Source organism: Staphylococcus sp. HMSC062A01 (genome assembly GCF_001836805.1).
In the GTDB taxonomy this organism is placed as follows: Bacteria; Bacillota; Bacilli; order Staphylococcales; family Staphylococcaceae; genus Staphylococcus; species Staphylococcus haemolyticus.
Window position 1 is genome coordinate 1 of sequence record NZ_KV830602.1, and the last position, 55,822, is coordinate 55,822.

The following is a 55,822-nucleotide window of genomic DNA, read 5'->3' on the forward strand; positions in this document are numbered from 1 at the left end:
AATGATAAAGTAGGCTGAGACATTTTATTTTGTCTCAGCCTCTTTTTAATTTCACAAATTATTAAAATTTTTATTGTAAATAAAGAGGTAGTAGGATATAATTTTTGATGAAATTGATAATCGTTTTCAATAGGAGGATGTTATGAAAAAGTTAATTTTACCTTTACTTGTTCTAATCATCGTTTTAGCTGCATGTGGTAATAATGGTGGTTCAGGTAAATCCGATTCAAAAGAAGAAACAAAATCATATAAATTAGATAGTGGGAAAACTATAAAAATCCCTAAAGATCCAAAACGTATTGCGGTAGTAGCACCTACTTTTGCGGGTGGTTTACATAAATTAGGCGCAAATATTGTTGCAGTAAATAATCAAGTTGATCAAAGTCCAATTTTAAAAAATAAATTTAAAGACACGACTAAAATTGGTGAAGCTGACGTTGAGAAAGTTGCTAAGAAAAAACCTGATTTAATTATTGTTTACTCTACTGATAAAAATATTAAAAAATATCAAAAAATTGCCCCAACAATTGTAGTTGATTATGGAAAACATAAATATTTAGAACAACAAGAAATGCTAGGTAAGATTATGGGTAAAGAAGACGAAGTTAAAAAATGGGAAGACAAATGGAAGAAACAAACTGAAAAAGATGGAAAAGAAATCAAAGATGCAATTGGTAAAGATTCAACAGTTTCTATCTTAGATGAATTTGATAAAAAAGTTTACACTTACGGCGACAACTGGGGTCGTGGTGGCGAAGTATTATATCAAGCCTTTGATTTAAAAATGCCTAAAGGCCAACAAGATTTAGTTAAGAAAGAAGGTTGGGCTGAAGTAAGCCAAGAAAAAATTGAAGACGTAGCTGGTGATTATATCGTATCAACTGGTGAAGGTAAATCTAAACCAAGTTATGAAACAACTAATATATGGAAAAATTTACCTGCAGTGAAAAATAATAACGTTATTGAAGTTAAAGCTGAAACATACTGGTATAATGACCCTTATACGCTTGACTTTATGAGAAAAGATTTAAAAGACAAGTTACTTAAAGCTAGTAAATAATAAAATATAAAAACTATAATCAATTATTTATGATATTTAAGCTATGATTACATATAATGTAGTCGTAGCTTTTTTAAATTTACAAATGTATGTAAGGAGGAATCTTTTTGCGTAAAGTATATTTTAATCACGATGGTGGAGTAGATGATTTAATATCTTTGTTTTTATTATTACAAATGGATGATATCGAATTAGTAGGTGTTAGTACTATAGGAGCAGATTGTTATTTAGAACCTTCAGTCAGCGCTTCATGTAAAATTATAAATCGATTTTCTAATAATTCTTTACAGGTTGCGCCGTCCTATGAACGTGGGGCTAATCCTTTTCCAAAAGAATGGAGAATGCATGCATTCTTTATGGATGCGTTACCCATATTAAATGAATCAACTACCAATAAACAGTCTACCATCAGTGATATAGAAGCGTATGAGGACATTATGAGAGTATTAAGTCAATCAAGTGAACCTGTAACTTTGCTATTTACTGGACCACTAACAGATTTGGCTAAAGCGCTTAAAATTGAACCTGGCATTCAAAATAATATTGAAAAATTAGTTTGGATGGGCGGAACGTTTCTCGAAAAAGGTAACGTAGAAGAGCCTGAACATGATGGTACAGCTGAGTGGAATGCGTTTTGGGATCCGGATGCGGTTAAGACAGTATTTGATAGTGAAATAGCGATAGATATGGTAGCTTTAGAAAGCACCAATAAAGTTCCGTTAACATTAGACATTCGACAAATGTGGGCTGATAAACGTCAATATCCAGGTGTAGATTTTTTAGGTGTTAGCTATGCTGCAGTACCGCCTTTGACACACTTTATTACAAATTCTACATACTTCTTATGGGATGTCTTAACCACTGCTTATATAGGGAAACCTGATTTAGTTCAATATAAATCATTGAATGTAGATGTAGAATTTAAAGGGCCTAGTCAAGGACGTACATTTATTAAAGAAAGTGGGCGTTCTATCAAAGTTGTCACTGATGTTAAGCATGATGACTTCTTTAATTATATTACTGATTTAGCTAAAAAAGTAGATTCTCCTTCTTAAATGTAAACTTTATATTTTATAAAGTTTACATTAGTGGTATAATCATTTTCGTAGAAGGAGGATACAACATGAATACAAGAAATTTAGTTTACACAGCTTTAATGACAGCAATTATTTGTGTTTTAGGATTGGTACCAGGAATCCCGCTTCCAATTATGCCAGTACCTATTGTTTTACAAAATATAGGCATATTTTTAGCAGGTATTATTCTAGGTAAAAAATATGGGACACTGAGTATCATTGTCTTTTTACTATTAGCTGCTGCAGGTTTACCAGTTCTATCTGGTGGACGTGGAGGAATCGGAGTATTTGCGGGACCATCAGCAGGATTCTTATTCTTATATCCAGTAGTTGCATTTGGTATAGGATTAGTGAGAGACCGATACTTTAATAATATTAACTTTGCGATATTATTAGTCGCTACTTTAGTTATTGGTGTATTATTCTTAGATATCGTGGGTACGATTATTATGGGCTTCATTATAAATATCCATGCAAGCAAAGCATTCTTATTGTCATTTACATTTATACCTGGAGATATTATTAAAGCCATTATTGCAAGTTTAATTGGTGTAACTCTTTTAAATCATTCACGGTTTAAAAGTTTGATACAATAAATTTATCAAGCTAATAGGGTGGGTGAATATAGCTATGTCAAATATATCAATACATAATATTGCGCAAGATGGGCATTTATATCATGAAGATAAGCAGAAAATTATTTATTTAACGCCTTCAGAACCGCTTAAGTATGATACGAATAAGTGGTTTTATAAAGAAATGCCCACATTAGATCAGTGGTTCAAGGATATGACCTCTCAATATGAACTGCATCAAAAACAGGATTCAAATCACTTAGCGTTTACTTTTCCAGAGAATGAAAGATTAAGCCAGGAGTGGATAAATGCAATTAAAGATAGAGATTTTCAATTAGGCATACTTGAATTCTATATTATAGAAGGAACTGAATTAACACAGTTAACTAGTAGAAATGATGTAGACATTAAAGAAGTTGATGAAAGCAATATAGAAGATTATTTGAATATCTATTATTCATTTGCATTGCCTTATGGTAAACCATTTGCTATTGAAAGTATTAATAATGTAAGACAAACCATCCTACAAAAAAAAGACAATAAAAAACGATTAGTTGCTTATGTTGAAAATGAACCAGTAGGGACTGTTGATGTTATTATTACTGACGTAACTATTGAAATTGATAGTTTTGGTGTAATTGAGCAATTTCAAAGACAAGGTATTGGGTCAACAATACAAGCATACATAGGTAACTTAGCAAATGAACGACCAGTTATACTTGTAGCTGATGGAGAAGAAACAGCAAAAGATATGTATTTAAAACAAGGTTATACGTATCAAAGTTTTGTTTACCACATAGTTAAAGAAGAAGTTAATTAAATAAGGCACAGAGTAGTTTAAACTAATTATTCCAACTACTCTGTGGCTTTAATACGTTCAGGATGACTATAAACATTAAAACTTCCATCTCTAATAAAGCCAATAGCAGTAATATTTAAATCGTTGGCTAATGTAATAGCTAAAGTCGTAGGTGCGGATTTAGATAATATAACGCCTACACCTATTTTAGCCGCCTTTAATAATATTTCAGATGAAATACGTCCACTAAAAATAAGCACCTTATTTCTTACAGGAATACGTCTTTCAAGACAAAACCCATATAGTTTATCTAGAGCATTATGGCGACCAATATCTTGTCTATGTTCGAAAAATTCATTACCATCGCTAATGGCGGCATTGTGCAACCCACCAGTTTGTTTAAATAATGTACTTGCAGTTTGTAATCCAGTCATCATATTGAGTACTTGTTTAGGAGTTAATGTTATTTTTGACATTGAGGTTTTAGCTATTGCCGCATCATTGTGAAAGTAAAATTCTCTACTTTTTCCGCAACAAGATGCAATCATGCGTTTAGTAGAGTATTCAAAGCGATCGCCTAAATCTTTAGTTAACTCTACATGTGCAAAGCCTTTGCTATCATCTATTTGTAATGATTTTATTTCTTCGTTTTTATAAATAGCTCCCTCTGAGGCTAAAAATCCAACTACAAGTTCTTCCATATGTGTCGGGCTACAAATAACCGTTGCGAATTCCGTACCGTTTACATTGATAGTCAATGGAAATTCTGTAACATAACTATCTGTTGTATTTATTAATTGTCCATCTTCATAGCGGATAATAGATTGCCCCTGTAACACATCTTTGTTCATTTATATTTCTCCTTTAAGGATATGTAATTCTATATTAAAACTTTTAGTCACAATTTGAAAAGATTTAAATTACATATAAATAATTAATAGTATATTAAATGTATTTAATAATATGGATATTAGGTGGATTTTTATAATTTATACCTTTCAAAAGATTAAGAATAGCGTATAATTGAATGTATAAAAGGAAGGGGTTAAGAAATGAATATTAAACATTTCATGGCAGTGATTGCTACTTTAGTAATTATTTTAGCAGGATGTTCAAATTCTGGTAGTAATGATAGTGGCAATAAATCATCTGATTCTAGTAAAAAAGATAATGACAAAAAACAAGAATTACAAATTTCGGCAGCAGCGAGCTTAGGTGATGTTAGTAAAGCATTAGAAAAAGAATTTAAAAAAGATCATAAAAATGTTGATGTAAGCTTTAACTATGGTGGTTCAGGCGCATTAAGACAACAGATCGAAAAAGGTGCTCCAGCTGACGTATTCATGTCTGCAAATACTAAAGATGTTGATATGTTAAAAGACAAAGACAAGGCACACGATGCATATAAATACGCTCATAACAAACTTGTCTTAGTCGGAGATAAAAATAGCGATAAATCATCAGTTAAAGATTTACAAGATAATGAAAAATTAGCGATTGGTGAAGTTAAAACAGTTCCAGCAGGTAAATATGCGAAACAATACTTAGAAGATCAAGGTTTATACGGTGAAGTTAAAGATAATTTAGTTTACGCTAAAGATGTTAAACAAGTATTAAATTATGTTGAAAAAGGCAACGCTGAAATGGGCTTTGTTTATGAAACTGATTTATATACTGATAAAAAGAAAACAGATAAAGTAAACGAAATTAAAGAAGCTGAACTTAAAAAACCAATCACTTACGAAGCAGGTGTTACTTCAGATAAGAAACTTGCAAAAGAGTGGATGGACTTCTTAAAATCTAAAAAAGCAAAAGATATCTTGAAAGAATATCATTTTGAAATTTAGGAGGTAATAAGTATGCCTGACATTACACCTTTTTGGATTTCGATTCAAGTGGCTGTCATAAGTACCATTATTGTATCAGTATTAGGTATCTTTGTTTGCCGGTTGCTTTATAAAGGAAAAGGGCATCTTACTAAACTCCTTGAAAGTTTTATATTATTACCCATTGTTCTACCTCCTACGGTGCTAGGGTTTATTTTACTTATAATATTTTCTCCTAGAAGTGTTGTAGGACAATTTTTTGAAAACATACTACATCTTCCAGTAGTATTCACAATGACAGGTGCAGTAATTGCATCTGTCATTGTTAGTTTTCCGTTAATGTATCAACACACTATTCAAGGATTTAGAAGTATTAACCCGAAAATGCTAAATACTGCTCGCATCATGGGGGCAAGTGAGAATAAAATATTCTATCGTCTAATTTTACCGCTATCTAAACGTTCAATTATAGCGGGTATAATGATGAGTTTTGCACGTGCAATAGGTGAATTCGGTGCAACATTAATGGTTGCAGGCTATGTACCCAATAAAACTAACACGTTACCACTTGAAATTTATTTCTTAGTTGAACAAGGTAGAGAAAATCAAGCTTGGTTATGGGTGCTTGTGTTAGTCGCATTTTCAATTACGGTAATTGGTGTATTGAATTTTACGAATAAAGATAAATATAGGGAGGTAGAGTAGATGTTAGAGTTAAAGCTTCAATATCAATTAAAAAAGACATTTATTGATATTAACATTAACGATACAGTCCCTAAAATTTATGCAATCCGAGGGCCTTCTGGAATAGGTAAAACCACAGTGCTAAATATGATAGCAGGTTTAAGAACACCAGATAAAGCCTATATCAAAGTCAATGACAGACTGATTATTGATACTGAGCATAAAGTCAATCTGAAAATACAAAATCGCAAAATTGGCTATTTATTCCAAGATTACCAATTGTTTCCTAATATGACAGTTTACAAAAATATAACTTTTATGTCTAAACCATCTGTCCATATAGATGATTTAATGGATCGTCTAAATATTCATTATCTAAAAGAGCAATATCCATCGACACTTTCTGGTGGAGAATCTCAACGTGTTGCTTTAGCTCGAACACTAAGTACAAAGCCAGACTTGATTTTATTAGATGAGCCATTTTCAAGTCTAGATGATGCAACGAGAGATGAAGGAATAAATTTAATTAAACGTATTTTTAAAGAATGGAAAATACCAATCATCTTTGTCACACATTCTAATTTTGAAGCTGAAGTATTGGCTGATAAAATTATTAAGATAGGTTAATTAAAGATAGATTGGGATTAAAATTATAAAATTTTAGCGTTATAGCAGAATTATGATTATTATCTAAGTTAACAAGATGCTTATAATAGACTATTATTAAATCTAGTCAACATTGCGGGTGTGGCCGATGAATTCATATTGAATTCTGTACCACTCCCGCTTTGTTCGATATAATGATAGAAATGGATATTAACTAGAGAGGGCAATGAAAATGACGAGTGAACGTTATTCTAGACAAACTTTGTTTAAAGGAATAGGACACGAAGGACAACAGAAAATTAGTCAAAAACATGTACTCATTGTTGGTATGGGAGCGTTAGGAACCCATGTTGCTGAGGGTCTCGTTCGTGCGGGAATCAAAACACTTTCAATTGTAGATAGAGATTATATTGAATTTAGCAATTTACAACGACAAACATTATTTACTGAAGAAGATGCTAATACTATGTTGCCTAAAGTTGTAGCAGCGGAACGCCATTTAAAAGCATTGCGCCATGACTTGAAACTAAAAACTTTTATTACACATGTCGATTATTATTTTTTAGATAAGTATGCTAAACATGTAGATCTTATTATTGATGCGACAGATAATTTTGAAACAAGACAATTAATTAATGACTTTTCTTTTAAAGAGAATATACCTTGGATATATGGTGGTGTCGTGCAGAGTACTTATATAGAAGCAGCATTTATTCCAGGAGAGACACCTTGTTTTAACTGTTTAATGCCTCAACTACCAGCAATTAATTTAACTTGTGACACTGTAGGTGTTATACAACCTGCTGTTACGATGACTACAAGTTTTCAATTGCGAGATACCTTTAAATTATTAACTGAGCAATCAGTGCCTACTAAATTAACTTATGGAGATATATGGGATGGTCAACATTTTACATTTGGTTTTAGCCGTATGTTTAGAAAAGAGTGTCCAACATGTGGTTCAAATCCTTCCTTTCCATATTTAAATAAACAGCATACATTATATGCAACGTTATGTGGTAGGGATACAGTACAATATGATAATGATAAAATTTCCCAGGAAATGGTACGTGAATTTCTTAAGCAACATCACCTTAATTATCGAGAAAACAAATATATGATAATGTTTGAATATAAAGGACATCGAATTGTTAGTTTTGAGGGTGGACGAATGCTTATACATGGTACAACGAAGACGTTAGATGCCATTCATTTAATCAATCAATTATTCGGATAGGAGTGGAATTAATGCATCAACATGATCACGCGAAAGTAGATAGAATGATTCAATGTGCAGTTTTAACTGTATCTGATACTAGGGATAAAGAGACGGATAAAGGTGGTCAACTTGTACAAACTTTAATACAAGATATCAATGTCGAAGTATTAAATTCAAACTATGCTATTGTCAAAGATGATAAAGTAGCTATTCAATCTCAAATTGAACAATGGTTGGCATCTGATATTGATGTCATAATTACAACTGGTGGAACTGGCATTGCACAAAGAGATGTTACGATAGAAGCGGTTAAGCCACTTTTGGATAAAGAAATCGAAGGTTTTGGAGAATTATTCAGATATTTAAGTTACACAGAGGATGTCGGAACTAAAGCATTGTTATCAAGAGCAGTCGCTGGTTCAGTGAAGAACAAATTAATTTATACTCTACCAGGATCTACTGGAGCTGTGAAATTGGCTATTGAAAAGTTAATCAAGCCAGAATTAAACCATATGTTGCATGAATTGAATAAATAAAAAAATAGTCATGGATTTAAACTTAAATGATAGGTTTCCCTAATTGAAGTTTTGCATCCATGACTTTATTATTTAAATTGAAACATTATATGAGCGCTCGAAATAACTTAACGACGATAGTCACCAGATTTGCCACCTGATTTTGATTCAAGGTAAGTCTCACCGATAATCATACCTTTATCGACTGCCTTGGTCATATCGTAAACAGTTAAAGCAGTTGCAGAAGCGGCTGTTAATGCCTCCATCTCAACGCCTGTTTTTCCTGTAGTGGAGACAATAGCCGTGATATTTAATGTGTATGTAGTATTATCATTAATTTGCCAGTTAAATTGAACATCTATACCTGTTAAAGGTAGAGGATGACACATAGGTATAATCGTCGATGTGTTTTTAGCTGCCATAATACCAGCAATTTGTGCAGTGTTAAGTACATTGCCTTTTTTATTAGTATTATCTATAATTTGTTGATAAATTGTTTCATTAACAGTAATGCTAGAATGAGCTTGAGCAGTACGTTTAGTAATATTTTTATTTGAGACATCTACCATTTTAGCATTACCTTGTTCATTGATATGAGTGAATTTTGACATAATAACCCTCCTGATAGGGTTAGTATATCATGATTTTAAATTATAATTTGGAGATGATAAGTATGTCAGTTGAAAAAAGAAACCCAATACCAGTTAAAGAAGCGATAAATCGTGTTGTTCAACAGGATATATATTTGAATACTACAGAAGTGATGTTAGAAGATAGCTTAGGATATGTACTTGCGGAGAATATTGTTGCAACTTACGATATTCCTCGTTTTAATAAATCACCTTATGACGGGTTTGCTATTCGAAGTAAAGATTCTGCTGGTGCATACTCAGAAAATCGTAAACAATTTAAAGTGATTGATCATATAGGCGCAGGTTCAGTTTCAGATAAAATACTAGGTCAAAATGAAGCAGTACGTATTATGACAGGAGCCCAAATTCCAGAAGGTGCAGATGCAGTAGTCATGTTTGAACAAACAGTTGAGGATGGAGATACGTTTACAATACGTAAGTCATTTGAAGCAAATGAAAATGTATCTCTTAAGGGTGAAGAAACAACAACAGGTGATATTGTCTTGAAAAAAGGTCAAATCATTAATCCAGGTGCAATAGCCGTTCTAGCAACATATGGTTACTCTAAAGTTCCTGTGACACAACGCCCAAGTATTGCAGTCATTGCAACTGGTAGTGAACTATTAGATGTGGATGATGAATTACAACCAGGTAAAATACGCAATTCAAATGGTCCAATGATCAAAGCACTATCTGCAAAAGCTGGATTAAACGTTGAAGCATATAAAATTCAACAAGATGATTTGCAAAGTAGTATTTCAGTTGTCAAAGATGCCATGTCAAAACATGACATCGTAATTACTACGGGTGGCGTTTCTGTTGGAGATTTTGACTATCTACCTGAAATTTACAAAGCTGTAAATGCAGAGGTGTTATTTAATAAAGTTGCAATGAGACCAGGTAGTGTAACAACCGTAGCTGTTGCAAATGGGCAATATTTGTTTGGTTTATCAGGTAATCCATCAGCTTGTTTCACTGGATTTGAATTATTTGTCAAACCTGCGATTCAACATATGATGGGGGCAACTGCCTATTACCCTCAAGTTGTTAAAGCTACTTTAATGGAAGATTTTACTAAGGCGAATCCCTTTACTCGTTTTATTCGAGCATCTGCTACATTTTCACAGAGTGGTGCGACAGTAGTGCCATCAGGATTTAATAAATCTGGTGCAGTAGTAGCAATTGCACATAGCAATTCAATGATTATGTTGCCAGGGGGCACTAGAGGATTTAAAGCAGGTCATACAGTTAATGTTATTTTAACTGAATCGAATGTCTATGAAACGGAAATGACACTATGATTTTGCAAATAGTTGGTTTTAAAAATTCAGGAAAAACAACCTTGATGCAACATACGATAGAATTTTTAAAATCTTATGGTTACACAATAGTCACAATCAAGCATCATGGCCACATTGGTGATGATATAACGCTTCAAGAAGACCATGTAGATCATATGAAACATTTTAATGCTGGAGCAGATCAAAGTATTGTGCAAGGTGAACACTATCAACAAACTGTCACGCGTGCATATAAACAAAATCTTACTCAAATGATTGACCAATCTGTTACAATTGATTGTAATATCATTTTGGTTGAAGGGTTTAAAGATGAACATTTTGATAAAGTGGTCGTCTATCAGACTACTGAAGAATTAGAACAGTTAAAGCAATTAACTAGTGTTAAATATTGTTATTATGTTCATGATAAACATGCGTTATCACAATATGATTATTGGTTATTACAATGGATAGAGCAAAGGGATTGACATTAAATGAAACAATTTGAAATCGTTACTAAACCCATCCAAACAGAACAGTATCGAGAATTTACTATAAATGAACACCAAGGTGCTGTAGTTGTATTTACAGGACATGTAAGAGAATGGACTAAAGGTATTAAAACAGAATATCTAGAATACGAAGCATATGTACCTATGGCAGAGAAAAAATTAGCACAAATAGGTGATGAGATAGAAACGCGTTGGCCAGGGACGATTACAACAATTGTTCATCGCATTGGGCCACTTCAAATTTCAGATATAGCAGTGTTAATTGCAGTTTCATCACCCCATCGTAAAGATGCATATAGAGCTAACGAATATGCTATTGAACGTATTAAAGAAGTCGTTCCAATCTGGAAAAAGGAAATTTGGGAAGACGGTGCAGAGTGGCAAGGACATCAAAGAGGTAGCCACGATCTAGCTACTAAAGGAGAGGACTAACGTGAAGGTATTATACTTCGCTGAAATAAAAGAAATTTTGCAAACTGATAGTGAAACAATTGATATTAATGAAGCAATTAACGTTGATGCTTTTAAACAATATCTGTTTGAAAGACATCCTTCAATTAAATCTAAAAAGTTTCAGGTTGCAGTAAATGAAGAATTTGTACAGGATGAGGATATCATACAACCAACAGACATTGTTGCATTGATTCCTCCAGTAAGTGGAGGTTAACGGGAAATGAAAGCAATTATTTTAGCAGGTGGTCATTCAGAACGTTTTGGTAAGGCAAAGGCATTTGCCGAAATAGATGGACAATTATTTTACCAACAAATTGTTCAAACCTTACAAGAAACTAATATGTTTAATGATATTATTATAAGCACCAATGATCAATTAGCTAATCAATTTAAACATGACAATGTTATTATAGATGACGCTAACAATAAAGATAAAGGTCCACTTGCTGGTATTCATACTGTAATGAAACAATACAACGATGAAGAACTGTTTTTTGTAATATCTGTTGATACCCCTATGGTAACAGGTAAGGCTATTAGTGCTTTATACCAATTTTTAGTATCAAGACTCATAGAAGATCAAATTGATATAGCTGCTTATTCTGAACATGATCGAGTTATACCAACTATAGCCTTTTATCATCCAAATTGTATAAACGTTATGGATGAAGCTTTAGCTTCGAATGATTATAGTTTACGACATGTTTATAATAATGTGACGACGGAATGTTTAGATGTTACTAACATACAATCACCTGAATATTGGTATAAGAATATCAACTATCAAGAAGATTTAGATGACTTGAGACAACAGATAAATCATTAAGGAGGGTCCATTTATGGTTGCACAAATCAAAGATAAATTAGGTCGACCCATTCGCGATTTGCGTATCTCAGTAACAGACCGTTGCAATTTTAGATGTGACTATTGCATGCCTAAAGAAATCTTCGGTGATGACTATGTATTCCTACCTAAAGATGAGTTATTAACGTTTGAAGAAATGGTTAGAATCGCGAAAGTGTATGCAGAACTTGGTGTGAAGAAGTTACGTATAACTGGTGGCGAACCACTACTTAGACGAAATTTATATCAACTTATAGCTGAGTTAAATCAAATTGATGGTATTGAAGATATCGGTATGACCACTAATGGTCTATTATTAAAAAAACATGGACAAAAATTATACGATGCCGGTTTGCGTCGCATTAATGTTAGTTTAGATGCCATAGATAATGAAGTGTTCCAAGCGATAAATAATCGCAATATCAAAGCAACTACCATTTTAGATCAAATTGATTACGCCGTTTCTATTGGTTTCCATGTTAAAGTAAACGTTGTCATTCAAAAAGGTATTAATGATGATCAAATTATTCCAATGGTAGATTACTTTAAAGATAAGAATATTGAAATCAGATTTATCGAGTTCATGGATGTAGGTAATGATAATGGGTGGGATTTTAGTAAAGTTGTAACTAAAAATGAGATGCTAGATATGATTGAGTCTCATTTTGATATTGAACCAGTACCCCCAAAATATTTCGGAGAAGTAGCGAAGTACTATAAGCACAAAGATAATGGCGCTCAATTTGGTTTAATTACAAGTGTGTCAGCATCATTTTGTTCTACTTGCACGAGAGCACGATTATCATCTGATGGTAAATTTTACGGATGTTTATTCAGTACTGTTGAGGGCTTTAATATTAAATCATTTATACGATCAGGCGTAACTGATGACGAATTAAGAGAACAACTTATAAGCTTATGGAATGTTCGAGATGATCGTTATTCAGATGAACGTACAGAGCAAACGGTTAAAAATAGACAACGCAAAAAAATTAATATGAACTACATCGGTGGTTAGATATACTTCTCTAGCAATGGTTTACGAGTATTGCTAGAGTTTTTTTATTTTTGGAAAATATATTCAATTAATAGTTTAAATTTAAAGTAAATCATTATTGAATGTAATACCTATGATTAAAGAATATGATTATCATAATAGCATTGAGTATATGAATAACTGAATTTGTATTAAATATTAATCGGAAAATAAATAAAATTTGTAATAGATTAAATTGTGTATATGTTATATAATTTTATTAAGGAAATTCAATTTATAAAGCTATAACTACATCTTAGAATCTACATTGGAGGGCTTTAATTATGACAACAGAAAAAGTACAACGTTTTATTGCAGCAGAAAGAGAATTAAGCCAGTTGAAACATTGGTTAAAATCATCGTACAAAATCTCAATAGAGGAATTTGTAGTGTTATTTAAAGTTTATGAAGGTAAGAAAATTAGTGGTAAGGAGTTACGTGACACATTACATTTCGAGATGTTGTGGGATACAAGTAAAATAGATGTAATAATACGTAAAATTTATAAGAAAGAACTTATTTCTAAATTACGATCTGAAACTGATGAACGACAAGTATTTTATTTCTTTAATGCAACGCAACAGAAATTACTTGATAAAATGAAATCTGAAATTGAAGCAATTAGTATTGCTAATTAATAGATTATAAAAAGCGCTGGGAAATATTGACATATTTTCTAGCGCTTTCTAGATATTAATTTAATTGTGTTTTTACTTTTCTTCCATGAACAATAAAGTAAAGTACGGTGCTAAGTGCGGCGACGATAGCCATTATCATATAAACTTCTGTATAACTAATGAAACCTGTGAATAAGCCTAATAAAGATGGACCAAATCCTATACCTATATCTAGACCAATAAAGTAAGTTGAAGTTGCAATCCCATATTTATTAGTAGGTGACACTTTAATGGCAATAGCCTGCATAGATGATGATAAATTACCATAACCAATACCTAAGAAGACACCAGCTAGTAATAACATCCATCCACTATAACTGAATACTAATACTACAAAAGTAATGATAAGTGCGATAAATGCAGGATAAACGACAACATTTTCAGTACGTGCATCAATCATTTGACCTGCAATTGGACGTGTAATTAAAGAAGCGATCGCGTAACAAATAAAGAAGTAACTAGATGCTTCTAATAAATGACGTTGTTCAGCAAAAAATTTCAAGAAAGTCAGTATAGAAGCATAGTTCAGTGCAATAATCATCATAACTATTGATACTGGTACTGCTTCTTTTGCAATGAAGTTGTGTATATTAAAGCCTGATGCTTTAGCAATTTTAGCATCTGTTTTATTAAGAACAGCATCAAAATCAAGTTTAATAAATAGTGAAATTATTAAACTGATCACACCTAAAACTACACATATAGCAAATAGTAAATTGATAGAGAATGATTTTAATAATAAGATACCGAAGAATGGGCCTATAGCTGTACCAAGTACTAAACTAAGTGAAAATAGACTAATACCTTCGCTCTTACGCTCAACAGGTGTGACATGTGCTGCAATAGTACCAGTTGCAGTAGTAGCTATAGCAGTCGCAATCCCGTTAATTAGACGTACGAACATTAAGAATGTGATTGATCCAGGGATGAAGTAAAGTAATTGTGTAATCACAAGCAATAATAATCCAGTAATTAATATTTTTTTTGGACCAAATTTATTTACATATTTACCAGTTCCAAATCTACCTATTAAAGAACCGATAATAAATAATCCTACTACTAATCCAGCTAAACTATCTGAGGCGTGATAAGTAGTCTTACAATAATCAGCAATAATTACTAATAAAAGATACATACATAAATAAACGAAAAAATTGATTGAGAAATTGACTGTAAAACTTTTCGTGAAAATAGGCTGCTTTACATTCTTATTCTGAGTCATTCTGATTCCTCCTCTAAGAATGCATGATGAAGTTTGTTCATTACTGAAATAACATTTTCAAGTTCTATGTCAGATAATCCAGCATTTTTAATAAGCTCACGCTGAACTGGTAATATCTTACAATAAACGTCTTCATATAATATTTGACCTTTATCAGAGAGACTTAGTAACTTCTCACGTTTATCTTTCTTACTTGGTTCTACAATTAATAACTCTTTATCATATAACACTTTAATAATTTTACGTGTAGTGGGTTTTTCTATAAAACGACGTTTAGAAATATGAACTAAGGTCGTTGGAGAGGTACTGGCAATATCTCTTAAGATCAACCATTGACCAGGATGTAAATCAAATTGGTCGAGTATCGATTGCGTTCGTTTCATATATGGTCGGTATAAACCGATGAAACTGTTAAAAAATTCTTTTGTTAACATAATAAACTCCTTTCAACAAGTTAGCTTTGCTAACTATTTTGAGACAAAAATTATTATATGACGTTTTTTTAAAAAATGCAATACTAAATCAATAAGTTATGTGAATAAAAGAAGTAATCATACAAGAAGTTTGATAAGATAGATGCAAGTCGAACAATTAAAGGGGAATACGATCAATGGAACTCAGATTTGACCATATTATTCATTATGTAGACAACCTTAAAAATTTTAAATATCCAGGAGAAATTCTGAAAATTAGTTCTGGTGGCAAACATCACAAATTTGGAACATTCAATCGTTTATCATATATTAATGAAAATTACATAGAATTGATAGATGTAGAAGATAAAGAAAAATTAAATAAAGAGGCTAAAACAGAAGAAGGTCGTGTTGCTTTTGCGACTAAAATCGTTCAAGATCACTACAAACAAGGGTTTAAAACAATTGCATTAAGAACACCAAATATTGAATTAATAAAACAATCTTTAGAAGAACGCAACATTGATACGATTGGACCAGTGGAAATGCATAGAGAGAATAAAAAAGGTGATAAAGTAAATTGGAAATTACTTTACATTGCAGACCCTGATTACATGGTAAAGCCTCCATTTTTCATAGAATGGGAGGAAAGGGAAGAAGTGCACAATCAGAAATTAGACCCTCTTTTCCAAAAACAATTTAAAATCCATAAAATAATTCTTGATAGTGAAAAACGCTCTAAAACACTATCTAAATGGAAAAAATGGTTCGATGTGACTATCCTTGAAGAAGGAGATAATTATACAGATGTACAATTAACGGTAGACAATATTATTTACCGTATTCAAGATGGTAAAACGTCAGGCTATAACACGATTATATTTAAAGATACAGAAACAACTACACCATACTCAATTATTACGAAAGGTGCAAAATATCGATTCGAGCCTGAAGATTAGTATAGATAAATATAAGTACTATGGGCGATTAGTGCCATATGAACGATTGAAAGTATTAGAGATAATATGCTGAGATATGTAGTTACTTTAGACTTCCTTAAAAGCAAGAAAAAGATAGTTAAGACGAATGACAGTCCAACGAACATTACTCTTAAACTAAAATATGAAACTGTTAAAGGTTGAGTCATAATGACAACAATAGCTATCGCGTTAAACAAAATAAATAGTATTAATAATAAATATCGCATGTTAAACCTCTTTTTAAAGACTAATTTAAAATTTTAAGTTTATATATTATATCAAAAATTTAAAACTAGAAATAATATTTTAATTGAACGGCGAGTTTGTCGACACTCAAAACATGACATTGTATAATTATAATTAATGTAAAGAAAAAGGAGTTTTTATAGCATGGAAAAGATGAATATCACTAACCAAGAGCATGATGCGTTTGTGAAAGCTCATCCTAATGGTGATTTATTACAGTTAACAAAATGGGCAGAAACTAAACGCCTAACAGGATGGTATTCAAAGCGTGTGGCAGTGGGCGAAGATGGTGAGATTAAAGGTGTAGGTCAATTATTATTTAAAAAGGTACCTAAACTACCATTCACGCTATGTTACGTTTCTCGTGGTTTCGTAACGGATTATAGTGATAAAGCTGCATTGGAACAGTTATTAGAAGAAACTAAAAAAGTAGCTAAAGCAGAAAAAGCCTATGCTATTAAAATTGATCCAGATGTAGAAGTTGATAAAGGCATAGATGCACTTAAAAATTTAAATGCGCTAGGTTTCAAACATAAAGGTTTCAAAGAAGGGTTGTCTAAAGACTATATTCAACCACGTATGACAATGATTACGCCAATAGATAAATCAGATGAGGAAATATTCCAAAGTTTTGAGCGCCGTAATCGTTCTAAAGTAAGACTCTCATTGAAACGTGGTACTAAAGTTGAACGTTCAAATCGAGAAGGGCTTAAAAATTTCGCTGAATTAATGAAAATAACAGGAGAACGTGACGGCTTTTTAACACGTGATTTAAGCTATTTCCAAAATATTTATGATTCACTTCATGAAGATGGCGATGCTGAATTATTCCTTGTGAAATTAGAACCAAAACCTGTCTTAGATGATATTGATAATGAACTTGAGGAACTTGAAAACGAAAAAACACAACTTCAAAATAAATATGAGAGAAAGCAAAGTAACAAGACTAAAAATAAATTAAACGATGTCGAAGCTAAAATTCAAAAATCTATTGAAAGAAAAGACGACATGACTGACTTATTAGCAAAACATCCTAATGGAATTTATTTATCTGGTGCATTGTTAATGTTTGCAGGATCTAAATCATATTATTTATATGGTGCTTCATCGAATGATTACCGTGATTTCTTGCCTAACCATCATATGCAATATGAGATGATGATGTTTGCGCGTGAACATGGCGCTAAAACATATGATTTTGGTGGAACTGATAATAATCCAGATAAAGACTCTGAACACTACGGTTTATGGGCATTCAAACGTGTCTGGGGCACTTATTTAAGTGAAAAGATAGGGGAATTTGACTATGTATTAAATCAACCCCTTTATCAATTAATTGAACAAGTTAAACCGCGATTAACAAAAGCTAAAATTAAAATTTCTCGTAAATTAAAAGGCAAATAGTCATTAACGATTAAATTTAAATCTGAACGATTCCACAATAATCATTGTGACGTTCAGATTTTTTTAGGATAATAGGAATGATTAAAAAAAAATTATAGCTTTTTAAAAGAAAAAGAATGGGGGAAGTAAATAAGTGATAAAGAAGATGTTAACGTTCTCGTTGGGAAATAAATTCGCAATTTTCTTAATGGTTGTTTTAGTAATTTTAGGAGGCGTATATTCTAGTGCTAAATTAAAATTAGAATTACTTCCTGATGTAGAAAATCCAGTTATATCTGTACAAACAACAATGCCAGGTGCTACACCTCAAACAACCCAAGATGAGATTAGTTCTAAAATTGATAACCAAGTACGATCTCTAGCATATGTTAAAAGTGTAGAGACACAGTCGATACAAAATGCATCAATTGTAACTGTTGAATATAATAACGGTACAGACATGGATAAAGCTGAAGAAGTATTAAAGAAAGAAATAGATAAATTAGACTTTAAAGATGGGGTTAGTGAGCCAGAATTAACACGAAATTCTATGGATGCATTCCCAATTGTAGCTTATTCATTTACTAATAAAAATGATGACTTAAAAACCACAACAAAAGAAATTAATGACCAACTTATTCCTAAATTACAAACCGTTGATGGCATTCAGAATGCTCAACTTAATGGTCAAACAACGAGACAAGTTACATTAAAATTTAAACAAAACAAATTAGATGAAGCGGGACTAACGGCTGATGACGTAGAAAATTACATAAAAACAGCAACTCGTGAAACACCTCTAGGATTATTTCAATTTGGAAAAAATGAAAAATCTTTAGTAGTAGATGGTCAATTTAAATCTGTTAAAGCACTCAAAGACTTAGAAATCCCATTAACAATAAGTGGTCAGAGTCAATCAGGCAGCAGTGATGATCAATCGAGTAGTGAGATGAGTAGTACTGGAGATAATATATCATCTTCAAGTTCTCAACCTCAAATGACTAATCAATCTCAAGCTTCAAGTGGAGAAATGCCTAGCGTCCCATTAAGTGATTTAGCAACAATAACTGTAGGAGATGAACGTGAGTCAATTTCTAAGACGAACGGTAAAGATGCAGTTAATGTACAAATTATGAAAGCACAAGATGCCAACACAGTTCAAGTTGCTAAAGAAGCTCAAAAGAAAATTGATGAATTTGTAAAAAATAATGATGACATAAAAGCTACGAAAACCATGGATACTGCTAAACCAATTGAAGATTCATTATATACAATGGTTGAAAAAGCAGCTTTAGGAACGATTGTCGCAATTATAGTTATCTTATTATTCTTGAGAAATATTAGAACAACGGCTATCTCAATTGTTTCCATTCCGCTTTCGATTTTAATAGCACTTATCGCATTAAAATTAAGTGATGTATCGCTAAACATTTTGACATTAGGTGCATTAACAATTGCTATCGGTCGTGTGATAGATGACTCAATTGTTGTTGTAGAGAATATTTATCGAAGATTATCAGATCCTAAAGAAGAATTGTCTGGCAACAATTTAGTCATTAGTGCAACAAGAGAAGTATTTAAACCGATTTTATCTTCTACAATTGTTACTATAATCGTGTTCTTACCACTAGCATTTGTGTCAGGTTCAGTTGGTGAAATGTTTAGACCTTTCGCATTAGCAATTGCGTTTAGTTTATTAGCATCTTTACTTGTATCCATTACTGTGGTGCCAGCATTGGCTTCTACATTTTTCAAAAAAGGTATTAAGTTAAAACGTAATTCACAACATCAGAATGATAGAGGACTAGGTATTGTAAGCAAGAGTTATCGTAAAATTTTAAACTGGTCATTAAATCATAAATGGATTGTCTTAATTATTAGTGTCGTTATTCTAGTAGGAAGCATTGCGTTAGGTGGTGCAAAATTAGGTACAAGCTATATTTCAACAGGTGATGACAAATTCTTAGCCGTAACCTATACACCTAAACCCGGTGAAACTGAAAAAGCTGTTTTAGATCATGCAAAGCAAGCACAAAAATATTTACAATCCAAGGATAAAGTAAAAACAGTTCAATATTCAGTGGGAGGTCCTTCACCAGCAGACCCAACTGGTAGTACGAATAGTATGGCTATTATGGTTGAATATGACAAAGATACACCTAACTTTGAAGAAGAGCCTGATAAAGTTATCTCCCATTTATCAAAAATGAATCAACCAGGTGAATGGAAAAATCAAGACATGGGTAATGGTTCCGGTAATGATTCAGTTGAAGTTACAGTCAAAGGGCCATCTACGAATGCAATTAAAGATACAGTTGCTAAAGTAGAGCAAAAGATGAAATCAGTAAACGGGATCACCAATGTAAAATCAGATTTATCGCAAACCTATGATCAATATGAAATTAAAGTAGATCAAAATAAAGCAACAGAGAAAGGTATTTCTGCAGGACAATTAGCATTAAATTTAAATGAGAATTTGCCTGAAAAGACGATTACTACAGTTAAAGAAAATGACAATAAAGTCGATGTTAAAGTAAAACAAAACAAGCAGACGGATTGGTCTCGAAATAAATTAAATAATATGGAATTAAAATCCCCAACAGGCGAAACGGTAAAACTTAAAGATATAGCCGAACTAGAACGTACAACTACGCCAAGTAAATTAGTTCAAGAAGATGGTGACTATGCAACAACTGTTTCCGGTAAAATTACTGATTCAGACGTAGGTGGTGTATCTAGTAAGGTAATGAATAAAATCAATAATATAGATAAACCAGACAACGTTAAAATTAATGTGGGTGGTGCTACTGATGACATTAATCAAGCAATGACTCAATTGGCATTCGCCATGTTAGTCGCTATTGTTATCGTATATTTAGTATTAGTCATCACATTTAAAGGTGGCTTAGCACCTTTCACAATACTATTCTCACTACCATTTACTATTATTGGTGTCGTATTAGCATTATTGATTACAGGTGAAACAATATCTGTTCCAAGTTTAATTGGAATGTTAATGTTAATTGGTATCGTAGTAACCAATGCCATAGTGTTAATTGATCGTGTGATAACAAATGAACATGAAGGTATGTCAATGAAGGAGGCATTGTTAGAAGCGGGAAGCACTCGTATTAGACCAATTCTTATGACTGCCATTGCAACAATTGGTGCATTATTGCCTTTATTATTTGGACAAGATAGTTCAATATTAATTTCAAAAGGTATGGCAGCAACTGTAATCGGAGGGTTGATTTCATCCACACTACTTACATTAATTGTTGTTCCCGTAATTTACGAAATTCTCTTTACACTTAAAGGTAGGTTAACAAGACAATAAAGAACAAAAGCCTGGGACATTAATCAATGTCTCAGGCTATAACTATATATTGGCAGTAGTTGACTGAATTATACTAATTTAATACATGATAAAAGTTAAAATAACATAAATGATAAATAATATAACTGATAAAATATTTAAAATTGAAACAGCTTTAGTATCATGTTTCAATTCTTTGAATGCGGTAACTTCAACATTACCAACAAGTAATGCTAAAACAATAAATACCCACCAGTTTTCAGCAGGGAATTGTAGAGTTGTAACTGCTAGTACAAACAGTAATAATACACCCATAATAATGCGTAAAATGCGAGTAATAATCGAATGCATTTTAAAAATGCTTATGTAACTAACGATGAGATATAAAATAGGCAATAATAATAAGTAAAGTTTCACTTGTTGTCTTCCTTTCTATAATGAACCTTAGACAAAATATAATTTTGATTCTATATAACAAATTCGAAGTAGCTGACTGAATTATTGAATAGAAATCATACTAGATTTACACAACTTTAATCATCTCATAAGATAGAAAAATTATTTATTTCTGACGTAACTTTGAACGTATCTCAGAGATTTGTAATTCAATATTTTCAAGTTGCTTAACGAGAGGGTCTATATTTTGATTTAAAGATTCCCGTTTCTCGAGGTCATTTTGTAAACGAACATAATCATACTTTAATTCATCTAATTGTGATTCTAAATTCATTAATCTTAAACCCCTTTAATTTCAAAATTTAACAATCACATTGAATTATATCATGAAACAATCCACTTCTAAAAATGAAGTAAATTATGTTAAAGTAATTAACTGTAATAATAATGTTAAAAAGAAGGAAGGAACTATCGTGACAGAGCAGTTTATAATGATTATTCTTTTAATCGCATTAGGTTATTTATTGAAACGGATAAACTTTTTAAAAGCGGCAGATAGTCAGGTATTATCAACATTAGTGCTCAATGTCACACTACCTTCTTTAGTCATTGTCAATCTCAATAGTGCAGAATTAGATTTTTCATTTTCGATATTACCTATAATGATGATTGTGTATGGCGTCCTTGCTAAAGTCACTGTATTGTGGCTGTTTAATAAGCATAACAATCATATAAAAGGTACAGTTGGAATGATGACTGCATCACTTAATATAGGTTTATTTGCATATCCACTTGTTGATACGATTTGGCCAAAAAATGGAATGATTTATTTTGGAATGGCTGATATAGGTGGGGCAATTATTATGTTTGGAGTAACTTATTTTGTAGGAAGTTATTTCAGTCAAGGTGGAGATCAGTTTGATTTTAAATTTTTAGGCAAAAAATTAATTACTTCTGTGCCCCTTGTCACATATATCGTCATGTTTACTTTAAATATGTTAAATATTCATTTGCCTAAAGTATCAATTGATTTTTTCACTATAATATCTAAAGCGAATATGCCACTATCAATGATTCTTTTAGGTGTTATGCTTAATTTTAAAATTGAACGTCATTTCCTACCAATCGCAGTTAAATATTTATTAGCTCATTATGGTTTAGGTTTATTAGCTGGTTTACTCGTTCATTTCTTCTTACCCGTTTCAGATAATATGATTAAAACGACATTACTCATTGCTTGGTTATTACCAGTAGGAGTAGCGATTATTCCGTATTCTATTCAATTTAAATACAAGACATTGCCTTTAGTAGGTATGGTTACTAACATTTCGATTATCTTGAGTATAATCATTTTATATGTTTATCAAGCGATATTTGTTTGATTAAATATGAAAAAAGCAAGCAATTCTACTTTAAGGATTGCTTGCTTTTTATTGCATAGTGTTTGAAATTCAACCCTTACCACCTATAAAGGCAGGGTAGTTAGTCATACCACCATCAACGTAAATGGTAGTACCGTGAATATAGTTCGCTAAATCTGAAGCTAAGAATAATGCCACATTAGCTACATCTTGTTCTTCACCAATTTCTTTAGCCGGAATCATTTCCAATGTCTCAGCACGAGTTTCTGGATTAGAGAATTTCTCCTTAGTATGCTCAGTGACTATCGCACCTGGAGAAATGTTGTTTATGCGTATACCATATTGTGCGTATTCCATAGACATTGTTTCCATCATTAACTTTAAGCCACCCTTACTAGCAGCATAATTAACATAATTAGGCCATGGAATCGTATCATGTACACTTGATGTATTGATGATTATTCCTTTTTTATCTTCTTTTAAAAATTGATTAACCGCTTCTCTAGAACCTATGAATGCACCAGTTAAATTAATATCTATCACTTTTTGCCATTCATCAACTGACATTTTATGGGTTGGGATAGGTTTTTCAAATCCTGCATTATTTATCATAATATCTAGCGTGCCAAATTCTTTAACAGCAGATTGAACTAATCGTTTTACATCTTCCTCGACAGCCACATCAGCTTGTACGGCAATTGCTTCACCACCAGCATCACTAATCATATGCTTAATTTCTTCAATTTCATCTAAATGACGGTCAGAGCGATAATTTAAAACTACTTTTGCTTTTGATTTACCAAAGTTCTCTGCAAAGGATTTACCAATACCACTCCCAGCACCAGTTATAATTACGACTTTACCTTCTAAATCTGAAAACATTTTGGTTCCTCCTTTGTAATGTTAATTTATTTAAGATTACCGAGTATAAATGCGGCAATAACGATTAAGATTATACCAGACCAAATTCCAATCATTTGGCGTTTGTCTTTTTTCTCACCTAGTAGGAAAATACCACCTAGTGTAGAAACGATTACGAGTAATTGTGATAATGAGAAACTTGTTGCAACACCAACTTTAGGTTGTGAATAGAACATAAATAAGTTACCAATCGCCCATACAACACCTGGTATTAAGTTAAGGGCTGTAGATTTAATATTAGTTTCATGTTTCATTGATAACAAGAAGCCACCTATAGCCATACCAATTGATTGGAAGAATAATGCATCAGTACCACTGACACCAAAGATATCGGCTATTACTACATATCCGACATAGCCAACTGTTGAAATCACTAATATTAACATTGCTTTCTTAAATTCTGGATCATTCGATTTTCCTTTATTTTTACCGCGTAAAGAGGTTAACGCGATACCTGTAACTAATAGAACCATGGCAATAATTCCCATTGTTACTTGAATACCAGTACTCCATTCTCCAAGAAAAATAGCACTAAATAATGTAGTACCAACTAATTGCATACCTGTAGAAATAGGCATTGTTTTAGAAACGCCAATTAAACTAATTGAACGTAATTGGTTACCTTGTCCAAAGGCCCACAAAGCGCCTGATATTAAACCAACAATAATCACTGTTAAATTATCAAATTGTGCTTTACCAATTAAAAGCAATACAATACCAACTATAAGTGCACCCAGTGTTGTACCTCTTATTTGGTTATAAGGTCCGCCCCCAACAAAAACATTAATTAAAACGACACTCCCCCAAAATAGGGCAGGTAATAATGCGATAAGTATATCTATAAATTGCATTATGTAAACACTCTCCTTATTTATTTACTTCAAGTGTTTCCTTCCTATAACACTCGTGAACATTTTATCTGAAAAAAATAACTTTTAAAATGTAAAAGCTCATACGTTGAAGTAAATAAAAAAGCATATTAAGATTTAATGTGTAATTATCTTAATATGCTCTAATGGCATGCTAGTAATTCAATTGACTTGGATCAATTTTATATTTAGTATATTCACTTTCAATTTCGAATCCCAATTCATTAAATCGTTCAACTAAAGTGACATTTTTACTGCGTATTTTAAAATAAACTTTATCAATAGAAAAATGCTCAAATGCATAATGAATTGCATATGAAAGTAAGTCAAATGCTATCCCTTTGAGACGATAATCAGTATGTGAACTAAAATATCGTATTTCAGCTAGTGATGATAGCGTGTCTATTTGTAAATAAAGGTATCCTTTTAACAAGCCTTCACTAACAAATAAAAATAATCGGTTATGTTCATCTAAAGTATTGACTATTTCTTTAGGAGTTAATGCGTTGTGTCTAAACGTCTGTTCATGTAACTTACTGAAAGCTCTTTGGAACCCTGGCTGATATTCAATGATATTGAAATCTGATTCGGGTTCATTTAATGATTTATAAACATTTAAATAGTAATCTGTGAAGTTATAATTCGCATGAATTAGCTTCATTAAAGGTTTTGAATCTTGTGCACAATCATTATAAGAGAAGTTAAAAGTAGCATGCTCAGATTGTGATTCCATTAATGCAGAAAATAATGAGATAAAATGATTATCTGTAAGAGTGAAACCTTTACTAACAAATGGTCCAATAACTTTGTATTTATCTTCTTCATATAAAATTCCAGTGATTAATGCGACAATTGAATCATCTTCTATTAAACAGAAAACACCAGTGGTATGGATAGATTCATTTAGTAACTGTTCTACATCACCTTTAGACGTATGAAGTTTATATATATAAGACGCAAGGGTATCTGATGATGTATTAATAAAAGATATGATTTGGTTCAGGTTGCTTACTTTGACTATGTCCATAGCGTACCTCCATTTCAATATCATTTTGTTAAATTAATTATAAGTTTATTTATTAGTAATTGAAAGTTTAGACTATTGTCTATCGTGTTACAATTGTATTTACATCAAATACATGTATTAAGAGATCTTTTATTGAAAGGAAAGTTCTATGAAATCATTAATTTTGGCAGAGAAACCATCCGTAGCTAGAGATATAGCTGAAGCTATGAACATAAAGGGAAGACGTAATGGTTATATTGAAAACGAAAAGTATGTTGTCACATGGGCATTGGGTCATTTAGTCACTAATGCACAGCCGGAACACTATGATAAAGCGTACAAGGAATGGAAACTTGAAGATTTACCTATCATACCGAAGCACATGCAAACAGTAGTTATTAGTAAAACAAGTAAACAATTTAAAACTGTTAAGTCACTGATTTTAGATAAAAAAGTGAAAGAAGTTATTATAGCAACTGATGCTGGAAGAGAAGGGGAACTAGTTGCACGGTTAATATTGAATAAAGTTCATAATAAAAAACCGATTAAGCGCTTGTGGATTAGCTCCGTAACCAAAAAAGCAATTCAAGAGGGATTTAAAAAGCTTAAAGACGGACGTGAATTTCAACATCTTTATGAAGCAGCATTAGCTAGAAGTGAAGCGGATTGGATTGTGGGTATCAATGCAACACGTGCGTTAACGACGAAATATGACGCTCAATTATCATTGGGTCGAGTTCAAACACCAACAATCCAATTAGTTAATGCTAGACAACAAGAAATCAATCATTTTAAACCGAAGAAATATTATACACTATCTACTGAAATAGGTGGATTAACTTTCCAATTAAGGACAAATAAGCAGCACATGACTAGAGAAGACGCAACTCAAATTGCTAATGAAATAGAACATGTAGAAGGTAATGTTGATAGTGTTGAAAAGAAAGTTAAAAAAAGTCATCCTAAGCCTCTGTATAACTTAACTGATTTGCAACAAGAGGCATACCAACGATACAAAATGGGGCCAAAGGAAACACTTAATACCATTCAAAATTTATATGAACGCCATAAAGTTCTTACTTACCCACGTACAGATTCTAATTATTTAACAGATGATATGGTGGATACTATTAAAGAACGACTTTATGCTTTATTAGCAACTGACTATAAATCACAAGTCAAATCATTGTTGGGGCAATCTTATTCAAGTAAAATGCGGATTTTTAATAATCATAAAGTATCAGATCATCACGCAATTATTCCAACAGAAGTACGTCCAGATATGCAAAGTTTGAGTAACAGAGAAAGTAAGATATATATGATGGTAGCTGAAAGGTTCCTAGAATCTTTAATGGCACCTCATGAATATGAAGCGGTTAGAGTTAATGTTACTGTTGGCAAACATATCTTCGTTTTTAATGAAAAAGCCACACGTCAACTAGGTTATAAAGCACTTAAAATGAACAGTGATAATGTGGTAAAGAAAGTTGCTTTTCAAAAAGGAGAAAAGTATCACCTTCAAAGTTTAAAAGTAAATGAACATGAAACAACACCACCTGATTACTTTAACGAAGGTTCATTGCTAAAAGCCATGGAGAACCCTCAAAATTATATACAACTTAAAGAAAAGAAACATGCTAACACATTGAGACAAACTGGAGGGATTGGCACAGTTGCTACAAGAGCAGATATAATTGAGAAACTATTTAATCTTAATGCAATCGAATCTAGAGATGGCAAAATCAAAGTAACATCTAAAGGAAAGCAAATTCTGGATTTAGCGCCTCAAGAATTAACATCTCCATTATTAACTGCCGAGTGGGAAGAGAAACTATTATTAATAGAAAAAGGAAGATATAATTCTAGACACTTTATTGACGAAATGAAGGCATTTACTCAATCGATTGTAAATACTATTAAAAATAGCGAGCAAAAGTATAAGCATGATAATTTAACTACTACTGAATGTCCGACATGTGGAAAATTCATGATTAAAGTTAAAACTAAAAATGGACAAATGTTAGTATGTCAAGATCCTACATGTAAAACTAAAAAGAATGTCCAACGTAAGACAAATGCACGTTGTCCAAATTGTAAGAAGAAAATGACATTATTTGGACGTGGAAAAGATGCAGTTTATCGATGTGTCTGTGGTCATACTGAAACACAAGAACAGATGGATAAACGATTTAAAAATAAATCCAGTGGCAAAGTATCTAAAAAAGAAATGAAAAAGTATATGAATAATGAGGATTCACTTGAGAATAATCCGTTTAAAGATGCATTAAAAAACTTGAAATTATAGTTTAAAATCGAACTTAATCATATTTGTTGGTAAAAAAGTTCGTTTTTATTATTGTGTTTTTCGAAAAGTAATATTAAAATATTAAAGTATTTTAATAAAAGGAGTTTAAAACCGTGAAACAATACTTTCAATTCGACGAGTATGATACTAATTATAAGAAAGAGATAATCGGTGGTATCACAACTTTCTTATCAATGGCATACATTTTAGCTGTAAATCCTCAAGTATTAAGTTTAGCAGGTGTTAAAGGTGTATCAGGTGACATGAAAATGGATCAAGGAGCTATTTTCGTGGCAACTGCTTTAGCAGCATTTGTTGGTTCTTTATTTATGGGACTTATTGCAAAATATCCAATAGCACTTGCTCCAGGAATGGGACTTAATGCGTTCTTTGCTTTTACAGTAGTTTTAACGATGGGAATTCCATGGCAAATAGGTTTAACTGGCGTGCTTTGTTCAGGTATATTCTTTGCTATACTTACAGCAACCGGTCTTCGAGAGATAATAATCAATGCTATTCCTTATCAAATGAAAATGGCTGTATCTGCTGGTATAGGATTATTTATTACCTTTGTAGGTTTACAAAGTGCTGGTATCATTGTGAAAAATGACTCAACATTAGTTACATTAGGACATTTAACAAAAGGTCCAATTTTATTAGCAATTTTTGGTATTGCGATTACAATTATTCTATATGCTAGAAAAGTACCAGGTTCAATTTTTATAGGTATGATTATAACTGCTATAGTTGGAATGATAACTGGATTAATACAAACACCTTCTGGCGTAGTTGGTAAAATCCCTAGTATAACACCAACATTCGGTGCTGCATTTGAAGCCTTTAAGGATCCAAGTCAATTATTTACGATTCAATTTTTAATTGTAATTTTAACTTTCTTCTTTATAGATTTCTTTGATACTGCTGGAACATTAGTAGCAGTAGCTACTCAAGCAGGTATTATGAAAGATAACAAGCTTCCGAGAGCAAGTAGAGCTTTATTTGCTGACTCTTTAGCTACTATTGTTGGTGCCATTTTTGGTACAACAACAACTACATCTTATATTGAATCTACTTCTGGTGTAGCTGTGGGTGCGAGAACAGGTTTTGCTAGTATCGTGACAGGGATTTGTTTCCTTTTAGCATTATTCTTTAGTCCGTTAATTGAAATTGTTACAAGTGCAGTAACAACACCTGCATTAGTAGTAGTTGGGATTTTAATGGCAGCTAACTTTGCAGAAATAAATTGGAAGAAATTTGAAGTTGCAGTTCCAGCATTTATAACAATTATTATGATGCCACTATCATATTCAATTGCGACTGGTATCGCTTGCGGATTTATATTTTATCCAATAACTATGCTTATCACAAAAAAACACAAAGAAGTACATCCAATTATGTATTTCTTAATGGTACTATTTATTTTATATTTCGTATTTGTACACGGTTAATAAGGAAAAGGACGATGCTCTATTTAGAGACATCGTCCTTTTTTTACCATTTATTTGAATGATCATTTTTGTACTGAGTATAAATGACTTTTGCATCTTTATTACGAATATAGATAGGTGCACTCAATACTATAAAAATAAAGAATACCATTAAGAAAAATAGCACCCAATGAACAAACATTCCTACAATTGGAATAAATGCAACAAAAGATCCCACAATACCAATTATTGGAATAATTGACATAGGCTTGATTGCATTTTGATTATCAACTAAAAGAATAATTGCTAGTATGAGATATAAAAAAGCATTAATTAACAATGGTTGCCAACCAAAACCTAATATAAAGCTTCCGCCTAGAAAAGGAATGCCATAGAAAAATTCACATAATAATAAGAAGAAACTTATTAGGGCAAGAGCTACTTTAGTATTTCTTTTCAATATAACTACGCCTCCCACTATTTATTAAAAACAAATTTTAAATTCCTACTATTATAATAGTAGAAGCTTAATTTAAGACTTAACTTATATACATTATAAAGTAAAAACAAAAAAAGGGAAAAATTTACTTAAAATGGTTGATGTACAAAACTATTTAAAGTACAATACTTAAGTATGTGTTAGACAAAGTACAAAAAGTTACAGAAAAACCTTGATTTATCACTGTTTTTCCTGTAACATATCTAATGTTGGACTTGATGAAAGCGATGAAGCGAAAGGTTACTGACACACCCGGCCGCTTTGCCATGGCGTTGTGTGAGATAGTTTTCGTGGAGAAGTCTATCACTTTTAAAGTAGACGAATAAGGAGGGAAAATTATGGCAAAACAAAAAATCAGAATCAGATTAAAAGCTTACGATCACCGTGTGATTGATCAATCAGCAGAGAAAATTGTTGAAACTGCAAAACGTTCTGGTGCAGAAGTTTCTGGACCAATCCCGTTACCAACTGAAAAGTCAGTTTATACAATTATTCGTGCGGTGCATAAGTACAAAGATTCACGTGAACAATTCGAACAACGTACTCATAAACGTTTAATCGATATTGTTAACCCAACACCAAAAACAGTTGATGCCCTAATGGGATTAAACTTACCATCTGGTGTAGACATCGAAATTAAATTATAATAGAAAATTTTAGGAGGTGGACTTTCGATGACCAAAGGAATCTTAGGAAGAAAAATTGGGATGACACAAGTATTCGGAGAAAACGGTGAATTAATCCCAGTTACAGTAGTAGAAGCAAGTCAAAATGTAGTATTACAAAAGAAAACTGAAGAAGTAGATGGTTATAACGCTATCCAAGTAGGTTTTGAAGACAAAAAAGCATACAAAAAAGATGCTAAATCTAATAAATATGCTAATAAACCAGCTGAAGGTCACGCTAAGAAAGCGGGCACAGCACCTAAGCGCTTCATTCGCGAATTCAGAAACGTTAATGTTGAAGAATACGAAGTAGGTCAAGAAGTCACAGTTGATACTTTTGAAGCTGGAGACATTATTGATGTAACAGGAACTTCAAAAGGTAAAGGTTTCCAAGGTGCTATTAAACGTCATGGCCAAGGTCGTGGACCAATGGCTCACGGTTCTCATTTCCATAGAGCCCCAGGTTCAGTAGGTATGGCTTCAGATGCTTCAAGAGTATTCAAAGGCCAAAAAATGCCTGGACGTATGGGTGGAAATACAGTTACTGTTCAAAACTTAGAAGTAGTTCAAGTTGATACAGAAAACAATGTAATTTTAGTAAAAGGTAACGTGCCTGGACCTAAAAAAGGTTTCGTAGAAATCCAAACTTCAATTAAAAAAGGTAATAAATAATAAGTAGCGAAAGGAGGAAAAGCATAATGGCTAATTATGATGTATTAAAAGTAGACGGATCTAAATCAGGTTCTGTTGAATTAAGCGATTCAGTATTCGCTATTGAACCAAACAACAGTGTTCTTTTCGAAGCAATTAACTTACAACGTGCTTCATTACGTCAAGGAACTCACGCAGTTAAAAATCGTTCAGCTGTACGTGGTGGCGGACGTAAACCATGGAGACAAAAAGGTACAGGACGTGCGCGTCAAGGTACAATCCGTGCTCCACAATGGCGTGGTGGTGGTATCGTATTCGGACCAACACCAAGAAGCTATGCATACAAAATGCCTAAGAAAATGCGTCGTTTAGCATTACGTTCTGCATTATCTTTCAAAGTTAAAGAAAACAACTTCACTATCGTTGATAATTTTGGTTTTGAAGCTCCAAAAACAAAAGAATTCAAAAATATATTAACTACACTTGAACAACCTAAAAAAGTGTTAGTAGTTACTGATAGCGAAGACGTAAACGTTGAATTATCTGCACGTAACATTCCTGGTGTACAAGTTAGTACAGCTCAAGGATTAAACGTTTTAGATATTACTAGCGCTGACAGTGTTATTATTACTGAATCAGCTGCGAAAAAAGTTGAGGAGGTGCTCGGATAATGGAAGCAAGAGATGTTCTTAAGCGCCCCGTAATCACTGAAAAATCTTCTGAAGCAATGGCTGAAGATAAATATACTTTTGACGTAGATACTCGTGCTAATAAAACACAAGTTAAAATTGCAGTTGAAGAAATTTTCGACGTTAAAGTTGCAAATGTAAACATCATCAACTACAAACCTAAGAAAAAACGTATGGGCCGTTACCAAGGCTATACAAACAAAAGAAGAAAAGCAATTGTTACTTTAAAAGAAGGTTCAATTGACTTATTCAACTAAACAATAAAATAAAAGTTACCATTAAGGAGGTAAGCGACAATGGCTCTTAAAAAGTATAAGCCAATAACAAATGGTCGTCGTAATATGACTAGTTTAGATTTCGCAGAAATCACGAAATCTACTCCTGAAAAGTCATTATTACAACCGCTACCGAAAAAAGCGGGTCGTAACAACCAAGGTAAATTGACAGTTCGTCACCATGGTGGAGGACATAAACGTCAATACCGCGTTATCGATTTCAAACGTAACAAAGATGGAATCACTGCAAAAGTTGATTCAATTCAATATGATCCAAACCGTTCAGCTAACATTGCTTTATTAGTATATGCTGATGGTGAAAAACGATATATTATTGCTCCAAAAGGATTACAAGTAGGCCAAGTAGTTGAGAGTGGTGCAGATGCTGACATTAAAGTTGGTAACGCATTACCATTACAAAACATTCCAGTTGGTACTGTAATTCATAATATCGAATTAAAACCTGGTAAAGGTGGACAATTAGCTCGTTCAGCGGGTGCAAGTTCACAAGTACTTGGTAAAGAAGGTAAATACGTACTAATCAGATTACGTTCTGGTGAAGTTCGTATGATCTTATCAACTTGCCGTGCTACAATTGGTCAAGTTGGTAACTTACAACATGAATTAGTTAATGTTGGTAAAGCAGGACGTTCTAGATGGAAAGGCATCCGTCCTACAGTTCGTGGTTCAGTAATGAACCCTAACGATCACCCACACGGTGGTGGTGAAGGTCGTGCACCTATCGGTAGACCATCTCCAATGTCACCATGGGGTAAACCAACGCTTGGTAAGAAAACTCGTCGTGGTAAAAAATCATCAGACAAACTTATCGTTCGTGGACGTAAGAAAAAATAATAACAACTTATTTGGGTGTGCGGCTTAATTGCTGCACGCACACAATAAGAAGGGAGGCGCCCAAATGGCTCGTAGTATTAAAAAAGGACCTTTCGTCGATGATCATTTAATGAAAAAAGTAGAAGCTCAAGACGGAAGTGAAAAGAAACAAGTAATCAAAACATGGTCTCGTCGTTCTACAATTTTCCCAAATTTCATCGGTCATACTTTTGCGGTATACGATGGTCGTAAACATGTACCTGTTTATGTAACTGAAGATATGGTAGGTCACAAATTAGGTGAATTTGCTCCAACTCGTACATTTAAAGGACATGCTGCAGACGATAAAAAAACTAGAAGATAATAAATAAAAGTAGAGGAGGAAATCCTAATGGAAGCAAAAGCGGTTGCTAGAACAATCAGAATCGCACCTCGTAAAGTAAGATTAGTTCTTGACTTAATTAGAGGTAAAAATGCTGGAGAAGCTATTGCTATTTTAAAATTAACTAACAAAGCTTCATCACCAGTAATTGAAAAAGTATTAATGTCCGCTTTAGCAAATGCTGAACACAACTATGACATGAACACTGATGAATTAGTTGTTAAAGAAGCATATGCAAATGAAGGACCAACTTTAAAACGTTTCCGTCCACGTGCACAAGGTCGTGCAAGTGCTATCAATAAACGTACAAGCCACATTACAATCGTCGTAAGTGACGGTAAAGAAGAAGCTAAAGAAGCTTAATAACTATTTAAGGAGGGAACACTGTGGGTCAAAAAATTAATCCTATCGGACTTCGTGTCGGAATCATCCGTGACTGGGAAGCTAAATGGTATGCTGAAAAAGATTTCGCTTCACTTTTACACGAAGATTTAAGAATCCGTAAATTCATTGATAACGAATTAAAAGAAGCATCAGTTTCTCACGTTGAAATCGAACGTGCTGCTAACCGTATTAACATTGCTATTCACACTGGTAAACCAGGTATGGTAATTGGTAAAGGCGGATCAGAAATTGAAAAACTTCGTAATAAATTAAACAACTTAACTGATAAAAAAGTACACATCAACGTTATCGAAATCAAAAAAATTGATATCGATGCTCGTTTAGTTGCTGAGAATATTGCACGTCAATTAGAAAACCGTGCTTCATTCCGTCGTGTACAAAAACAAGCTATTTCAAGAGCTATGAAACTTGGTGCTAAAGGTATCAAAACTCAAGTATCAGGTCGTTTAGGCGGAGCTGACATTGCTCGTGCTGAACAATATTCAGAAGGAACTGTTCCACTTCATACTTTACGTGCTGACATCGATTATGCACATGCTGAAGCAGACACTACTTACGGTAAATTAGGTGTTAAAGTATGGATTTATCGTGGTGAAGTTCTTCCTACTAAGAATACTAGTGAAGGAGGAAAATAATAATGTTACTACCAAAACGTGTTAAATATCGTCGTCAACATCGTCCTAAAACAACTGGTCGTTCAAAAGGCGGTAATTATGTAACATTTGGTGAGTATGGATTACAAGCTACTACAACATCTTGGATCACATCTCGTCAAATCGAATCTGCTCGTATTGCTATGACACGTTACATGAAACGTGGCGGGAAAGTTTGGATTAAAATCTTCCCTCATACACCATACACTAAAAAACCTTTAGAAGTACGTATGGGTGCTGGTAAAGGTGCCGTTGAAGGCTGGATCGCTGTTGTAAAACCAGGTAGAATTTTATTCGAGGTTGCAGGCGTATCAGAAGAAGTTGCTCGTGAAGCATTACGTTTAGCAAGTCACAAACTTCCAGTGAAAACTAAGTTTGTAAAACGTGAAGAATTGGGTGGTGAAACAAATGAAAGCTAAGGAAATTAGAGACTTAACCACTTCAGAAATCGAAGAACAAATCAAATCTTCAAAAGAAGAGCTTTTTAACCTACGCTTTCAGTTAGCTACAGGTCAATTAGAGGAAACTGCACGTATTCGTACAGTTAGAAAAACAATTGCACGTCTAAAAACTGTTGCTCGTGAAAGAGAAATCGAAGAAAGCAAAGCTAATCAATAATAAATTCGAAAGAGGAGGTTACAAAAGTGAGTGAAAGAAACGATCGTAAAGTTTATGTAGGTAAAGTTGTTTCAGACAAAATGGACAAAACTATCACTGTATTAGTTGAAACTTACAAAACACACAAATTATACGGTAAACGTGTAAAATACTCTAAAAAATACAAAACTCATGATGAAAACAATTCAGCTAAATTAGGAGACATTGTTAAAATTCAAGAAACTCGTCCTTTATCAGCATCAAAACGTTTTCGTTTAGTAGAAATTGTTGAAGAGTCAGTAATTATTTAATACAAGATTAGAGATAAGGGAGGTTTAACTAATGATCCAACAAGAAACTCGTTTAAAAGTAGCAGACAACTCTGGTGCTCGTGAAGTTCTTACAATTAAAGTATTAGGTGGATCTGGTCGCAAAACAGCGAACATCGGCGATGTTATCGTATGTACTGTTAAAAACGCAACACCAGGTGGCGTTGTTAAAAAAGGTGACGTAGTCAAAGCTGTTGTCGTTAGAACTAAATCAGGCGTTCGTCGTAATGATGGTTCTTATATCAAGTTTGATGAAAATGCATGTGTCATTATTCGTGATGACAAAGGCCCACGTGGTACTCGTATCTTTGGTCCTGTTGCTCGTGAATTACGTGAAGGTAACTTCATGAAAATCGTTTCATTAGCACCAGAAGTACTTTAATTTATAAAAACCAAATCATTTAAGGAGGTGCCCACATGCATATCAAAAAAGGTGACAACGTAAAAGTTATCGCAGGTAAAGACAAAGGTAAAGAAGGTAAAGTAATCGCTACTGAACCTAAAAAAGACCGTGTCGTTGTGGAAGGTGTTAATGTTATTAAAAAACACCAAAAACCAACTCAATTAAATCCTGAAGGTGGAATCTTAGAAACAGAGGCAGCAATCCATGTTTCTAACGTACAATTATTAGATCCTAAAACAAACGAACCTACTCGTGTTGGTTACAAATTTGTTGATGGTAAAAAAGTTCGTATCGCTAAAAAATCTGGCGAAGAAATCAAAACTAATAATTAATAACTAGTTGAAAGGAGGATCAACTTTGAACCGTTTAAAAGAAAGATACAATACTGAAGTTACTGAAAATTTAGTGAAAAAATTCAACTATAGTTCTGTAATGGAAGTACCAAAAATCGAAAAAATCGTTGTAAATATGGGTGTAGGTGATGCAGTTCAAAACTCTAAAGTGTTAGATACCGCTGTAGAAGAATTAGAATTAATCACTGGTCAAAAACCATTAGTAACAAAAGCAAAAAAATCAGTTGCAACATTCCGTTTACGTGAAGGTATGCCAATCGGTGCGAAAGTTACACTTCGCGGAGAAAGAATGTATGAATTCTTAGATAAATTAATCGCAGTTTCATTACCTCGTGTACGTGACTTCCAAGGTGTTTCTAAAACAGCATTCGATGGTCGTGGTAACTACACTTTAGGAATTAAAGAACAATTAATTTTCCCAGAAATCGACTATGATAAAGTAAGTAAAGTAAGAGGAATGGATATTGTTATCGTAACAACTGCTAACACTGACGAGGAAGCTCGTGAATTGTTAACAAACTTCGGTATGCCATTTCGTAAATAATCTCTAAAAGGAGGCTAATTAAGTGGCTAAAACTTCTATGGTTGCTAAGCAACAGAAAAAACAAAAATATGCAGTACGTGAATATACTCGTTGTGAACGTTGTGGTCGTCCACATTCTGTATATCGTAAATTCAAATTATGCCGTATTTGTTTCCGTGAATTAGCTTACAAAGGGCAAATCCCTGGCGTACGTAAAGCTAGCTGGTAATATATAAGAGTCTGAAAGGAGGCAACAATCAATGACAATGACAGATCCAATCGCAGATATGCTTACTCGTGTAAGAAACGCAAACATGGTGCGTCACGAGAAATTAGAATTACCTGCGTCTAACATTAAAAAACAAATTGCTGAAATCTTAAAAAGTGAAGGTTTCATTAAAAACGTAGAATACGTTGAAGATGATAAACAAGGTGTTATTCGTTTATTCTTAAAATATGGTCAAAACAATGAACGTGTTATCACAGGATTAAAACGTATCTCTAAACCTGGTTTACGTGTATATGCTAAAGCAAACGAAGTACCTAAAGTATTAAATGGTTTAGGTATTGCATTAGTTTCAACTTCTGAAGGTGTTATCACTGACAAAGAAGCTAGAAAACGTAACGTTGGCGGAGAAATTATCGCATACGTTTGGTAATAATAAATAAGGAGGTGCCATAACATGAGTCGTGTTGGTAAGAAAATTATTGACATCCCTAGCGACGTTACAGTAACTTTTGATGGTCATACTGCTACTGTAAAAGGTCCTAAAGGTGAATTAACTAGAACATTTAACGAAAGAATGACTTTCAAACAAGAAGAAAACACTATCGAAGTTGTAAGACCTACTGAGTCTAAAGAAGATAGAACAGTTCATGGTACAACTCGTGCTTTATTAAATAATATGGTACAAGGTGTTTCTCAAGGTTTCGAAAAAACACTTGAGCTTGTTGGTGTAGGTTACCGTGCTCAAATGCAAGGTAGTGACTTAGTATTAAACGTTGGTTACTCTCATCCTGTTGAAATTAAAGCTGAAGATGGCATTACTTTCGCAGTAGAGAAAAACACAACTGTTAGAGTATCTGGTGTATCTAAAGAACAAGTTGGAGCAATTGCTTCTAACATCCGTTCAGTAAGACCTCCAGAACCTTACAAAGGAAAAGGTATCCGTTACCAAGGTGAATATGTTCGCCGTAAAGAAGGTAAAACAGGTAAATAATAGATAACTCTCTTAAGAAAGGAGTAATACAATGATCAGTAAAATTGATAAAAACAAAGTGCGTTTGAAAAGACATGCTCGTGTGCGTACTAAATTATCAGGTACAGCTGAAAAACCACGTTTAAATGTATATCGTTCAAACAAACACATTTATGCACAAATTATCGATGATGTTAAAGGCGAAACTTTAGTTCAAGCTTCATCAAAAGATAAAGATATCGCAAGCGATTCAACTTCTAAAGTAGATTTATCTACTAAAGTAGGCGAAACAATTGCTAAAAAAGCATCAGACAAAGGTATTAAAGAAATCGTATTTGATCGTGGCGGTTACTTATACCATGGTCGAGTAAAAGCTTTAGCAGAAGCTGCTAGAGAAAGCGGATTAGAATTTTAATTTAAAGGAGGGACAAATACATGGCTCGTAGAGAAGAAGAAACGAAAGAATTTGAAGAACGCGTTGTAACAATCAACCGTGTTGCTAAAGTTGTTAAAGGTGGTCGTCGTTTCCGTTTCACTGCATTAGTAGTAGTTGGAGACAAAAATGGTCGTGTAGGTTTCGGTACTGGTAAAGCTCAAGAGGTACCTGAAGCTATCAAAAAAGCTGTTGAAGCAGCTAAAAAAGATTTAGTAGTTGTTCCGCGTGTTGAAGGAACTACTCCTCACACTATCACTGGCCGTTATGGTTCAGGTAGCGTATTCATGAAACCTGCTGCACCTGGTACAGGAGTTATCGCTGGTGGTCCAGTTCGTGCCGTATTAGAATTAGCAGGTATCACTGATATCTTAAGTAAATCATTAGGATCTAACACACCAATCAATATGGTTCGTGCTACAATCAATGGTTTACAAAACCTTAAAAATGCTGAAGATGTTGCTAAATTACGCGGCAAATCAGTAGAAGAATTATATAATTAAGGAGGGAAAATAAATAATGGCTAAATTACAAATTACCCTCACTCGTAGTGTTATTGGTCGTCCTGAAACACAACGTAAAACTGTTGAAGCTTTAGGTCTAAAAAAGACTAATAGTTCAGTAGTAGTTGAAGATAACCCTGCTATCCGTGGGCAAATCAACAAAGTTAGACACTTATTGACAGTAGAAGAAAAATAATTAAGGAGGTGCCTATATAATGAAATTACATGAGTTAAAAGCAGCTGAAGGTTCACGTCGTGTACGTAACCGCGTTGGCCGTGGTGCTGGTTCTGGTAACGGTAAAACTAGTGGTCGCGGACAAAAAGGTCAAAAAGCACGTTCAGGTGGTAGCGTAAGACCTGGATTTGAAGGTGGACAATTACCTTTATTCCGTCGTTTACCAAAACGTGGTTTCACTAACATTAATCGTAAAGAATATGCTATTGTTAACTTAGACCAACTTAATAAATTTGAAGATGGTACTGAAGTAACTCCAGCTTTATTAGTTGAAACTGGTGTAGTTAAGAATGAAAAATCTGGTATCAAAGTACTAGGTAATGGCTCACTTGATAAAAAATTGACAGTGAAAGCTCATAAATTCTCAGCTTCAGCAGTAGAAGCAATTGATGCAAAAGGTGGAGCACACGAGGTGATCTAATGTTTCAAACGCTTGTGAGCTTCTTTAAAACTAAAGAAGTTCGAAACAAGATTTTCTTTACCTTAGCAATGTTAGTTATATTCAAAATAGGAACTTACATTCCGGCTCCAGGAGTTAACCCTGAGCCTTTTGAACAACAAGGTTCTGATCAAGGAGTCGCCGCTCTTCTTAATACGTTTGGTGGCGGAGCCTTAAAGAACTTTTCAATATTTGCTATGGGCATCATGCCCTACATCACCGCATCTATCGTAATGCAATTACTACAAATGGATATTGTTCCGAAATTCTCTGAATGGGCGAAACAAGGTGAAGTAGGTAAAAGAAAGCTTAGCAATGTAACACGTTATTTCGCTATCATTTTGGCTTTTATACAGTCAATTGGTATGGCATTCCAATTTAATAACTATTTAGGTGGTAAATTAATTATTCACCAATCTATTATGAGTTATTTATTGATTGCCATTGTTTTAACAGCAGGAACTGCATTTCTAATTTGGCTTGGTGATCAAATTACTCAATTCGGAGTTGGTAATGGTATTTCTATCATTATCTTTGCAGGTATTTTATCAACTTTGCCTTCATCAATTATTCAATTCGTGCAACAAGCATTCGTTGGTAATGATGATACTACATTAGCATGGTTAAAGGTTATTGGTTTAATAGTAGGTTTAGTTTTACTCACAATTGGGGCTATTTATGTACTAGAAGCGAAACGTAAAATTCCTATCCAATATGCTAAAAAACAGTCTGCACAAAGATTAGGATCACAAGCAACTTATCTACCTTTAAAAGTTAACTCTGCAGGGGTAATTCCAGTAATTTTTGCGATGGCATTTTTCTTATTGCCAAGAACATTAACATTGTTCTTCCCGAAAGCTGATTGGGCGCAAACTATATCTGAATATGCAAACCCTTCAAACACTTATGGTATGATTGTTTATGTAGTATTAATTATCGCATTTACGTATTTCTATGCCTTTGTTCAAGTTAATCCTGAAAAAATGGCTGATAACTTGAAGAAACAAGGTAGTTACGTTCCAGGTATTAGACCTGGTGAACAAACTAAAAAATATATTACTAAAGTACTTTATCGCTTAACTTTTGTCGGCTCTATTTTCTTAGCAGTCATTGCGATATTACCAATATTAGCGACTAAATTCATGAGTTTACCTCAATCTATACAAATTGGTGGTACAAGTTTATTAATCGTAATTGGTGTCGCAATTGAAACTATGAAATCACTTGAAGCTCAAGTGAGTCAAAAAGAATATAAAGGCTTTGGTGGTAGATAATTTGTAGGAGGGCAATTTATGAATATCATTTTAATGGGTTTACCTGGCGCAGGTAAAGGAACTCAAGCGAGTGAAATTGTTAAGAAATTCCCAATACCACATATATCTACTGGTGACATGTTCAGAAAAGCGATTAAAGATGAAACAGATTTAGGAAAAGAAGCTAAATCTTACATGGATCGTGGAGAATTAGTCCCTGATGAAGTTACTGTAGGTATCGTTAAAGAAAGAATATCTGAAGACGATGCAAAAAAAGGATTTTTATTAGATGGCTTCCCAAGAACAATCGATCAAGCTGAGGCGTTAAATGATATTATGTCTGAGCTTGGTAGAAACATCGATGCTGTCATTAACATCGAAGTTCCTGAGGAAGAATTAATGAATCGTCTTACAGGTCGTCGTATCTGTGAAAAATGTGGTACGACTTATCATCTTGTATTTAATCCTCCAAAGGTTGATGGTATTTGTGATATCGATGGTGGAAAGCTTTATCAACGCGAAGATGATAATCCTGAAACAGTATCTAATCGTTTAAACGTTAATGTTAAACAGTCAAAACCTATTTTAGAGTACTATAATGAAAAAGGTGTGCTAAAAAACATTGATGGTGCGAAAGATATTGACGATGTAACCAAAGATGTCATTGATATCTTAGATCAATTAAAATAGATCAACTTAATACGGTCTAGATTTATGTGAATTTGATTAGGTTTCTCTGGCAAGAATTAATTTTCTGAGTGTCGAATGACGATAATAATTCCCGCATTTTGTTAAACTTATTTTAACTAGTCACTATATTAGATTCGTATCGTTGAAGTTGTCTATTGACGATTACCTTACTATTGTAAAAAGGGAGGAAGTTAATCAATGGCGAAACAAGATGTAATTGAATTAGAAGGTACAGTATTAGATACTTTACCAAATGCTATGTTTAAAGTAGAATTAGAAAATGGTCATGAGATTTTAGCTCACGTAAGTGGTAAAATTAGAATGAATTATATTCGTATTCTACCTGGCGACAAAGTAACTGTAGAAATGTCTCCGTATGATTTATCACGCGGTAGAATTACTTATCGTTATAAATAATCGTCACTCCATAATATAGGGAGGTATAAAAATGAAAGTAAGACCATCAGTTAAACCAATTTGCGAAAAATGTAAAGTCATTAAACGTAAAGGTAAAGTAATGGTAATTTGTGACAATCCTAAGCACAAACAAAGACAAGGTTAATAAAAGAGAGGTGTAAATATATATGGCACGTATTGCAGGAGTAGATATCCCACGTGAAAAACGCATTGTTATCTCATTAACATATGTATATGGTATTGGTACTTCAACAGCTAAAAAAATCGTTGAAGAAGCTAACGTATCAGCAGACACACGTGTAAAAGATTTAACAGATGATGAATTAGGTCGTATTCGTGAAGTTGTTGACAGTTATAAAGTTGAAGGTGACTTACGTCGTGAACAAAACTTAAACATTAAACGTTTAATGGAAATTTCTTCATACCGTGGTATCCGTCACCGTCGTGGTTTACCAGTTCGCGGTCAAAAAACTAAAAACAACGCACGTACTCGTAAAGGCCCAGTAAAAACTGTAGCTAACAAGAAAAAATAATAGGTAAAGGAGGCAAATATAAATGGCACGTAAACAAGTATCTCGTAAACGTAGAGTTAAAAAGAATATTGAAAATGGTGTGGCTCACATCCGTTCAACATTCAACAATACAATCGTAACTATCACTGATGAATTTGGTAATGCTTTATCTTGGTCATCAGCTGGTGCATTAGGTTTCAAAGGATCTAAAAAATCAACACCATTCGCAGCTCAAATGGCTTCTGAAACTGCTTCAAAATCTGCAATGGAACATGGTTTAAAAACTGTTGAAGTAACAGTAAAAGGACCTGGACCAGGTCGTGAATCAGCTATCCGTGCATTACAATCAGCTGGTTTAGAAGTAACTGCAATCAGAGACGTTACTCCAGTACCTCATAACGGTTGTCGTCCACCAAAACGTCGTCGCGTCTAATTTATAATAGATTGTTATTGTTACAGGTCACTGAGCGAAACAGTTTAAAATTAAGTCGACGTAATTAAGGAGGATTTTTGTAAATGATAGAAATTGAAAAACCTAGAATTGAGACAATTGAAATTAGTGAAGATGCTAAATTCGGTAAGTTCGTTGTTGAACCACTAGAACGTGGCTACGGTACTACACTAGGAAACTCCTTACGTCGTATCCTACTATCTTCATTACCAGGTGCAGCCGTTAAGTACATTGAAATCGAAGGTGTTTTACACGAATTCTCAGCTATAGATAATGTTGTTGAAGATGTTTCTACAATTATTATGAACATCAAAAAATTAGCACTTAAAATTTATTCTGAAGAAGATAAAACATTAGAAATCGATGTTCGAGATGAAGGCGAAGTTACTGCAAGTGACATTACTCACGATAGTGATGTAGAAGTTCTAAATCCAGAACTTAAAATCGCAACAGTGTCTAAAGGTGGACATTTAAAAATTCGTCTAGTTGCTAATAAGGGTAGAGGTTACGCATTAGCAGAACAAAATAATACTAGTGATTTACCAATCGGTGTAATTCCTGTTGATTCACTATACTCACCAGTTGAACGTGTTAACTATACAGTTGAAAACACACGTGTCGGTCAAAGTAGTGATTTTGATAAATTAACTTTAGATGTTTGGACTAATGGTTCAATCACTCCACAAGAGTCAGTATCATTAGCTGCTAAGATTTTGACTGAACATTTAAATATTTTTGTAGGTCTTACAGATGAAGCTCAAAATGCTGAAATCATGATTGAAAAAGAAGAAGATCAAAAAGAAAAAGTACTTGAAATGTCTATTGAAGAATTAGACTTATCAGTACGTTCATACAACTGTTTAAAACGTGCAGGAATCAATTCAGTTCAAGAGTTAGCTGATAAATCTGAAGCTGATATGATGAAAGTTCGTAATTTAGGTCGTAAATCTCTAGAAGAAGTTAAATATAAATTAGAAGATTTAGGATTAGGATTAAGAAAAGAAGATTAATAAGTTAAAGGAGGTCAACTCATGGGTTACAGAAAATTAGGTCGTACTTCTGATCAACGTAAAGCTATGTTACGTGACTTAGCTACTTCACTTATCGTTAGTGAGCGCATTGAAACTACAGAAGCTCGTGCAAAAGAAGTTCGTAGTGTTGTTGAGAAATTAATCACTTTAGGTAAAAAAGGAGATTTAGCTTCTCGTCGTAATGCTGCAAAAACATTACGTAATGTTGAAATTTTAAATGAAGATGAAACTACACAAACTGCACTTCAAAAATTATTCGGTGAAATTGCTGAACGTTATACAGAACGTCAAGGTGGTTACACTCGTATTCTTAAAGTAGGTCCTCGTCGCGGAGACGGTGCTGAATCAGTTATCATCGAATTAGTAGATTAATTCAAGATATAAATACACTAACTACTTATATGTAAAGCAAATGAGTGCAACGATAATGTTTGCCACATACAAATATTGTCTAGCTCAGAGTGCCCCATCAATTAAATATATTTCAAAGCGTGAACTCAACTAAAATATGATGGGGTGCGCGCTTTTTTATTTTCAAAGAAGCAATTAGCTTCTATTCAACCAATAAATTATTATATATAATACTAAGAACTCAAATGGTCATAGTTTATATTGAAAAATCGCATTAGTTGACCGAAATGAAAGTTTTTATTTAGTTTTTCAGTTTTAGTCATCTTTAATAGGGGGCGGGACAATGGATTCAAAATGAATTCTGTCCGGTCCTTTTTTATTTTGAAAAAATGAAATAAAACAATAATATACATGCAATTCATATTCATGTAAACTATACTAGTACAAAGTTTTAGGAGGGATTCTAGTGAAGGCGAATAACACTAATATTATTGAACTTAAGCAAGTTGACTTTCAATATCAAGGCGATGCAGCCTTCACATTAAATAATGTATCCTTTAAGATTCCTAAAAATCAATGGACTTCAATTGTTGGACATAATGGGTCAGGAAAATCAACAATAGCTAAATTAATAGTTGGTATTGAAATTGCGACCAATGGTACGATTTTTTTCAATCAATCACCAATCTCCAATAATAATTTCAAAGATATACGAGAACACGTTGGAATTGTCTTCCAAAATCCAGAAAATCAATTTGTAGGTTCGATTGTTAAATACGATGTTGCGTTTGGTTTAGAGAACTACGCTGTTCCAACTGAAAAAATGAAAGAAATAGTAGCACAATCTATTAGTGACGTTGGAATGACCGATTATGCTGATAGTGAACCACATTCATTATCAGGAGGACAGAAGCAACGAGTAGCTATTGCAGGTGTGTTAGCATTAAGTCCTTCAGTCATTATATTAGATGAAGCGACATCTATGTTAGATCCTCAAGCCAAGAAATCATTGATAAGTTTAATACAAGAAGTTAAAGCAACTAAAGATGTAACAATTATTTCGATTACGCATGACTTAACTGAGGCGCTTGAAGGTGATCATGTCATAGTAATGAATCAAGGAACAGTTTATAAAGAAGGAAATCCACAAACAATATTTAAAGATATAAAAATGTTACAAGAAATTGGACTAGATTTACCTTTCTCAATGAAAATTAATCAACTTTTAGGATTTGATGACCACTTTATTACTTACGAAGGGTTGGTCGAAAAGCTATGAAAATTAAGTTTAATGATGTTACATACACCTATCAACAGGGTACACCATATGAGTATAAAGCATTAGACCACATTAATTTAACTATTGAGCAGGGGAAATACTATGCAATTGTTGGACAAACTGGAAGTGGAAAATCAACTTTAATTCAGCATTTCAATGGGTTATTAAAACCTACTAATGGCAATATTGAGCATGATGAACTTATGATTCATTCTAAAACTAAAGATAAATTTATTAGACCAATCAGACAAAAAATTGGACTAGTTTTTCAATTTCCTGAATCACAATTATTTGAAGATAATATTGAAAGAGAAATTGAGTTTGGACCTAAGAATTTTGGAATGAATGTTGAAGAAGTGAAAGAAAGAGCTTTTGATTTATTGTTAGAGTTAGGTTTTCCAAGAAATGTTATGTCTTTGTCACCATTCCAGATGTCTGGTGGCCAAATGCGTAAAATTGCAATTGTTTCAATCTTAGCTATGAACCCGGATGTCATTGTTTTAGATGAACCTACTGCTGGATTAGACCCAAAGAGCCGTCAACAAGTAATGGAGCTATTTAAAGAAATACAGCTAAAACAAAATAAAACAATCATACTTGTATCTCATGATATGAATGAAGTTGCGAAATATGCTGAAGAAATTATCGTGATGAATGATGGAAATATTATCGAGCAAGTCACACCAAAAGAGTTGTTTAGACAAGGTAGTAAACTTGAAGAGTGGCATATAGCCTTACCAGATATTGTTCAGTTACAACGTGATATTGAAATTAAACATGGTATTAAATTTAAGACAACCGCACTTACTGAGAAAGAATTTGTAAGTATGTACCAGGAGTGGCAACATCATGAAGAATAAATTAATTATAGGTAGATATTTACCAAATAACTCTGTAATTCATCATCTAGATCCACGAGCTAAAGTTTTATTTGTATTTATGTTTATTATTTTAATATTTTTTGCTCATTCTTTTGCAACGTTTGGGTGGATTATTTTATTAATTCTAATGTTTATGTTTTTAGCGAAGATTAAATTATGGTTTTTAATAAAAGGGTTAACACCAATATTTATTTTTACTATATTCACATTCTTCATGCATATCTTCTTCACACATGGTGGTACAAGATTAGTTGATTTTGGAATTATTAAAATTGATAGTGCTGGTATTTTAGAAGGTATCTTTATTTCATTACGTCTCATCACAATTGTTATGGTTGCAACAATAATGACGCTATCAACGAGTCCAATCGATTTAACAGATGCTTTTGAAAAATTGCTAACGCCATTAAAATGGTTTAAATTGCCTGTGCATCAATTAAGCATGATTATGTCAATCGCTTTAAGATTCATTCCAACTTTAATGGATGAATTAGATAAAATCATACTAGCTCAAAAATCACGAGGTTCTGAGTTAAGTTCGGGTGGCTTAATGACACGTATAAAAGCATTTATTCCTTTAATGATTCCATTATTTATCTCAGCTTTTCAAAGAGCGGAGGAATTAGCAATCGCTATGGAAGTACGTGGTTATGATGCTAATGTAAAACGAACAAGTTATAGAAAGCTACAATGGCATATTGGAGACACGATGTGCTTAATAAGTATCATCCCAATAGCCATAGTATTATTAGTATTAAAATATATTGGAGTGTAATACAGTGCGTATACTCGTTAATATTTCTTATCAAGGAAGTCAATTTCTAGGGTTTCAAATTCAACAGCAAGGGAGAACTGTGCAACAACAATTTGAAAAGATATTGAAGCGTATGCATCGGCGACATGTTCGCATTCATCCTTCTAGTCGTACGGACAGAGGTGTACATGCATATGAACAATTTTTTCATTTTGATACAGACTTAAATATTGAACCACAGCAATGGAAGTATGCGATGAATAGTGCTCTACCTGAAGATATATACGTCAAAGAAGTTCAACAAGTCGATGATCATTTTCATTGTCGTTATGACTGTCTAGGCAAGCGATATCGTTATAAAGTATATCAAGCAACACATCGTAATCCTTTTGAAAGTGGCTTAAAGACATTTATTAAGGAAGATTTAAATTATTCAAAAATGAACGAAGCTGCAAAACACTTCATTGGAACACATGATTTTACAGGATTCTGCTCTCAAAAGACTGAAGTCAAAAGCAAAGTACGTACGTTATATCAAAGTGAGATCATCCAAACAGATGAAGGGTTTGACTATGTTGTGACAGGGTCAGGCTTTTTATATAATATGGTTCGCGTGTTAGTAGCGTTTCTAATTGAAGTAGGAAAAGGTAAGCGTCATCCAAGTGAAGTGTCAACGCTATTAAATGAAAAAAATAGAGATAGTGTACCATTTACAGCACCTGCAGAAGGTCTCTATTTAGAGAAGATATATTTAACAGAAAAAGAATTAACAACAGACTTTGGAGACAATATTAAAATTCATCGTAAAAAATCATTACAAAATGACTAAATTGCATTGACAAACGGAGCTATAAAATATAACATAGTTAACGGTATTGTTTTATATCCACCCCATGATAAGCCCCGGAAACTTATTGTGTTACAAGATATATAAGCAAATTATACAGGAATAAAATAAATGAACATTTACGCTTTGAAAATCGTAACAGAATGAATAGATTGCAGGCCTCGTTCGTAGGTTCGACTGCGATACGTACCTGTAATCTAAAACGAAGCATTTATTTTTAGGAGGACAATTATTATGCGTCAAACATTTATGGCAAATGAATCAAACATTGAGCGCAAATGGTATGTTATTGATGCTGAAGGCCAAACATTAGGTCGTTTATCATCTGAAGTAGCATCTATCTTACGCGGTAAAAATAAAGTAACTTATACACCACACGTTGACACTGGTGATTATGTAATCATCATTAACGCTTCTAAAATCGAATTAACTGGTAAAAAAGAATCAGATAAAATTTATTATCGTCACTCAAACCACCCAGGCGGTATCAAATCAGTTACAGCTGGTGAGTTAAAACGTAATAATCCAGAACGTTTACTTGAAACTTCAATCAAAGGTATGTTACCAAGTTCACGTTTAGGTGAAAAACAAGGTAAAAAATTATTTGTATATGGTGGCGCTGAACATCCACACGCTGCACAACAACCAGAAAACTACGAGTTACGTGGTTAATTAGAAGGAGGAAATTACATTGGCACAAGTTGAATATAGAGGCACAGGCCGTCGTAAAAACTCAGTAGCACGTGTACGTTTAGTACCAGGTGAAGGTAATATCACAGTTAACGAACGTGACGTACGTGAGTACTTACCATTCGAATCATTAATCTTAGACTTAAACCAACCATTTGATGTTACAGAAACTAAAGGTAACTATGATGTATTAGTTAACGTACACGGTGGTGGTTTCACTGGACAAGCACAAGCTATCCGTCACGGAATCGCACGTGCATTATTAGAAGCAGATCCTGAATACAGAGGTTCTTTAAAACGCGCAGGTCTATTAACTCGTGACCCACGTATGAAAGAACGTAAAAAACCAGGTCTTAAAAAAGCACGTCGTTCTCCACAATTCTCAAAACGTTAATGCTGGAATTGTTGCAAACTTGTTTGCTTACAAGTTCTGTATGCAAATTGCGTTAGCAATTTGTGTTCAACTGAAATGTTTAAAGCACTTCTCAATTTCGAGAAGTGCTTTTTGTATGCAATAAAAGCTAGAGATTCATAAAACCTCTAGCTTTTGAACTTTATATTTATTTTTTAAATACTTCTTCAACAACTTCTGTCATGTCATTATGAATAACTAAACTTGCTTGTCTATCATACGGTGTAGCGTCTCTATTAATAATTACAAGATTATCTCCTGTAAAGTTAGAAATAAAGCCTGCAGCAGGTTGTACGACTAAGGATGAACCTAACACAATGACAGTATCTGCTTTTTGGATTTTATCTAATGCTCTAAAGACAGTAGGTTGATCGAGCATTTCACCGTATAATACGATATCAGGGCGAATCACATCACCACAGTTCTCACAATATCTTAATTTGTGTCCCATAACATATGATTTCGTATATTCTTTTCCACAATTGATGCAATAAAAGCGATTCAGTGTACCATGAATTTCATCAATCTGTTCACTTCCGGCATCTTCATGTAACCCATCGATATTTTGGGTAATCACACCTAAAGATTTGCCTTCTTTTTCTAACTCTGCAATCCACTCATGGACGATGTTAGGTTTTTTATCTGCTACTAGTAGTCGTTTATGATAAAAGTCGATAAAGCTTTCTTTATTATCATTTAAATGATCAACACTTAATAAATATTCAGGTGAATAACCTTCTTTTGAAATTTCATCAAATAATCCACCCATTGAACGGAAATCAGGTATACCACTTGCAACCGATACACCTGCACCAGTAAAGAATACAATTTTGTTTGATTTATCAACAATTTCTTTTAATTTTTCGATTTTATTACCCAATCGGAGCACCTCATTTATCATCAATACTGTATAGTTTTTTTAAAAATAAATCTTATACTATTATTACAACATATTTTGCTATTTATTTTCTAGTTTTCAAGAAGCAATGAATGTTGAAAAACAATAAATAATAGTGTTAAAACATATAATAGTATAGAATGAAATTGCGTTTAAAATCTTTATAAAAAATCAATTGTTCTTATAAAAAGAACTTTTTAATAAAATAGAGTTGGATGTGAGAATTTGAATGAATAAATACGATCGTTTAGAAGAAATTACTAAACTCGTAAATCAAAAAGGAACGGTTAGGACGAATGAAATCGTTGAGGAACTTAACGTATCTGATATGACAGTACGTCGTGATTTAGCTGAACTAGAAGAAAAAGGATTACTAACTAAAATACATGGCGGTGCACGTAGTAATTCAGCTTTTCAAATTAAAGAAAAGTCTCATCAAGAAAAGCACACAGAGAATATTGAAGAAAAACGTGCTGTCGCAAGGAAAGCTGTTAACTTAATTGAAGAAAACGATACGATTTTTTTGGGACCTGGAACAACAATCGAGTTACTGGCTCAATTAATAGATCGAGAGTCATTAACAGTGATTACGAATTGTTTTCCAGTATTTCAAATATTATTTGAAAAGCGTTCGCTAAATTTTAAAGTTTACTTATTAGGTGGAGAAATGAGAGAACTTACTGAATCATTTGTAGGTGAAATGACGAATACGCTTCTTAAAACAAAACGATTTAGTAAAATGTTTTTTAGTTGTAATGGAATAAAAGATGCAGATGTGCTCACTTCTACAATTGACGAAGCGTATACACAACAACTTGCACTTCATCGTTCACTTGAAAAATACTTATTAATTGATACTTCAAAAATTGGAAAAGAAGATTTTACCCAATTATGTCATTTAGAAGATTTAACAGCAGTTGTTGTAGATAAAAATTATGAAGATAATGTACAAAAATTAAAAGCTTATACAGAAGTGATACATTAATTTAATGATACCAAGATTGTTTATTTAAACAATCTTGGTATTTTTTTAGATAATTGAACGTAATTAAACATAAAAATGAAATGTTTTGTTTAAAAAAACAAAATTTTAAACAACATTCGAACATTTATTGTTGATTATTTGTTTATTTATGTTTATAATTTAGGTGTAAATATTTGAAAGCGCTTTTTCAAACACATGTGTTTAATTATCTTATTTTCAAAGGAGAATCATTATGACAATTTTTATTGGTTCAGATGTCGCTGGTCAACGTCTTAAAGATGTTATAAAAACATTTTTAAAAGAAAATAACCATGATGTAGTAGATGTAACAGAAGGAAAAGAATTAGACTTTGTTGATTCAACATTAGCAGTTGTACACGAAGTACAAAAGAACGATGATAATTTAGGAATTGCAGTGGATGCTTATGGTGCAGGTAGTTTTATTGTCGCTACAAAAGTAAAAGGAATGATTGCTGCTGAAGTATCAGATGAACGTTCAGCATATATGACACGTAGTCACAACAATGCACGCATGATTACAATGGGCTCTGAAATTGTAGGCGATACATTAGCAAAAAATATTGCTAAAGAATTTGTAAATGGACACTATGATGGCGGACGTCACCAAATCCGTGTAGATATGTTAAATAAAATGTGCTAATTGGAGGAATAAATAATGAAAATTGCTATAGGTTGCGATCACATTGTAACTGATACAAAAATGGAAGTTTCACAACATTTAAAAGCTCAAGGACATGAAGTTATTGATGTAGGTACGTATGATTTTACACGTACACATTATCCTATCTTCGGTAAAAAAGTAGGAGAAAAAGTAGCTAGTGGAGAAGCAGATTTAGGCGTATGTATTTGTGGTACAGGCGTTGGTATTAGTAATGCAGCAAACAAAGTCCCAGGTGTAAGAACAGCATTAGTACGTGATATGACATCAGCACTTTATTCAAAAGAAGAATTAAATGCTAATGTTGTTAGTTTCGGCGGTAAAGTAGCAGGCGAATTATTTATTTTCGATATCGTTGATGCATTTATTAAAGCGGAATACAAACCTACTGAAGAAAATAAAAAATTAATTGCTAAAATTAATCATTTAGAAGCACATAACGATAATCAAGCTAATCCTCATTTCTTTGATGAATTCTTAGAAAAATGGGACAAAGGTGAATATCACGATTAAGGAAGATGTGAAATGATTCTAACATTAACTTTAAATCCTTCAGTTGATATCTCTTACCCATTAGAACAGTTTCATCTAGATACTGTGAATAGAGTTAAAAAGACGAGTAAAACTGCTGGAGGAAAAGGATTAAATGTAACACGTGTATTATCAGAATTTGGCGAAAATGTGTTAGCAAGTGGCTTTTTAGGTGGCGCATTAGGTCAATTTATTGAAGAACAATTAACGGATGCTCAAATTGAACAGTCTTTCTTCAAAATAAAAGGAGAAACACGAAATTGTATCGCTATTCTACATGAAGGACAACAAACTGAAATACTTGAACAAGGACCAACTATTGGCAAGGAAGAAGCAGAGAGCTATAAAACACATCTTTTAGAACTATTTAAAAGAGCTAATGTTATAGCGATGTCTGGAAGTTTACCTAAAGGTCTTAATACAAATTACTACGCTGATATTGTGAAATTAGCAAATAAACAAGGTCTACCTACGATTTTAGATAGTTCTGGTCAATCATTAATGGATGTATTGTTAAGCGAGAATAAGCCTTCAGTGATAAAACCTAATATTGATGAATTATCTCAATTATTACACACTACTGTCACTACAGATATCGATAGTTTAAAAGAAGCGGTTACTCAACCCATATTCAAAGGTATTGAATGGATTATTGTTTCTTTAGGTGGCGATGGCGCTTTCGCTAAACATCATCAAACATTTTATAAAGTAAATATTCCAAAAATAGAAGTCGTTAATCCTGTAGGGTCTGGTGATTCTACAGTGGCAGGTATTGCATCAGGTCTTGTTCATCAACAATCCGATGAAGATTTACTGAAAAAAGCTAATGCATTTGGAATGTTAAATGCAATGGAGCATCAAACAGGTCATATTAATGTAGATAAATTTAAAGAACTATTCAAACAAATTGAAGTTATAGAGGTGTAATTCATGACAAAATCACAACAAAAACTAGCATCAATCGAACAATTAAGTAATCAAGATGGGATTATTTCAGCTTTAGCATTTGATCAACGTGGAGCATTAAAAAGAATGATGGCTGAACATCAAACAGAACCTCCTACAGTTGAACAAATTGAACAATTAAAAGTACTTGTATCAGAAGAGTTAACACAATATGCATCTTCTATTCTTTTAGATCCTGAATATGGCTTACCTGCTTCTGATGCACGTAATAAAGAGTGTGGTTTATTACTTGCATATGAAAAAACTGGATATGACGTGAATGCAAAAGGTCGTTTACCAGATTGCTTAGTAGAATGGTCTGCTAAACGTTTAAAAGAACAGGGTGCCAATGCAGTTAAATTCTTACTTTATTATGATGTAGATGATTCAGAAGAGATTAACATTCAAAAGAAAGCTTATATTGAACGAATTGGTTCAGAATGTGTTGCTGAAGACATTCCATTTTTCTTAGAAGTGTTAACTTATGATGATAATATTCCAGATAATAAAAGTGCTGAATTTGCAAAAGTAAAACCTCGTAAAGTAAATGAAGCAATGAAGTTATTCTCTGAAGATCGATTCAATGTTGATGTGCTTAAAGTTGAAGTACCCGTAAATATGAATTTTGTTGAAGGATTTACAGAGGGTGAAGTTATATACACAAAAGAAGAAGCAGCACAACATTTCCGTGATCAAGAAGCAGCGACACATTTACCTTATATTTATTTAAGTGCTGGTGTATCAGCTGAATTATTCCAAGAAACATTAACATTTGCACATGATGCAGGTGCACATTTCAATGGTGTGTTATGTGGGCGTGCGACATGGTCTGGTGCAGTTAAAGTTTATATTGAACAAGGAGAACAAGCTGCAAGAGAATGGTTACGTACAACTGGATATAAAAACATTGATGATTTAAATAAAGTACTAAAAACAACTGCAACATCTTGGAAAGCAAAATAACTTAGGGGAGGTTATTCATATGAACAGAGAAGAAGTACAATTACTTGGTTTTGAAATTGTCGCATATGCAGGAGATGCACGTTCGAAATTATTAGAGGCATTAAACGCTGCTAATGAAGGTGATTTTGATAAAGCTGAACAACTTACGGAGGAAGCAAATGAATGTATTGCAAATGCACATAAAGCTCAAACAAACTTATTAGCTCAAGAAGCGCAAGGTGATGACATTGCATTTAGTATTACAATGATTCACGGTCAAGACCATTTAATGACAACGTTATTATTAAAAGATTTAATGAAGCATTTAATTGAATTATACAAAAAAGGGAGCTGACCCCTATGAATAAGTTAATAGCATGGATAGAAAAAGGAAAGCCGTTCTTTGAAAAAATATCTCGTAATATTTATTTAAGAGCGATTCGTGATGGATTTATTGCAGCAATTCCAATTATCTTGTTCTCAAGTATATTTATTTTAATCACATATGTACCTAACGTGTTTGGCTTCACTTGGAGTAAAACGATGGAAGGTATATTGATGAAACCATATAACTATACCATGGGAATTGTTGGTTTGATTGTAGCTGGAACAACAGCTAAGTCTTTAACCGATTCCTACAACAGGAAATTAGATAAAACCAATCAAATTAACTTTATTTCTACAATGATGGCTGCGATGAGTGGATTTTTATTCTTAGCAGCAGATCCTATTAAAGAGGGTGGATTTTTAAGTGCATTTATGGGCACTAAAGGATTATTAACAGCCTTTATTTCAGCCTTTATTACCGTAATTGTTTATAATTTCTTTATTAAAAGAAATATTACAATAAAAATGCCTAAAGAAGTGCCACCAAATATTTCTCAGGTATTTAAAGATATCTTCCCGTTGTCAGCGGTTATTATCATTATTTATGCATTAGATTTATTATCAAGGAAATTTATTCATACAAATGTAGCGAACGCCGTATTAAAAATCTTTGAACCATTATTTACTGCGGCAGATGGCTGGATTGTTGTCACACTTATCTTCGGTGCTTTCGCATTCTTCTGGTTTGTAGGTATACATGGTCCATCTATTGTTGAACCAGCAATCGCTGCAATTACTTATGCAAATCTTGAAACAAACTTAAATTTGATTCAAGCAGGAGAACATGCAGATAAAATTATTACCCCTGGTACACAAATGTTCGTTGCAACTATGGGGGGTACCGGTGCTACATTAGTCGTGCCATTTATGTTTATGTGGTTAACTAAATCAAAAAGAAATAAAGCAATTGGTAGAGCATCAGTTGTACCAACATTCTTTGGAGTAAATGAACCAATTTTATTTGGTGCACCACTCGTATTAAACCCAGTATTTTTCATACCATTTATTTTTGCACCAATAGCAAACGTATGGATCTTTAAATTCTTTGTTGATGTACTTAAAATGAATAGTTTTAGCATCTTCTTACCATGGACGACACCAGGTCCTCTTGGTATTGTGATGGGCACAGGATTTGCATTTTGGTCATTTGTGTTAGCAATTGTATTAATTGTAGTTGATGT

The 55,822-nt window shown here is 33.1% G+C and carries 75 protein-coding genes (1 of these 75 cut by a window edge); 64 read left to right on the forward strand and 11 right to left on the reverse strand.

From position 1 onward, the window contains the following. Positions 1-142 precede the first annotated feature (142 nt). The 4 genes from HMPREF2715_RS01730 to HMPREF2715_RS01745 all read left to right on the forward strand — a co-directional run bounded on the left by HMPREF2715_RS01730 (position 143) and on the right by HMPREF2715_RS01745 (position 3,531). Positions 143-1,060, forward strand: coding sequence for an ABC transporter substrate-binding protein (locus HMPREF2715_RS01730; protein WP_070581217.1), 918 nt, complete (start codon positions 143-145; stop codon positions 1,058-1,060). A 107-nt stretch (positions 1,061-1,167) separates the two neighbouring features. Continuing rightward, positions 1,168-2,115, forward strand: coding sequence for a nucleoside hydrolase (locus HMPREF2715_RS01735; protein ID WP_070442438.1), 948 nt, complete (start codon positions 1,168-1,170; stop codon positions 2,113-2,115). A 68-nt stretch (positions 2,116-2,183) separates the two neighbouring features. After that, complete coding sequence (locus HMPREF2715_RS01740; RefSeq protein WP_070442434.1) at positions 2,184-2,732, forward strand: biotin transporter BioY; 549 nt, start codon at positions 2,184-2,186, stop codon at positions 2,730-2,732. A gap of 34 nt (positions 2,733-2,766) precedes the next feature. Beyond that, positions 2,767-3,531 (forward strand): GNAT family N-acetyltransferase, encoded by a 765-nt coding sequence (locus tag HMPREF2715_RS01745; RefSeq protein ID WP_070485077.1) that lies wholly within the window; start codon positions 2,767-2,769, stop codon positions 3,529-3,531. Positions 3,532-3,566: 35 nt separating this feature from the next. Here HMPREF2715_RS01745 and fdhD read toward each other — a convergent pair whose 3' ends face one another. Continuing rightward, positions 3,567-4,361 (reverse strand): formate dehydrogenase accessory sulfurtransferase FdhD, encoded by a 795-nt coding sequence (gene fdhD, locus HMPREF2715_RS01750; RefSeq protein ID WP_070581218.1) that lies wholly within the window; start codon positions 4,359-4,361, stop codon positions 3,567-3,569. Positions 4,362-4,562: 201 nt separating this feature from the next. Here fdhD and modA point away from each other — a divergent pair, with 201 nt between their 5' ends. From modA to HMPREF2715_RS01775, 5 genes are all read left to right on the forward strand, one after another. Then, positions 4,563-5,357, forward strand: a complete 795-nt coding sequence (gene modA / locus HMPREF2715_RS01755) for a molybdate ABC transporter substrate-binding protein (protein ID WP_070581219.1) — start codon at positions 4,563-4,565, stop codon at positions 5,355-5,357. 12 nt (positions 5,358-5,369) lie between these two features. Beyond that, a complete protein-coding gene (modB, locus tag HMPREF2715_RS01760; RefSeq protein WP_070442426.1) occupies positions 5,370-6,041 on the forward strand; it encodes a molybdate ABC transporter permease subunit in 672 nt (223 codons plus the stop codon). Further along, positions 6,042-6,647 (forward strand): ATP-binding cassette domain-containing protein, encoded by a 606-nt coding sequence (locus HMPREF2715_RS01765; RefSeq protein WP_070442423.1) that lies wholly within the window; start codon positions 6,042-6,044, stop codon positions 6,645-6,647. 211 nt (positions 6,648-6,858) lie between these two features. Then, entirely contained in the window at positions 6,859-7,863 is a 1,005-nt protein-coding gene (locus HMPREF2715_RS01770) for a ThiF family adenylyltransferase (protein WP_070442420.1), read from the forward strand. Positions 7,864-7,874: 11 nt separating this feature from the next. Then, entirely contained in the window at positions 7,875-8,381 is a 507-nt protein-coding gene (locus tag HMPREF2715_RS01775; RefSeq protein WP_011275100.1) for a MogA/MoaB family molybdenum cofactor biosynthesis protein, read from the forward strand. A gap of 107 nt (positions 8,382-8,488) precedes the next feature. On the opposite strand, the gene moaC is transcribed toward HMPREF2715_RS01775, so the two are convergent. After that, positions 8,489-8,971 (reverse strand): cyclic pyranopterin monophosphate synthase MoaC, encoded by a 483-nt coding sequence (gene moaC, locus HMPREF2715_RS01780; protein ID WP_011275101.1) that lies wholly within the window; start codon positions 8,969-8,971, stop codon positions 8,489-8,491. 62 nt (positions 8,972-9,033) lie between these two features. Between moaC and glp the strand changes: the two genes are divergently transcribed. The 7 genes from glp to HMPREF2715_RS01815 all read left to right on the forward strand — a co-directional run bounded on the left by glp (position 9,034) and on the right by HMPREF2715_RS01815 (position 13,755). Further along, positions 9,034-10,293, forward strand: coding sequence for a molybdopterin molybdotransferase MoeA (glp, locus tag HMPREF2715_RS01785; RefSeq protein ID WP_070442417.1), 1,260 nt, complete (start codon positions 9,034-9,036; stop codon positions 10,291-10,293). Next, positions 10,290-10,760, forward strand: coding sequence for a molybdopterin-guanine dinucleotide biosynthesis protein B (gene mobB / locus HMPREF2715_RS01790; protein WP_070581221.1), 471 nt, complete (start codon positions 10,290-10,292; stop codon positions 10,758-10,760). Before glp ends, mobB begins: the two co-directional genes overlap by 4 nt. A 6-nt stretch (positions 10,761-10,766) precedes the next feature. Further along, a complete protein-coding gene (locus HMPREF2715_RS01795) occupies positions 10,767-11,216 on the forward strand; it encodes a molybdenum cofactor biosynthesis protein MoaE (RefSeq protein ID WP_070442412.1) in 450 nt (149 codons plus the stop codon). Between the two features lies 1 nt (position 11,217). Continuing rightward, the gene (gene moaD / locus HMPREF2715_RS01800) at positions 11,218-11,451 is read left to right on the forward strand and encodes a molybdopterin converting factor subunit 1 (RefSeq protein ID WP_070442409.1); all 234 of its coding nucleotides are present in this window, start codon (positions 11,218-11,220) and stop codon (positions 11,449-11,451) included. A 6-nt stretch (positions 11,452-11,457) separates the two neighbouring features. Continuing rightward, positions 11,458-12,063: a molybdenum cofactor guanylyltransferase MobA gene (gene mobA, locus HMPREF2715_RS01805; protein ID WP_070581222.1), complete on the forward strand. Its 606-nt coding sequence runs from the start codon at positions 11,458-11,460 to the stop codon at positions 12,061-12,063. 13 nt (positions 12,064-12,076) lie between these two features. Continuing rightward, positions 12,077-13,099: a GTP 3',8-cyclase MoaA gene (moaA, locus tag HMPREF2715_RS01810; protein ID WP_053016652.1), complete on the forward strand. Its 1,023-nt coding sequence runs from the start codon at positions 12,077-12,079 to the stop codon at positions 13,097-13,099. 302 nt (positions 13,100-13,401) lie between these two features. Beyond that, entirely contained in the window at positions 13,402-13,755 is a 354-nt protein-coding gene (locus HMPREF2715_RS01815) for a SarA family transcriptional regulator (protein WP_011275108.1), read from the forward strand. A gap of 55 nt (positions 13,756-13,810) precedes the next feature. On the opposite strand, the gene HMPREF2715_RS01820 is transcribed toward HMPREF2715_RS01815, so the two are convergent. Both HMPREF2715_RS01820 and HMPREF2715_RS01825 read right to left on the reverse strand, forming a co-directional pair. Next, on the reverse strand, positions 13,811-15,016 hold the full coding sequence (locus HMPREF2715_RS01820; protein WP_070839229.1) for an MFS transporter: 1,206 nt from the start codon (positions 15,014-15,016) through the stop codon (positions 13,811-13,813). Beyond that, a complete protein-coding gene (locus HMPREF2715_RS01825; protein ID WP_070581224.1) occupies positions 15,013-15,450 on the reverse strand; it encodes a MarR family winged helix-turn-helix transcriptional regulator in 438 nt (145 codons plus the stop codon). The genes HMPREF2715_RS01820 and HMPREF2715_RS01825 overlap by 4 nt, the downstream gene beginning before the upstream one ends. Before the next feature lie 176 nt (positions 15,451-15,626). Here HMPREF2715_RS01825 and HMPREF2715_RS01830 point away from each other — a divergent pair, with 176 nt between their 5' ends. The 3 genes from HMPREF2715_RS01830 to HMPREF2715_RS01840 all read left to right on the forward strand — a co-directional run bounded on the left by HMPREF2715_RS01830 (position 15,627) and on the right by HMPREF2715_RS01840 (position 21,375). Then, positions 15,627-16,388, forward strand: a complete 762-nt coding sequence (locus tag HMPREF2715_RS01830; RefSeq protein WP_070581225.1) for a VOC family protein — start codon at positions 15,627-15,629, stop codon at positions 16,386-16,388. Between the two features lie 411 nt (positions 16,389-16,799). Next, positions 16,800-18,059: a lipid II:glycine glycyltransferase FemX gene (locus tag HMPREF2715_RS01835; protein ID WP_070581226.1), complete on the forward strand. Its 1,260-nt coding sequence runs from the start codon at positions 16,800-16,802 to the stop codon at positions 18,057-18,059. Between the two features lie 133 nt (positions 18,060-18,192). Beyond that, entirely contained in the window at positions 18,193-21,375 is a 3,183-nt protein-coding gene (locus HMPREF2715_RS01840) for an efflux RND transporter permease subunit (RefSeq protein WP_070581227.1), read from the forward strand. Positions 21,376-21,453: 78 nt separating this feature from the next. Here HMPREF2715_RS01840 and mspA read toward each other — a convergent pair whose 3' ends face one another. Both mspA and HMPREF2715_RS11805 read right to left on the reverse strand, forming a co-directional pair. Further along, positions 21,454-21,771, reverse strand: coding sequence for a membrane stabilizing protein MspA (gene mspA, locus HMPREF2715_RS01845; protein ID WP_011275115.1), 318 nt, complete (start codon positions 21,769-21,771; stop codon positions 21,454-21,456). Positions 21,772-21,916: 145 nt separating this feature from the next. Next, positions 21,917-22,084, reverse strand: a complete 168-nt coding sequence (locus tag HMPREF2715_RS11805; RefSeq protein WP_110709153.1) for an SE1832 family protein — start codon at positions 22,082-22,084, stop codon at positions 21,917-21,919. Between the two features lie 139 nt (positions 22,085-22,223). Here HMPREF2715_RS11805 and HMPREF2715_RS01850 point away from each other — a divergent pair, with 139 nt between their 5' ends. After that, positions 22,224-23,132, forward strand: a complete 909-nt coding sequence (locus HMPREF2715_RS01850; RefSeq protein WP_070581228.1) for an AEC family transporter — start codon at positions 22,224-22,226, stop codon at positions 23,130-23,132. 69 nt (positions 23,133-23,201) lie between these two features. Here the strand turns inward: HMPREF2715_RS01850 and HMPREF2715_RS01855 are convergent, their stop codons facing one another. The 3 genes from HMPREF2715_RS01855 to HMPREF2715_RS01865 form a co-directional block, all read right to left on the reverse strand. Then, the gene (locus HMPREF2715_RS01855) at positions 23,202-23,993 is read right to left on the reverse strand and encodes a glucose 1-dehydrogenase (protein ID WP_070581229.1); all 792 of its coding nucleotides are present in this window, start codon (positions 23,991-23,993) and stop codon (positions 23,202-23,204) included. A 26-nt stretch (positions 23,994-24,019) separates the two neighbouring features. Next, the gene (locus HMPREF2715_RS01860; RefSeq protein ID WP_070442381.1) at positions 24,020-24,883 is read right to left on the reverse strand and encodes a GRP family sugar transporter; all 864 of its coding nucleotides are present in this window, start codon (positions 24,881-24,883) and stop codon (positions 24,020-24,022) included. 172 nt (positions 24,884-25,055) lie between these two features. Continuing rightward, positions 25,056-25,928 carry a GNAT family N-acetyltransferase gene (locus HMPREF2715_RS01865; RefSeq protein WP_070442378.1) on the reverse strand — a complete coding sequence of 291 codons (873 nt, stop codon included), beginning with the start codon at positions 25,926-25,928 and terminating at the stop codon, positions 25,056-25,058. 148 nt (positions 25,929-26,076) lie between these two features. Here HMPREF2715_RS01865 and HMPREF2715_RS01870 point away from each other — a divergent pair, with 148 nt between their 5' ends. Both HMPREF2715_RS01870 and HMPREF2715_RS01875 read left to right on the forward strand, forming a co-directional pair. Next, a complete protein-coding gene (locus HMPREF2715_RS01870; protein ID WP_070442375.1) occupies positions 26,077-28,212 on the forward strand; it encodes a DNA topoisomerase III in 2,136 nt (711 codons plus the stop codon). 113 nt (positions 28,213-28,325) lie between these two features. Continuing rightward, complete coding sequence (locus HMPREF2715_RS01875; RefSeq protein WP_070839232.1) at positions 28,326-29,660, forward strand: NCS2 family permease; 1,335 nt, start codon at positions 28,326-28,328, stop codon at positions 29,658-29,660. A 43-nt stretch (positions 29,661-29,703) separates the two neighbouring features. Here the strand turns inward: HMPREF2715_RS01875 and HMPREF2715_RS01880 are convergent, their stop codons facing one another. Next, a complete protein-coding gene (locus HMPREF2715_RS01880) occupies positions 29,704-30,099 on the reverse strand; it encodes a hypothetical protein (protein WP_070581231.1) in 396 nt (131 codons plus the stop codon). Between the two features lie 377 nt (positions 30,100-30,476). Here HMPREF2715_RS01880 and rpsJ point away from each other — a divergent pair, with 377 nt between their 5' ends. The 35 genes from rpsJ to rpsI all read left to right on the forward strand — a co-directional run bounded on the left by rpsJ (position 30,477) and on the right by rpsI (position 49,256). Next, positions 30,477-30,785, forward strand: a complete 309-nt coding sequence (gene rpsJ / locus HMPREF2715_RS01885; protein WP_015900978.1) for a 30S ribosomal protein S10 — start codon at positions 30,477-30,479, stop codon at positions 30,783-30,785. 27 nt (positions 30,786-30,812) lie between these two features. Further along, entirely contained in the window at positions 30,813-31,475 is a 663-nt protein-coding gene (gene rplC / locus HMPREF2715_RS01890) for a 50S ribosomal protein L3 (RefSeq protein ID WP_070442789.1), read from the forward strand. A gap of 26 nt (positions 31,476-31,501) precedes the next feature. After that, a complete protein-coding gene (rplD, locus tag HMPREF2715_RS01895; protein WP_070442786.1) occupies positions 31,502-32,125 on the forward strand; it encodes a 50S ribosomal protein L4 in 624 nt (207 codons plus the stop codon). After that, entirely contained in the window at positions 32,125-32,400 is a 276-nt protein-coding gene (gene rplW, locus HMPREF2715_RS01900; RefSeq protein ID WP_011275127.1) for a 50S ribosomal protein L23, read from the forward strand. Before rplD ends, rplW begins: the two co-directional genes overlap by 1 nt. A 39-nt stretch (positions 32,401-32,439) precedes the next feature. After that, positions 32,440-33,273 (forward strand): 50S ribosomal protein L2, encoded by an 834-nt coding sequence (rplB, locus tag HMPREF2715_RS01905; RefSeq protein ID WP_011275128.1) that lies wholly within the window; start codon positions 32,440-32,442, stop codon positions 33,271-33,273. Positions 33,274-33,337: 64 nt separating this feature from the next. Next, the gene (gene rpsS / locus HMPREF2715_RS01910; protein ID WP_001829710.1) at positions 33,338-33,616 is read left to right on the forward strand and encodes a 30S ribosomal protein S19; all 279 of its coding nucleotides are present in this window, start codon (positions 33,338-33,340) and stop codon (positions 33,614-33,616) included. A 27-nt stretch (positions 33,617-33,643) separates the two neighbouring features. Next, positions 33,644-33,997, forward strand: a complete 354-nt coding sequence (gene rplV / locus HMPREF2715_RS01915; RefSeq protein ID WP_001829734.1) for a 50S ribosomal protein L22 — start codon at positions 33,644-33,646, stop codon at positions 33,995-33,997. Positions 33,998-34,020: 23 nt separating this feature from the next. Continuing rightward, on the forward strand, positions 34,021-34,674 hold the full coding sequence (gene rpsC, locus HMPREF2715_RS01920) for a 30S ribosomal protein S3 (RefSeq protein WP_011275129.1): 654 nt from the start codon (positions 34,021-34,023) through the stop codon (positions 34,672-34,674). A 2-nt stretch (positions 34,675-34,676) separates the two neighbouring features. Continuing rightward, positions 34,677-35,111, forward strand: a complete 435-nt coding sequence (gene rplP, locus HMPREF2715_RS01925; protein ID WP_002432945.1) for a 50S ribosomal protein L16 — start codon at positions 34,677-34,679, stop codon at positions 35,109-35,111. Continuing rightward, positions 35,101-35,310: a 50S ribosomal protein L29 gene (gene rpmC, locus HMPREF2715_RS01930; RefSeq protein WP_011275130.1), complete on the forward strand. Its 210-nt coding sequence runs from the start codon at positions 35,101-35,103 to the stop codon at positions 35,308-35,310. The genes rplP and rpmC overlap by 11 nt, the downstream gene beginning before the upstream one ends. A 26-nt stretch (positions 35,311-35,336) precedes the next feature. Then, positions 35,337-35,600, forward strand: coding sequence for a 30S ribosomal protein S17 (rpsQ, locus tag HMPREF2715_RS01935; RefSeq protein WP_011275131.1), 264 nt, complete (start codon positions 35,337-35,339; stop codon positions 35,598-35,600). A 31-nt stretch (positions 35,601-35,631) separates the two neighbouring features. Beyond that, complete coding sequence (gene rplN / locus HMPREF2715_RS01940) at positions 35,632-36,000, forward strand: 50S ribosomal protein L14 (RefSeq protein WP_002466492.1); 369 nt, start codon at positions 35,632-35,634, stop codon at positions 35,998-36,000. A gap of 35 nt (positions 36,001-36,035) precedes the next feature. Then, positions 36,036-36,353 (forward strand): 50S ribosomal protein L24, encoded by a 318-nt coding sequence (rplX, locus tag HMPREF2715_RS01945; protein WP_033079619.1) that lies wholly within the window; start codon positions 36,036-36,038, stop codon positions 36,351-36,353. Positions 36,354-36,378: 25 nt separating this feature from the next. After that, positions 36,379-36,918 carry a 50S ribosomal protein L5 gene (gene rplE, locus HMPREF2715_RS01950; RefSeq protein WP_037549744.1) on the forward strand — a complete coding sequence of 180 codons (540 nt, stop codon included), beginning with the start codon at positions 36,379-36,381 and terminating at the stop codon, positions 36,916-36,918. 22 nt (positions 36,919-36,940) lie between these two features. Further along, positions 36,941-37,126 carry a type Z 30S ribosomal protein S14 gene (locus tag HMPREF2715_RS01955; protein WP_001140799.1) on the forward strand — a complete coding sequence of 62 codons (186 nt, stop codon included), beginning with the start codon at positions 36,941-36,943 and terminating at the stop codon, positions 37,124-37,126. 31 nt (positions 37,127-37,157) lie between these two features. Further along, the gene (rpsH, locus tag HMPREF2715_RS01960; RefSeq protein ID WP_011275134.1) at positions 37,158-37,556 is read left to right on the forward strand and encodes a 30S ribosomal protein S8; all 399 of its coding nucleotides are present in this window, start codon (positions 37,158-37,160) and stop codon (positions 37,554-37,556) included. Positions 37,557-37,580: 24 nt separating this feature from the next. Further along, entirely contained in the window at positions 37,581-38,117 is a 537-nt protein-coding gene (rplF, locus tag HMPREF2715_RS01965; protein WP_011275135.1) for a 50S ribosomal protein L6, read from the forward strand. Between the two features lie 31 nt (positions 38,118-38,148). Continuing rightward, positions 38,149-38,511: a 50S ribosomal protein L18 gene (gene rplR, locus HMPREF2715_RS01970; protein WP_070839235.1), complete on the forward strand. Its 363-nt coding sequence runs from the start codon at positions 38,149-38,151 to the stop codon at positions 38,509-38,511. Positions 38,512-38,531: 20 nt separating this feature from the next. Next, positions 38,532-39,032: a 30S ribosomal protein S5 gene (gene rpsE / locus HMPREF2715_RS01975; protein ID WP_011275137.1), complete on the forward strand. Its 501-nt coding sequence runs from the start codon at positions 38,532-38,534 to the stop codon at positions 39,030-39,032. Between the two features lie 16 nt (positions 39,033-39,048). After that, on the forward strand, positions 39,049-39,228 hold the full coding sequence (gene rpmD, locus HMPREF2715_RS01980; protein ID WP_011275138.1) for a 50S ribosomal protein L30: 180 nt from the start codon (positions 39,049-39,051) through the stop codon (positions 39,226-39,228). Between the two features lie 19 nt (positions 39,229-39,247). After that, complete coding sequence (gene rplO / locus HMPREF2715_RS01985) at positions 39,248-39,688, forward strand: 50S ribosomal protein L15 (protein WP_070442783.1); 441 nt, start codon at positions 39,248-39,250, stop codon at positions 39,686-39,688. Beyond that, positions 39,688-40,980 (forward strand): preprotein translocase subunit SecY, encoded by a 1,293-nt coding sequence (gene secY / locus HMPREF2715_RS01990; RefSeq protein WP_070442780.1) that lies wholly within the window; start codon positions 39,688-39,690, stop codon positions 40,978-40,980. The genes rplO and secY overlap by 1 nt, the downstream gene beginning before the upstream one ends. Positions 40,981-40,998: 18 nt before the next feature. Then, the gene (locus HMPREF2715_RS01995; protein ID WP_011275141.1) at positions 40,999-41,649 is read left to right on the forward strand and encodes an adenylate kinase; all 651 of its coding nucleotides are present in this window, start codon (positions 40,999-41,001) and stop codon (positions 41,647-41,649) included. 198 nt (positions 41,650-41,847) lie between these two features. Then, positions 41,848-42,066, forward strand: coding sequence for a translation initiation factor IF-1 (gene infA, locus HMPREF2715_RS02000; protein ID WP_001829792.1), 219 nt, complete (start codon positions 41,848-41,850; stop codon positions 42,064-42,066). 31 nt (positions 42,067-42,097) lie between these two features. Then, the gene (gene rpmJ, locus HMPREF2715_RS02005) at positions 42,098-42,211 is read left to right on the forward strand and encodes a 50S ribosomal protein L36 (protein WP_001829709.1); all 114 of its coding nucleotides are present in this window, start codon (positions 42,098-42,100) and stop codon (positions 42,209-42,211) included. 22 nt (positions 42,212-42,233) lie between these two features. Then, the gene (gene rpsM, locus HMPREF2715_RS02010) at positions 42,234-42,599 is read left to right on the forward strand and encodes a 30S ribosomal protein S13 (RefSeq protein ID WP_011275142.1); all 366 of its coding nucleotides are present in this window, start codon (positions 42,234-42,236) and stop codon (positions 42,597-42,599) included. Between the two features lie 22 nt (positions 42,600-42,621). Then, positions 42,622-43,011, forward strand: coding sequence for a 30S ribosomal protein S11 (rpsK, locus tag HMPREF2715_RS02015; protein ID WP_000101625.1), 390 nt, complete (start codon positions 42,622-42,624; stop codon positions 43,009-43,011). A gap of 83 nt (positions 43,012-43,094) precedes the next feature. After that, positions 43,095-44,039: a DNA-directed RNA polymerase subunit alpha gene (locus tag HMPREF2715_RS02020; protein ID WP_011275143.1), complete on the forward strand. Its 945-nt coding sequence runs from the start codon at positions 43,095-43,097 to the stop codon at positions 44,037-44,039. A 21-nt stretch (positions 44,040-44,060) separates the two neighbouring features. Next, on the forward strand, positions 44,061-44,432 hold the full coding sequence (gene rplQ, locus HMPREF2715_RS02025) for a 50S ribosomal protein L17 (RefSeq protein WP_011275144.1): 372 nt from the start codon (positions 44,061-44,063) through the stop codon (positions 44,430-44,432). A 445-nt stretch (positions 44,433-44,877) separates the two neighbouring features. Then, positions 44,878-45,690: an energy-coupling factor transporter ATPase gene (locus HMPREF2715_RS02030; RefSeq protein ID WP_070442774.1), complete on the forward strand. Its 813-nt coding sequence runs from the start codon at positions 44,878-44,880 to the stop codon at positions 45,688-45,690. Further along, on the forward strand, positions 45,687-46,550 hold the full coding sequence (locus HMPREF2715_RS02035; RefSeq protein WP_070442771.1) for an energy-coupling factor transporter ATPase: 864 nt from the start codon (positions 45,687-45,689) through the stop codon (positions 46,548-46,550). The genes HMPREF2715_RS02030 and HMPREF2715_RS02035 overlap by 4 nt, the downstream gene beginning before the upstream one ends. Continuing rightward, on the forward strand, positions 46,540-47,346 hold the full coding sequence (locus tag HMPREF2715_RS02040) for an energy-coupling factor transporter transmembrane component T family protein (RefSeq protein ID WP_070442768.1): 807 nt from the start codon (positions 46,540-46,542) through the stop codon (positions 47,344-47,346). Before HMPREF2715_RS02035 ends, HMPREF2715_RS02040 begins: the two co-directional genes overlap by 11 nt. Positions 47,347-47,350: 4 nt before the next feature. Beyond that, entirely contained in the window at positions 47,351-48,154 is an 804-nt protein-coding gene (gene truA / locus HMPREF2715_RS02045) for a tRNA pseudouridine(38-40) synthase TruA (protein WP_070442765.1), read from the forward strand. Between the two features lie 252 nt (positions 48,155-48,406). After that, positions 48,407-48,844, forward strand: coding sequence for a 50S ribosomal protein L13 (gene rplM / locus HMPREF2715_RS02050; RefSeq protein WP_070442762.1), 438 nt, complete (start codon positions 48,407-48,409; stop codon positions 48,842-48,844). Positions 48,845-48,863: 19 nt separating this feature from the next. Next, on the forward strand, positions 48,864-49,256 hold the full coding sequence (rpsI, locus tag HMPREF2715_RS02055; protein ID WP_011275150.1) for a 30S ribosomal protein S9: 393 nt from the start codon (positions 48,864-48,866) through the stop codon (positions 49,254-49,256). Positions 49,257-49,422: 166 nt separating this feature from the next. Here rpsI and HMPREF2715_RS02060 read toward each other — a convergent pair whose 3' ends face one another. Then, a complete protein-coding gene (locus tag HMPREF2715_RS02060; RefSeq protein ID WP_080497799.1) occupies positions 49,423-50,154 on the reverse strand; it encodes an NAD-dependent protein deacylase in 732 nt (243 codons plus the stop codon). Positions 50,155-50,401: 247 nt separating this feature from the next. On the opposite strand from HMPREF2715_RS02060, the gene HMPREF2715_RS02065 reads away from it, so the two are divergent. The 7 genes from HMPREF2715_RS02065 to HMPREF2715_RS02095 form a co-directional block, all read left to right on the forward strand. Next, on the forward strand, positions 50,402-51,157 hold the full coding sequence (locus HMPREF2715_RS02065) for a DeoR/GlpR family DNA-binding transcription regulator (protein ID WP_070581234.1): 756 nt from the start codon (positions 50,402-50,404) through the stop codon (positions 51,155-51,157). A 232-nt stretch (positions 51,158-51,389) separates the two neighbouring features. Further along, positions 51,390-51,818 carry a galactose-6-phosphate isomerase subunit LacA gene (gene lacA / locus HMPREF2715_RS02070; protein ID WP_002455017.1) on the forward strand — a complete coding sequence of 143 codons (429 nt, stop codon included), beginning with the start codon at positions 51,390-51,392 and terminating at the stop codon, positions 51,816-51,818. Between the two features lie 15 nt (positions 51,819-51,833). Then, the gene (gene lacB, locus HMPREF2715_RS02075) at positions 51,834-52,349 is read left to right on the forward strand and encodes a galactose-6-phosphate isomerase subunit LacB (protein ID WP_002448324.1); all 516 of its coding nucleotides are present in this window, start codon (positions 51,834-51,836) and stop codon (positions 52,347-52,349) included. Between the two features lie 12 nt (positions 52,350-52,361). Beyond that, complete coding sequence (locus HMPREF2715_RS02080; RefSeq protein WP_070442750.1) at positions 52,362-53,294, forward strand: tagatose-6-phosphate kinase; 933 nt, start codon at positions 52,362-52,364, stop codon at positions 53,292-53,294. 3 nt (positions 53,295-53,297) lie between these two features. Then, positions 53,298-54,275 (forward strand): tagatose-bisphosphate aldolase, encoded by a 978-nt coding sequence (gene lacD / locus HMPREF2715_RS02085; protein WP_070581235.1) that lies wholly within the window; start codon positions 53,298-53,300, stop codon positions 54,273-54,275. A 19-nt stretch (positions 54,276-54,294) separates the two neighbouring features. Next, entirely contained in the window at positions 54,295-54,609 is a 315-nt protein-coding gene (locus HMPREF2715_RS02090; protein WP_002448512.1) for a PTS lactose/cellobiose transporter subunit IIA, read from the forward strand. Positions 54,610-54,614: 5 nt separating this feature from the next. After that, positions 54,615-55,822: the 5' portion of a lactose-specific PTS transporter subunit EIIC gene (locus tag HMPREF2715_RS02095; RefSeq protein WP_070839238.1), read on the forward strand. It continues 544 nt past the right edge of the window; 1,208 of the gene's 1,752 nt are visible here — the first part of the coding sequence; it begins with the start codon at positions 54,615-54,617; its stop codon lies beyond the right edge, outside the window.

What these genes read in the sequence shown, in the direction of transcription:
- rplQ (WP_011275144.1), top strand. Translation starts at nt 44,061, where the DNA reads ATGGGTTACAGAAAATTAGGTCGTACTTCTGATCAACGTAAAGCTATG.
- HMPREF2715_RS01730 (WP_070581217.1), top strand. Translation starts at nt 143, where the DNA reads ATGAAAAAGTTAATTTTACCTTTACTTGTTCTAATCATCGTTTTAGCT.
- HMPREF2715_RS01815 (WP_011275108.1), top strand. Translation starts at nt 13,402, where the DNA reads ATGACAACAGAAAAAGTACAACGTTTTATTGCAGCAGAAAGAGAATTA.
- HMPREF2715_RS01820 (WP_070839229.1), bottom strand. Translation starts at nt 15,016, where the DNA reads ATGACTCAGAATAAGAATGTAAAGCAGCCTATTTTCACGAAAAGTTTT.
- rplC (WP_070442789.1), top strand. Translation starts at nt 30,813, where the DNA reads ATGACCAAAGGAATCTTAGGAAGAAAAATTGGGATGACACAAGTATTC.
- HMPREF2715_RS01775 (WP_011275100.1), top strand. Translation starts at nt 7,875, where the DNA reads ATGCATCAACATGATCACGCGAAAGTAGATAGAATGATTCAATGTGCA.
- HMPREF2715_RS01995 (WP_011275141.1), top strand. Translation starts at nt 40,999, where the DNA reads ATGAATATCATTTTAATGGGTTTACCTGGCGCAGGTAAAGGAACTCAA.
- HMPREF2715_RS02035 (WP_070442771.1), top strand. Translation starts at nt 45,687, where the DNA reads ATGAAAATTAAGTTTAATGATGTTACATACACCTATCAACAGGGTACA.
- HMPREF2715_RS01825 (WP_070581224.1), bottom strand. Translation starts at nt 15,450, where the DNA reads ATGTTAACAAAAGAATTTTTTAACAGTTTCATCGGTTTATACCGACCA.
- rpsM (WP_011275142.1), top strand. Translation starts at nt 42,234, where the DNA reads ATGGCACGTATTGCAGGAGTAGATATCCCACGTGAAAAACGCATTGTT.
- rpsK (WP_000101625.1), top strand. Translation starts at nt 42,622, where the DNA reads ATGGCACGTAAACAAGTATCTCGTAAACGTAGAGTTAAAAAGAATATT.
- rplN (WP_002466492.1), top strand. Translation starts at nt 35,632, where the DNA reads ATGATCCAACAAGAAACTCGTTTAAAAGTAGCAGACAACTCTGGTGCT.
- HMPREF2715_RS02040 (WP_070442768.1), top strand. Translation starts at nt 46,540, where the DNA reads ATGAAGAATAAATTAATTATAGGTAGATATTTACCAAATAACTCTGTA.
- HMPREF2715_RS02020 (WP_011275143.1), top strand. Translation starts at nt 43,095, where the DNA reads ATGATAGAAATTGAAAAACCTAGAATTGAGACAATTGAAATTAGTGAA.
- modB (WP_070442426.1), top strand. Translation starts at nt 5,370, where the DNA reads ATGCCTGACATTACACCTTTTTGGATTTCGATTCAAGTGGCTGTCATA.
- rplV (WP_001829734.1), top strand. Translation starts at nt 33,644, where the DNA reads ATGGAAGCAAAAGCGGTTGCTAGAACAATCAGAATCGCACCTCGTAAA.
- moaA (WP_053016652.1), top strand. Translation starts at nt 12,077, where the DNA reads ATGGTTGCACAAATCAAAGATAAATTAGGTCGACCCATTCGCGATTTG.
- glp (WP_070442417.1), top strand. Translation starts at nt 9,034, where the DNA reads ATGTCAGTTGAAAAAAGAAACCCAATACCAGTTAAAGAAGCGATAAAT.
- mobA (WP_070581222.1), top strand. Translation starts at nt 11,458, where the DNA reads ATGAAAGCAATTATTTTAGCAGGTGGTCATTCAGAACGTTTTGGTAAG.
- moaC (WP_011275101.1), bottom strand. Translation starts at nt 8,971, where the DNA reads ATGTCAAAATTCACTCATATCAATGAACAAGGTAATGCTAAAATGGTA.
- lacA (WP_002455017.1), top strand. Translation starts at nt 51,390, where the DNA reads ATGACAATTTTTATTGGTTCAGATGTCGCTGGTCAACGTCTTAAAGAT.
- HMPREF2715_RS01745 (WP_070485077.1), top strand. Translation starts at nt 2,767, where the DNA reads ATGTCAAATATATCAATACATAATATTGCGCAAGATGGGCATTTATAT.
- rpsS (WP_001829710.1), top strand. Translation starts at nt 33,338, where the DNA reads ATGGCTCGTAGTATTAAAAAAGGACCTTTCGTCGATGATCATTTAATG.
- infA (WP_001829792.1), top strand. Translation starts at nt 41,848, where the DNA reads ATGGCGAAACAAGATGTAATTGAATTAGAAGGTACAGTATTAGATACT.
- rplW (WP_011275127.1), top strand. Translation starts at nt 32,125, where the DNA reads ATGGAAGCAAGAGATGTTCTTAAGCGCCCCGTAATCACTGAAAAATCT.
- rpsH (WP_011275134.1), top strand. Translation starts at nt 37,158, where the DNA reads ATGACAATGACAGATCCAATCGCAGATATGCTTACTCGTGTAAGAAAC.
- rplB (WP_011275128.1), top strand. Translation starts at nt 32,440, where the DNA reads ATGGCTCTTAAAAAGTATAAGCCAATAACAAATGGTCGTCGTAATATG.
- secY (WP_070442780.1), top strand. Translation starts at nt 39,688, where the DNA reads ATGTTTCAAACGCTTGTGAGCTTCTTTAAAACTAAAGAAGTTCGAAAC.
- HMPREF2715_RS01870 (WP_070442375.1), top strand. Translation starts at nt 26,077, where the DNA reads ATGAAATCATTAATTTTGGCAGAGAAACCATCCGTAGCTAGAGATATA.
- rpmJ (WP_001829709.1), top strand. Translation starts at nt 42,098, where the DNA reads ATGAAAGTAAGACCATCAGTTAAACCAATTTGCGAAAAATGTAAAGTC.
- mobB (WP_070581221.1), top strand. Translation starts at nt 10,290, where the DNA reads ATGATTTTGCAAATAGTTGGTTTTAAAAATTCAGGAAAAACAACCTTG.
- HMPREF2715_RS02080 (WP_070442750.1), top strand. Translation starts at nt 52,362, where the DNA reads ATGATTCTAACATTAACTTTAAATCCTTCAGTTGATATCTCTTACCCA.
- HMPREF2715_RS01830 (WP_070581225.1), top strand. Translation starts at nt 15,627, where the DNA reads ATGGAACTCAGATTTGACCATATTATTCATTATGTAGACAACCTTAAA.
- rplP (WP_002432945.1), top strand. Translation starts at nt 34,677, where the DNA reads ATGTTACTACCAAAACGTGTTAAATATCGTCGTCAACATCGTCCTAAA.
- lacD (WP_070581235.1), top strand. Translation starts at nt 53,298, where the DNA reads ATGACAAAATCACAACAAAAACTAGCATCAATCGAACAATTAAGTAAT.
- fdhD (WP_070581218.1), bottom strand. Translation starts at nt 4,361, where the DNA reads ATGAACAAAGATGTGTTACAGGGGCAATCTATTATCCGCTATGAAGAT.
- rplO (WP_070442783.1), top strand. Translation starts at nt 39,248, where the DNA reads ATGAAATTACATGAGTTAAAAGCAGCTGAAGGTTCACGTCGTGTACGT.
- HMPREF2715_RS01865 (WP_070442378.1), bottom strand. Translation starts at nt 25,928, where the DNA reads ATGGACATAGTCAAAGTAAGCAACCTGAACCAAATCATATCTTTTATT.
- rpmC (WP_011275130.1), top strand. Translation starts at nt 35,101, where the DNA reads ATGAAAGCTAAGGAAATTAGAGACTTAACCACTTCAGAAATCGAAGAA.
- HMPREF2715_RS11805 (WP_110709153.1), bottom strand. Translation starts at nt 22,084, where the DNA reads ATGAATTTAGAATCACAATTAGATGAATTAAAGTATGATTATGTTCGT.
- rplD (WP_070442786.1), top strand. Translation starts at nt 31,502, where the DNA reads ATGGCTAATTATGATGTATTAAAAGTAGACGGATCTAAATCAGGTTCT.
- rpsE (WP_011275137.1), top strand. Translation starts at nt 38,532, where the DNA reads ATGGCTCGTAGAGAAGAAGAAACGAAAGAATTTGAAGAACGCGTTGTA.
- HMPREF2715_RS02090 (WP_002448512.1), top strand. Translation starts at nt 54,295, where the DNA reads ATGAACAGAGAAGAAGTACAATTACTTGGTTTTGAAATTGTCGCATAT.
- HMPREF2715_RS01855 (WP_070581229.1), bottom strand. Translation starts at nt 23,993, where the DNA reads ATGTTTTCAGATTTAGAAGGTAAAGTCGTAATTATAACTGGTGCTGGG.
- rpsJ (WP_015900978.1), top strand. Translation starts at nt 30,477, where the DNA reads ATGGCAAAACAAAAAATCAGAATCAGATTAAAAGCTTACGATCACCGT.
- rplM (WP_070442762.1), top strand. Translation starts at nt 48,407, where the DNA reads ATGCGTCAAACATTTATGGCAAATGAATCAAACATTGAGCGCAAATGG.
- rpmD (WP_011275138.1), top strand. Translation starts at nt 39,049, where the DNA reads ATGGCTAAATTACAAATTACCCTCACTCGTAGTGTTATTGGTCGTCCT.
- lacB (WP_002448324.1), top strand. Translation starts at nt 51,834, where the DNA reads ATGAAAATTGCTATAGGTTGCGATCACATTGTAACTGATACAAAAATG.
- modA (WP_070581219.1), top strand. Translation starts at nt 4,563, where the DNA reads ATGAATATTAAACATTTCATGGCAGTGATTGCTACTTTAGTAATTATT.
- HMPREF2715_RS01795 (WP_070442412.1), top strand. Translation starts at nt 10,767, where the DNA reads ATGAAACAATTTGAAATCGTTACTAAACCCATCCAAACAGAACAGTAT.
- HMPREF2715_RS01770 (WP_070442420.1), top strand. Translation starts at nt 6,859, where the DNA reads ATGACGAGTGAACGTTATTCTAGACAAACTTTGTTTAAAGGAATAGGA.
- rplX (WP_033079619.1), top strand. Translation starts at nt 36,036, where the DNA reads ATGCATATCAAAAAAGGTGACAACGTAAAAGTTATCGCAGGTAAAGAC.
- rplR (WP_070839235.1), top strand. Translation starts at nt 38,149, where the DNA reads ATGATCAGTAAAATTGATAAAAACAAAGTGCGTTTGAAAAGACATGCT.
- HMPREF2715_RS01740 (WP_070442434.1), top strand. Translation starts at nt 2,184, where the DNA reads ATGAATACAAGAAATTTAGTTTACACAGCTTTAATGACAGCAATTATT.
- HMPREF2715_RS02065 (WP_070581234.1), top strand. Translation starts at nt 50,402, where the DNA reads ATGAATAAATACGATCGTTTAGAAGAAATTACTAAACTCGTAAATCAA.
- HMPREF2715_RS01835 (WP_070581226.1), top strand. Translation starts at nt 16,800, where the DNA reads ATGGAAAAGATGAATATCACTAACCAAGAGCATGATGCGTTTGTGAAA.
- HMPREF2715_RS01765 (WP_070442423.1), top strand. Translation starts at nt 6,042, where the DNA reads ATGTTAGAGTTAAAGCTTCAATATCAATTAAAAAAGACATTTATTGAT.
- rplF (WP_011275135.1), top strand. Translation starts at nt 37,581, where the DNA reads ATGAGTCGTGTTGGTAAGAAAATTATTGACATCCCTAGCGACGTTACA.
- HMPREF2715_RS01860 (WP_070442381.1), bottom strand. Translation starts at nt 24,883, where the DNA reads ATGCAATTTATAGATATACTTATCGCATTATTACCTGCCCTATTTTGG.